Annotated in this window: 46 protein-coding genes and 3 tRNA genes (2 of these 49 cut by a window edge); 26 read left to right on the top strand and 23 right to left on the bottom strand. The window is 64.9% G+C overall.

What is annotated here, in order from left to right; translation table 11 throughout:
• The 14 genes from dnaN to CH251_RS00760 all read left to right on the top strand — a co-directional run.
• A protein-coding gene (dnaN, locus tag CH251_RS00825; protein WP_094611391.1) for a DNA polymerase III subunit beta crosses the window boundary here: on the top strand, window positions 1-1,081 show its 3' portion. Its footprint begins 104 nt before the window's first position; only the last 1,081 of its 1,185 coding nucleotides appear in the window; the start codon falls outside the window, past its left edge; the stop codon is at window positions 1,079-1,081.
• 65 nt (window positions 1,082-1,146) lie between these two features.
• On the top strand, window positions 1,147-2,073 hold the full coding sequence (gene gnd / locus CH251_RS00820) for a phosphogluconate dehydrogenase (NAD(+)-dependent, decarboxylating) (protein ID WP_094611390.1): 927 nt from the start codon (window positions 1,147-1,149) through the stop codon (window positions 2,071-2,073).
• Window positions 2,074-3,324, top strand: a complete 1,251-nt coding sequence (gene recF, locus CH251_RS00815) for a DNA replication/repair protein RecF (RefSeq protein ID WP_094611389.1) — start codon at window positions 2,074-2,076, stop codon at window positions 3,322-3,324.
• Entirely contained in the window at window positions 3,321-3,884 is a 564-nt protein-coding gene (locus CH251_RS00810; protein ID WP_094611388.1) for a DUF721 family protein, read from the top strand. Before recF ends, CH251_RS00810 begins: the two co-directional genes overlap by 4 nt.
• A gap of 169 nt (window positions 3,885-4,053) precedes the next feature.
• Window positions 4,054-4,971: a metal-dependent hydrolase gene (locus tag CH251_RS00805; protein ID WP_094611640.1), complete on the top strand. Its 918-nt coding sequence runs from the start codon at window positions 4,054-4,056 to the stop codon at window positions 4,969-4,971.
• Between the two features lie 32 nt (window positions 4,972-5,003).
• Entirely contained in the window at window positions 5,004-6,101 is a 1,098-nt protein-coding gene (locus CH251_RS00800; protein WP_094611639.1) for a PDR/VanB family oxidoreductase, read from the top strand.
• 257 nt (window positions 6,102-6,358) lie between these two features.
• A complete protein-coding gene (gene gyrB, locus CH251_RS00795; RefSeq protein ID WP_094611387.1) occupies window positions 6,359-8,401 on the top strand; it encodes a DNA topoisomerase (ATP-hydrolyzing) subunit B in 2,043 nt (680 codons plus the stop codon).
• A 68-nt stretch (window positions 8,402-8,469) separates the two neighbouring features.
• On the top strand, window positions 8,470-11,013 hold the full coding sequence (gene gyrA / locus CH251_RS00790) for a DNA gyrase subunit A (protein ID WP_094611386.1): 2,544 nt from the start codon (window positions 8,470-8,472) through the stop codon (window positions 11,011-11,013).
• Window positions 11,014-11,547: 534 nt separating this feature from the next.
• Complete coding sequence (locus tag CH251_RS27320; protein WP_256978738.1) at window positions 11,548-12,423, top strand: DUF3566 domain-containing protein; 876 nt, start codon at window positions 11,548-11,550, stop codon at window positions 12,421-12,423.
• A 109-nt stretch (window positions 12,424-12,532) separates the two neighbouring features.
• A tRNA-Ile gene (locus tag CH251_RS00780) sits at window positions 12,533-12,606 on the top strand.
• Between the two features lie 190 nt (window positions 12,607-12,796).
• Window positions 12,797-12,869: transfer RNA gene (locus tag CH251_RS00775), tRNA-Ala, on the top strand.
• Between the two features lie 411 nt (window positions 12,870-13,280).
• Window positions 13,281-14,231: an acyl-ACP desaturase gene (locus CH251_RS00770; protein WP_094611637.1), complete on the top strand. Its 951-nt coding sequence runs from the start codon at window positions 13,281-13,283 to the stop codon at window positions 14,229-14,231.
• A 205-nt stretch (window positions 14,232-14,436) separates the two neighbouring features.
• On the top strand, window positions 14,437-15,435 hold the full coding sequence (locus CH251_RS00765; protein WP_256978736.1) for a diguanylate cyclase: 999 nt from the start codon (window positions 14,437-14,439) through the stop codon (window positions 15,433-15,435).
• Window positions 15,436-15,554: 119 nt separating this feature from the next.
• Window positions 15,555-17,186, top strand: coding sequence for an alpha/beta hydrolase (locus tag CH251_RS00760; RefSeq protein ID WP_094611385.1), 1,632 nt, complete (start codon window positions 15,555-15,557; stop codon window positions 17,184-17,186).
• Here the strand turns inward: CH251_RS00760 and CH251_RS00755 are convergent.
• Window positions 17,181-17,561, bottom strand: a complete 381-nt coding sequence (locus CH251_RS00755; RefSeq protein ID WP_143537935.1) for a hypothetical protein — start codon at window positions 17,559-17,561, stop codon at window positions 17,181-17,183. The two genes, CH251_RS00760 and CH251_RS00755, sit on opposite strands and share 6 nt — an antisense overlap.
• Before the next feature lie 94 nt (window positions 17,562-17,655).
• Here CH251_RS00755 and CH251_RS00750 point away from each other — a divergent pair, with 94 nt between their 5' ends.
• Together CH251_RS00750 and CH251_RS00745 are read left to right on the top strand one after the other, a co-directional pair.
• Complete coding sequence (locus CH251_RS00750; protein WP_094611383.1) at window positions 17,656-18,192, top strand: peptidylprolyl isomerase; 537 nt, start codon at window positions 17,656-17,658, stop codon at window positions 18,190-18,192.
• Window positions 18,193-18,216: 24 nt separating this feature from the next.
• The gene (locus CH251_RS00745; protein ID WP_094611382.1) at window positions 18,217-19,146 is read left to right on the top strand and encodes a rhomboid family intramembrane serine protease; all 930 of its coding nucleotides are present in this window, start codon (window positions 18,217-18,219) and stop codon (window positions 19,144-19,146) included.
• 121 nt (window positions 19,147-19,267) lie between these two features.
• On the opposite strand, the gene CH251_RS00740 is transcribed toward CH251_RS00745, so the two are convergent.
• The gene (locus CH251_RS00740; RefSeq protein ID WP_094611381.1) at window positions 19,268-19,753 is read right to left on the bottom strand and encodes a PH domain-containing protein; all 486 of its coding nucleotides are present in this window, start codon (window positions 19,751-19,753) and stop codon (window positions 19,268-19,270) included.
• Between the two features lie 36 nt (window positions 19,754-19,789).
• Entirely contained in the window at window positions 19,790-20,053 is a 264-nt protein-coding gene (gene crgA, locus CH251_RS00735) for a cell division protein CrgA (protein ID WP_032396997.1), read from the bottom strand.
• A gap of 203 nt (window positions 20,054-20,256) precedes the next feature.
• Between crgA and CH251_RS00730 the strand changes: the two genes are divergently transcribed.
• Both CH251_RS00730 and CH251_RS00725 read left to right on the top strand, forming a co-directional pair.
• On the top strand, window positions 20,257-21,003 hold the full coding sequence (locus tag CH251_RS00730) for a DUF881 domain-containing protein (RefSeq protein ID WP_094611635.1): 747 nt from the start codon (window positions 20,257-20,259) through the stop codon (window positions 21,001-21,003).
• 13 nt (window positions 21,004-21,016) lie between these two features.
• Window positions 21,017-21,658, top strand: coding sequence for an aminodeoxychorismate/anthranilate synthase component II (locus CH251_RS00725; RefSeq protein WP_094611634.1), 642 nt, complete (start codon window positions 21,017-21,019; stop codon window positions 21,656-21,658).
• 8 nt (window positions 21,659-21,666) lie between these two features.
• Here the strand turns inward: CH251_RS00725 and pknB are convergent, their stop codons facing one another.
• From pknB to CH251_RS00690, 7 genes are all read right to left on the bottom strand, one after another.
• Window positions 21,667-23,604, bottom strand: coding sequence for a Stk1 family PASTA domain-containing Ser/Thr kinase (gene pknB / locus CH251_RS00720; RefSeq protein ID WP_094611380.1), 1,938 nt, complete (start codon window positions 23,602-23,604; stop codon window positions 21,667-21,669).
• Window positions 23,601-24,965 carry a serine/threonine-protein kinase gene (locus tag CH251_RS00715; protein ID WP_094611379.1) on the bottom strand — a complete coding sequence of 455 codons (1,365 nt, stop codon included), beginning with the start codon at window positions 24,963-24,965 and terminating at the stop codon, window positions 23,601-23,603. The genes pknB and CH251_RS00715 overlap by 4 nt, the downstream gene beginning before the upstream one ends.
• A gap of 7 nt (window positions 24,966-24,972) precedes the next feature.
• On the bottom strand, window positions 24,973-26,457 hold the full coding sequence (locus tag CH251_RS00710; RefSeq protein WP_094611378.1) for a penicillin-binding protein 2: 1,485 nt from the start codon (window positions 26,455-26,457) through the stop codon (window positions 24,973-24,975).
• Window positions 26,454-27,911, bottom strand: a complete 1,458-nt coding sequence (locus CH251_RS00705; protein WP_094611377.1) for an FtsW/RodA/SpoVE family cell cycle protein — start codon at window positions 27,909-27,911, stop codon at window positions 26,454-26,456. Before CH251_RS00705 ends, CH251_RS00710 begins: the two co-directional genes overlap by 4 nt.
• On the bottom strand, window positions 27,908-29,347 hold the full coding sequence (locus CH251_RS00700; protein ID WP_094611376.1) for a PP2C family serine/threonine-protein phosphatase: 1,440 nt from the start codon (window positions 29,345-29,347) through the stop codon (window positions 27,908-27,910). Before CH251_RS00700 ends, CH251_RS00705 begins: the two co-directional genes overlap by 4 nt.
• Window positions 29,344-29,808: an FHA domain-containing protein gene (locus CH251_RS00695; protein WP_037195344.1), complete on the bottom strand. Its 465-nt coding sequence runs from the start codon at window positions 29,806-29,808 to the stop codon at window positions 29,344-29,346. Before CH251_RS00695 ends, CH251_RS00700 begins: the two co-directional genes overlap by 4 nt.
• A 168-nt stretch (window positions 29,809-29,976) precedes the next feature.
• A complete protein-coding gene (locus CH251_RS00690) occupies window positions 29,977-31,416 on the bottom strand; it encodes a DUF3662 and FHA domain-containing protein (RefSeq protein WP_094611375.1) in 1,440 nt (479 codons plus the stop codon).
• A gap of 207 nt (window positions 31,417-31,623) precedes the next feature.
• Between CH251_RS00690 and CH251_RS00685 the strand changes: the two genes are divergently transcribed.
• From CH251_RS00685 to CH251_RS00670, 4 genes are all read left to right on the top strand, one after another.
• Window positions 31,624-31,709, top strand: a tRNA-Leu gene (locus tag CH251_RS00685).
• 412 nt (window positions 31,710-32,121) lie between these two features.
• On the top strand, window positions 32,122-36,711 hold the full coding sequence (gene gltB / locus CH251_RS00680) for a glutamate synthase large subunit (protein WP_094611374.1): 4,590 nt from the start codon (window positions 32,122-32,124) through the stop codon (window positions 36,709-36,711).
• On the top strand, window positions 36,704-38,155 hold the full coding sequence (locus CH251_RS00675; protein ID WP_094611373.1) for a glutamate synthase subunit beta: 1,452 nt from the start codon (window positions 36,704-36,706) through the stop codon (window positions 38,153-38,155). The genes gltB and CH251_RS00675 overlap by 8 nt, the downstream gene beginning before the upstream one ends.
• A 201-nt stretch (window positions 38,156-38,356) precedes the next feature.
• Window positions 38,357-39,262 (top strand): cutinase family protein, encoded by a 906-nt coding sequence (locus CH251_RS00670; RefSeq protein WP_094611372.1) that lies wholly within the window; start codon window positions 38,357-38,359, stop codon window positions 39,260-39,262.
• Here the strand turns inward: CH251_RS00670 and CH251_RS00665 are convergent.
• Entirely contained in the window at window positions 39,241-40,767 is a 1,527-nt protein-coding gene (locus CH251_RS00665; protein WP_094611371.1) for an MFS transporter, read from the bottom strand. The two genes, CH251_RS00670 and CH251_RS00665, sit on opposite strands and share 22 nt — an antisense overlap.
• 100 nt (window positions 40,768-40,867) lie before the next feature.
• Here CH251_RS00665 and CH251_RS00660 point away from each other — a divergent pair, with 100 nt between their 5' ends.
• On the top strand, window positions 40,868-41,164 hold the full coding sequence (locus tag CH251_RS00660) for a putative quinol monooxygenase (protein WP_094611370.1): 297 nt from the start codon (window positions 40,868-40,870) through the stop codon (window positions 41,162-41,164).
• Here the strand turns inward: CH251_RS00660 and CH251_RS00655 are convergent.
• The 3 genes from CH251_RS00655 to CH251_RS00645 form a co-directional block, all read right to left on the bottom strand.
• Window positions 41,099-42,604, bottom strand: a complete 1,506-nt coding sequence (locus CH251_RS00655; protein WP_094611369.1) for a phage infection protein — start codon at window positions 42,602-42,604, stop codon at window positions 41,099-41,101. The two genes, CH251_RS00660 and CH251_RS00655, sit on opposite strands and share 66 nt — an antisense overlap.
• 87 nt (window positions 42,605-42,691) lie before the next feature.
• A complete protein-coding gene (locus CH251_RS00650) occupies window positions 42,692-43,306 on the bottom strand; it encodes a histidine phosphatase family protein (protein ID WP_094611368.1) in 615 nt (204 codons plus the stop codon).
• Between the two features lie 4 nt (window positions 43,307-43,310).
• Entirely contained in the window at window positions 43,311-44,222 is a 912-nt protein-coding gene (locus tag CH251_RS00645) for a LysR family transcriptional regulator (RefSeq protein ID WP_256978733.1), read from the bottom strand.
• An 82-nt stretch (window positions 44,223-44,304) separates the two neighbouring features.
• Between CH251_RS00645 and CH251_RS00640 the strand changes: the two genes are divergently transcribed.
• Window positions 44,305-45,531 (top strand): MFS transporter, encoded by a 1,227-nt coding sequence (locus CH251_RS00640; RefSeq protein WP_094611367.1) that lies wholly within the window; start codon window positions 44,305-44,307, stop codon window positions 45,529-45,531.
• On the opposite strand, the gene CH251_RS00635 is transcribed toward CH251_RS00640, so the two are convergent.
• The 5 genes from CH251_RS00635 to lysX form a co-directional block, all read right to left on the bottom strand.
• Window positions 45,520-45,966, bottom strand: a complete 447-nt coding sequence (locus CH251_RS00635) for a DUF4190 domain-containing protein (protein ID WP_094611366.1) — start codon at window positions 45,964-45,966, stop codon at window positions 45,520-45,522. The genes CH251_RS00640 and CH251_RS00635 overlap by 12 nt on opposite strands.
• Before the next feature lie 51 nt (window positions 45,967-46,017).
• Window positions 46,018-46,419: a PPOX class F420-dependent oxidoreductase gene (locus CH251_RS00630; protein WP_094611365.1), complete on the bottom strand. Its 402-nt coding sequence runs from the start codon at window positions 46,417-46,419 to the stop codon at window positions 46,018-46,020.
• Between the two features lie 172 nt (window positions 46,420-46,591).
• Entirely contained in the window at window positions 46,592-47,596 is a 1,005-nt protein-coding gene (locus CH251_RS00625) for a beta-ketoacyl-ACP synthase III (protein WP_032378786.1), read from the bottom strand.
• 100 nt (window positions 47,597-47,696) lie between these two features.
• Window positions 47,697-48,593 (bottom strand): alpha/beta fold hydrolase, encoded by an 897-nt coding sequence (locus CH251_RS00620; RefSeq protein WP_179273666.1) that lies wholly within the window; start codon window positions 48,591-48,593, stop codon window positions 47,697-47,699.
• A gap of 109 nt (window positions 48,594-48,702) precedes the next feature.
• Window positions 48,703-52,014, bottom strand: coding sequence for a bifunctional lysylphosphatidylglycerol synthetase/lysine--tRNA ligase LysX (gene lysX, locus CH251_RS00615; protein WP_094611364.1), 3,312 nt, complete (start codon window positions 52,012-52,014; stop codon window positions 48,703-48,705).
• A 307-nt stretch (window positions 52,015-52,321) separates the two neighbouring features.
• On the opposite strand from lysX, the gene CH251_RS00610 reads away from it, so the two are divergent.
• Window positions 52,322-53,311 (top strand): hypothetical protein, encoded by a 990-nt coding sequence (locus CH251_RS00610; protein WP_256978732.1) that lies wholly within the window; start codon window positions 52,322-52,324, stop codon window positions 53,309-53,311.
• Here CH251_RS00610 and CH251_RS00605 read toward each other — a convergent pair.
• The 4 genes from CH251_RS00605 to CH251_RS00590 all read right to left on the bottom strand — a co-directional run bounded on the left by CH251_RS00605 (window position 53,293) and on the right by CH251_RS00590 (window position 56,981).
• On the bottom strand, window positions 53,293-53,847 hold the full coding sequence (locus CH251_RS00605; RefSeq protein ID WP_179273665.1) for a GNAT family N-acetyltransferase: 555 nt from the start codon (window positions 53,845-53,847) through the stop codon (window positions 53,293-53,295). The two genes, CH251_RS00610 and CH251_RS00605, sit on opposite strands and share 19 nt — an antisense overlap.
• 137 nt (window positions 53,848-53,984) lie before the next feature.
• A complete protein-coding gene (locus CH251_RS00600) occupies window positions 53,985-54,404 on the bottom strand; it encodes a TIGR03668 family PPOX class F420-dependent oxidoreductase (RefSeq protein ID WP_094611363.1) in 420 nt (139 codons plus the stop codon).
• A 15-nt stretch (window positions 54,405-54,419) separates the two neighbouring features.
• A complete protein-coding gene (locus CH251_RS00595; protein ID WP_094611362.1) occupies window positions 54,420-55,823 on the bottom strand; it encodes a bifunctional diguanylate cyclase/phosphodiesterase in 1,404 nt (467 codons plus the stop codon).
• A 93-nt stretch (window positions 55,824-55,916) separates the two neighbouring features.
• Window positions 55,917-56,981 carry a substrate-binding domain-containing protein gene (locus CH251_RS00590; protein WP_256978731.1) on the bottom strand — a complete coding sequence of 355 codons (1,065 nt, stop codon included), beginning with the start codon at window positions 56,979-56,981 and terminating at the stop codon, window positions 55,917-55,919.
• Window positions 56,982-57,028: 47 nt separating this feature from the next.
• Here CH251_RS00590 and CH251_RS00585 point away from each other — a divergent pair, with 47 nt between their 5' ends.
• Window positions 57,029-57,671: the 5' portion of an MFS transporter gene (locus tag CH251_RS00585; protein ID WP_094611361.1), read on the top strand. It continues 557 nt past the right edge of the window; the window shows 643 of its 1,200 coding nt (coding positions 1-643); it begins with the start codon at window positions 57,029-57,031; the stop codon falls past the right edge of the window.

The raw sequence follows: 57,671 nt of genomic DNA, 5'->3' as shown, positions 1-57,671 counted from the left end.
CGGTGGAGTTCTCCTTGCCGCCGACGAGCAGGGTCTGACGGTCTCCGGATTCGACTACGAGGTCTCCGCTCAGGTCAAGGTCTCCGCCGAAGTTGCCACTGCCGGCCGAGTTCTGGTGTCGGGCAAGCTACTTGCCGATATCACCAAGTCGTTGCCGAACAAGCCGGTCGACGTCACAGTCGACGGAACCCGCGTTCTGGTCAACTGCGGCAGCGCCAAGTTCTCACTGCCCACGATGCCGGTGGAGGACTACCCGCAGCTCCCCGAGCTGCCCAACAACACCGGTTCGCTGGCCGGTGATGTCTTCTCCGAGGCCATCGCCCAGGTCGCCATTGCAGCGGGCAAGGACGACACGCTTCCGATGCTCACCGGTATCCGCGTGGAGATCGACGGCACCAACGTCGTTCTCGCGGCCACCGACCGTTTCCGCTTGGCTGTTCGGGAGGTGGAGTGGACTCCCGCCGGCGCCGATACCACCACCGCGGTGCTCATTCCGGCCAAGACCCTGTCCGAGTCGGCGAAAACGCTCGGTGGTAACTCCGGCTCACCCGTCGAACTCGCTCTCGGTTCCGGCTCGTCCATCGGTAGTGACGGGCTGCTCGGCATCGTCAGCGATGGGCGCCGCACCACGACGCGTCTGCTCGACGCCGAATTCCCGAAGTTCCGTCAGTTGCTGCCGGCCGAACACACTGCGGTGGCAACCCTCGAGATCGCGTCCCTGATCGAGGCCATCAAGCGCGTGGCTCTCGTTGCCGAGCGTGGTGCCCAGGTTCGCCTCGAATTCAACGCCGAGGGCGTGTTGTTGTCCGCAGGCGGCGACGATGCAGGCCGCGCCGAGGAAGCTCTGCCCGCAGATTTCCAGGGTGAGGCTCTGACCATCGCGTTCAACCCCGGCTACCTCATCGACGGCCTGTCGTCGCTGCACAGCGAGAAGGTCACGTTCGGATTCACGACGCCGAGCCGGCCCGCAGTGCTGCGGCCGACCTCGGACGAGGAACTCGTGCCCGATGACGCAGGCAAGTTCGCGGCGCCGCAGTCCGAGTACACGTACCTGCTGATGCCGGTCAGGCTGCCGGGCTGATCCGCTCTGGTTACTGTTGAACTCGCGGGAACTTTCGCACCTGACACAGACAAGGACGCCTCATCATGCAGCTGGGCTTGGTCGGTCTCGGAAAAATGGGTTTCAACATGCGCGAGAGACTGCGTGAGCACGGTCACGAGGTCATCGGCTACGACCCCCGACCCGAGGTGACCGATACTCCGTCACTGGCAGGCCTGGCGCAGTCGCTGACGGCGCCTCGTGTGGTGTGGGTGATGGTTCCGTCGGGCAAGATCACCCGCGACACCATCACCGGTCTGGCGGATGTGCTCGAGCCGGGCGATCTGGTGATCGACGGCGGCAACTCTCGATTCACCGACGACAAGCCCAACGCAGAGCTGTTGGACGCCAAGGGAATCGGCTACATCGACGCCGGAGTATCCGGTGGTGTCTGGGGCCTGAAGAACGGTTACGGCCTGATGGTCGGCGGCCAGGACGAGCACGTTGCTCGTGCGATGCCGATCTTCGACGCATTGCGTCCCGAGGGTGAGCGCGCGGACGGTTTCGTGCACGCCGGTCCGGTCGGTGCCGGCCACTACTCCAAGATGGTGCACAACGGCATCGAATACGGGTTGATGCAGGCCTATGCCGAGGGTTACGAGATCCTCGAAGCCGAAGAACTCGTGCAGGACGTGCAAGGCGTGCTGCGGGCCTGGAGCAAGGGCACGGTAGTGCGGTCGTGGCTGCTCGATCTGTTGGTCGAAGCGCTCGGTCAGGATCCGGAGTTCAGCGAGATCTCCGGGTACACCGAGGATTCCGGTGAGGGCCGCTGGACCGTCGAGGAAGCGATTCGTCATGCTGTCCCCGCGCCGGTGATCTCTGCGGCGTTGTTCGCGAGATTTGCATCGCGGCAAGAGGATTCGCCGGCCATGAAGGCTGTCTCGGCACTGCGGAACCAGTTCGGCGGGCATGCGGTCAAGAAGGCCGATGCCGACGAGACCCTGCGCGCCCCGGCGCCGAAGAACACCGAGTAAGTGTTCGTCCGGTCTCTGCAGCTACACGATTTCCGATCCTGGGACGACCTCACCGTCGACCTGGGACCGGGCTCGACCGTGTTCGTAGGACCGAACGGACACGGCAAGACCAATCTGCTCGAGTCCCTCAACTATCTGTCGACGTTGTCCTCGCATCGTGTGTCCTCGGACGCTCCCATGATTCGGGCAGGAGCGGCCAAGGCATTCGTCGGCAGTGCTGTGGTCAATCACGGTCGCGAACTGATCATCGATGTCGAGCTCCTCGAAGGCAGGGCCAACAAGGCTCGGATGAACAGGTCACCGCTGCGGCGCCCACGCGAGATCCTGGGCGTGTTGCAGAGTGTGCTGTTCGCTCCCGAGGACCTCTCGCTCGTACGCGGCGATCCCGGCGACCGACGACGCTATCTCGACGAGCTGCTCACCACTCGTATTCCTCGAATGGCCACTGTCCGTGCCGATTACGACAAGGTTCTGCGGCAACGGTCGGCTCTGCTCAAGACGGCGAGTGGATCGCTGCGCCGCGGATCTTCGTCGAGCGACGGCGCGAGTGCCCTTGCCACCCTGGACGTCTGGGACGGTCATCTCGCGGCGCACGGAGCTCGATTACTCGCTGCCAGAATAGCTTTGGTGCACGAGCTGATGCCGTTCGTGCAACAGGCCTACAGTTCGATCGCGCCGGAATCGAGGTTGGCTGCCGTTGCCTATCGGTGCAGTCTGGCCGATGCGCTCCCGCCGGAATTCTCCGATGCCGATCGGGCCCCCGAACCCGATGACACCGAGGTGCTGGAAGCTGCTTTCCTGCATCAACTTTCGGTGATGAGACAGCGCGAGATCGAGCGCGGTGTATGTCTGGTGGGTCCACACCGCGACGACCTGGAGTTGATGCTCGGCGATCAACCCACCAAAGGTTTTGCCAGCCATGGTGAATCGTGGTCGTATGCACTGTCGTTGCGGCTCGGTTCTTTTGCGTTGTTGCGGGAGGACGGTACGGACCCGGTTCTCATGCTCGACGACGTGTTCGCCGAGCTCGACCGCAAGCGGCGCGCGGCGTTGGCGACGGTCGCCGCCGGCGCAGAGCAGGTCCTCATCACGGCGGCGGTACCGGAGGACGTACCTCCCGAACTCGATGCCAGGCGCTACGGGGTCGAGGCGACGCAGAGCTCGGATTCCGGTGCTGCAGGACGTATCTCGCGCATCTCGGATCTGTCGGACGATATCGACATCGCACGTTCGGAGAGTGAGGATCGATGACCGACGACGGCGATACTCCCACCGACAACGGTGAGGTACCGGAACTGAAAGGCGTCGATCTGGCGCGTCGAGCACTCGAAGATGCCCGCGCCGCAGCCAAGGCCAGTGGCAAATCGGTGGGACAGGGACGGTCCTCGCCCACCGGTGGAGTCAGAGCACTGCGGGGGCGTCGTAGACGCGGTTGGTCGGGAGCCGGGCCGGACGATCGTGATCCCCAGGCGTTCGGGGCGCTGGCGAACTCGATCGCGTCCAAGCGCGGCTGGTCGGCCAAGGTGTCCGAGGGCGCGGTGCTGGGCCGGTGGCCCAGCGTGGTCGGCGAGGACATCTCGGCTCACGCGGACCCCACCGGTCTCAAGGACGGCGTGTTGAGCATTTCCGCGGAGTCCACGGCGTGGGCGACGCAATTGAGGCTGATGCAGTCGCAGATTCTGGCGAAGATCGCAGCCGCCGTCGGTCACGGTGTGGTGACGTCGCTGCGCATCACCGGTCCGACGACCCAGAGCTGGAGAAAAGGAGAGCGTCACGTACGTGGACGGGGCCCGCGCGACACCTACGGATAGTGATACGTCCCAACGATGGCTTTCCGAACCGACTGGTCCAGGTGATCCTCAACAGATGTTGGGGCCAGTGTTGCTGTGACATGGTCGATGTGCGTAGCGTGATTCGCGACACTCAGCGGTCGGGGGATCGATGAAGATGTTCTACGCGGCCATCGGACGAGGAGAAGTTGTGTCTGCACCAACGAAGAAAGCATCGACAGCGGCCGTCGATGTCGACGGAACCCCCGAAGACCGTGTCATTCTGCACGCGCGAAATGTCGAGTTCGATTGGGAATCTCTGCCGCTGCACTACATGGACGGCAACCCACTCGCTACGCACCTGATCAACGTGATGCACCTACTCCTGCCCGAGGGCGAGGAATGGTTCGTGCGCACGTTCAAGGAAGCGCTGCCGCTCATCCACGACGATCAACTGCGCGACGACGTGATCGGATTCATCGGTCAGGAAGCCATGCACGCCCAGGCGCACACCGATGTCCACGATCAGCTCCGGGCGCACGGCATCGATGTCGATCCGTACGTCGATCAGATGAAGTTCCTTTTCGGCCGCGCCCTCGGCAACAGGTCCGGTCACGGCCAGAACAGCCTGGTCGAACGTCTCGCCCTCATCGCCGCCGCCGAGCACTTGACGGCGTTCCTGGGTGATTGGGTTCTCAACGCCACGGAGTTGGACGAGGCCGACGTCGATCCGATCATGCTGGATCTGCTGCGGTGGCACGGAGCCGAGGAGGTCGAGCATCGATCGGTGGCCTACGAGGTGATGCGCTACTTCGACGTCCGCCCGGCCCGTCGCATTCGTACCTACGTCGTCATCGCACCCACCCTCGTGTGGTTCTGGACCCGCGGCGTTCGCTATCTGATGAGCCAGGATCCGACGCTGGCGCACCTTCCACCCAAGCAGCGCACACCGTCGTTCCGGGAATTTCGTCGAGTGGCCAAAGCTGGTCTGTTTCCGACCCCGATGTCGATGGTGAAGGCATCGCTTCGTTACTTCAAGAGCACGTATCACCCTTCCCAGGAAGGGTCGACGGCGCAGGCAGTGCAGTATCTGGCCACCTCACCGGCAGCTCGGTCCGCCGATCGATGACCAAACGCACGTTGCGGAGCAAGCTCGGCGCAATGGCACAGATGGTGGACTCGTTTCGCGTGGGACGCACGATTCCGAAGAATCTGTACGGGCGCGACGAGCCCGATCAGACCGTGTCTCTGGTGACCGATGCGCTCGACAAATGGTTCGCTCTGCTCGACGGTGACGATTACGACGCGTCGTTCGCGGCACCGCCCGTCGCCCGCACCCGATTGCTGACACTGGTTTCACGCGACGTCCTGTGCGTCGACGAGCAAGTGGTCCAACTGACGTTCTCGGCCGCCGACGGCGCGGTGCTGCCTGCGTGGGCACCCGGAATGCATCTGGACTTCTATCTCCCGTCGGGACGCCGTCGGCAGTACTCGTTGTGTGGCCGGCCGGATGCCGACACGTACTCCATCGCGGTGCGCCTGGTGCCCGACGGCGGCGGCGGGTCACGCGAGATGCACGACCTTCCGGTCGGTACCGAGGTCTCGATTCGAGGGCCGCGCAACGGTTTTCCGTTCGTACGGTCCGAGCATGCAGTGTTCGTGGCCGGAGGAATCGGGATCACCGCCATCATCGCGATGGTGCGCCGGGCTCGGGAGACGGGGATGGACTGGCACCTGGTCTACTGCGGCCGTTCGCGGGAATCGATGCCGTTCCTCGACGAGATCGCCGGCTGGGAGGCCGATCGCGTCACGGTGCGGACCGACGATGTGGACGGTATGCCGTCGAGCATGGATCTGCTCGGTGCCGCGGCACCGGGCGGTTCGGTCTACGTGTGTGGACCTCCGCCGATGATCGACCTGGTTCGGGCCTCGTTCGACTCGTTGCCCGCCACGCATCTGCACTTCGAGCGGTTCTCGCCTCCGCCGGTGAAGAACGGTGCCGAGTTCGAGGTGCAGCTCGTCGATTCCGGGCAGATCATCGCAGTGGGTTCGGACGAGACTGCGCTGCATGCCATTCGGCGTCTGCGTCCGGATGTGGCGTACTCGTGCCAGCAGGGTTTCTGCGGGACGTGTCGCGTTCGAGTACTGAGCGGAACACCGCAGCATCGAGAGAACAGGCTCACGGCCGAGGAGCAGCAACACGAGATGTTGATCTGCGTCTCGCGTTCCGAGGGTGAACGGATCGTGCTCGATCTCTGACGGAGCCGCTGGTTTCACCCTTCATCTTTGTCGTCCGAGACCGAGAAAATGCGCCTGTGAAGCAATCAGGGGCCTTTTAGGGGTGTCATCGTGCCCATGCTGTCGTGGGCAACCAGTACTATGGACCGGTACGACATCAAGCCCGGAACAAACGCATGGACCCGGGCGCGGCCGGAATCGTCTGCGTCCATCCCTGCGGTAGCACCCTGTCGGGTGTGAGCGGGGTAGTGGACGCGTAGAAGGAGAACCAGCTAACCGTGGCTGCCCAGAAGTCAGGTAACAACGAGAACAGCAAGGATTACGGCGCTTCGTCCATCACGGTCCTCGAGGGCCTGGAAGCGGTTCGTAAGAGGCCCGGTATGTACATCGGTTCCACCGGTGAACGAGGCCTGCACCACCTGATCTGGGAGGTCGTCGACAACTCCGTCGACGAGGCCATGGCCGGCTATGCCTCCACCGTCGACGTCACCATCCACGAGGACGGCAGCGTCGAGGTCAAGGACGACGGTCGAGGAATCCCCGTCGCCATGCACTCCTCCGGTGTCCCCACCGTCGAGGTCGTCATGACCCAGCTGCACGCAGGCGGCAAGTTCGACTCCGACTCCTACGCGGTCTCCGGTGGACTCCACGGTGTCGGCATCTCGGTGGTCAACGCGCTCTCCACCAAGGTCGAACTGCAGATTGCGCGCGACGGTCATCGCTACAAGCAGACCTACGACTACGCCAAGCCGAGCCCCCTCGAGACGGTCGGCGATACCGACGAGACCGGTACCACCGTGCGCTTCTGGGCTGACGGCAAGATCTTCGAGACCCTCGACTACAGCTTCGAGACCGTGCATCGTCGCCTGCAGGAGATGGCGTTCCTGAACAAGGGACTGACCATCAACTTCACCGACGAGCGAGTCGCAGCCACCGACGCCACCGAGGAAGAACTCGGTGAGACCGCCGAGGCGCCCAAGACCGCCGAGGAGGAGCAGGCCGACGCGGCCGTCGCGAAGCCGGCCAAGGTGCGCAAGCGGACCTATCACTACCCGGACGGCTTGGTCGACTTCGTCAAGCACATCAACAGGACGAAGACCGCGATCCACAACTCGGTCGTCGGCTTCACCGGCAAGGGTGAGGGCCACGAGGTCGAGATCGCCATGCAGTGGAACGCCGGGTACTCCGAGTCGGTACACACCTTCGCGAACACCATCAACACGCACGAGGGCGGAACCCACGAAGAGGGCTTCCGAACCGCGTTGACCTCCACGGTGAACAAGTACGCGCTCGAGAAGAAGCTCGTCAAGGAAAAGGACGTCAAGCTCACCGGCGACGACATTCGCGAGGGCCTTGCCGCAGTCATCTCGGTGCGGGTCGGGGAGCCGCAGTTCGAAGGGCAGACCAAGACCAAGCTCGGCAACACCGAGATTCGGTCGTTCGTGCAGAAGGCATGCAACGAGCACCTGGCGCACTGGTTCGAATCGAACCCGGCCGACGCCAAGACCATCATCAACAAGGCGGTCTCCTCCGCGCAGGCCCGAATGGCCGCACGTAAAGCGCGAGAGTTGGTGCGCCGCAAGAGCGCAACCGACATCGGTGGACTTCCCGGCAAGCTCGCCGACTGCCGCTCGAACGATCCGAGCAAGTCCGAGATCTACATCGTGGAGGGCGACTCCGCAGGCGGCTCGGCCAAGTCCGGACGCGATTCGATGTTCCAGGCGATCCTGCCGCTGCGCGGAAAGATCATCAACGTCGAGAAGGCTCGCATCGACCGCGTCCTCAAGAACAACGAGGTCCAGTCGATCATCACCGCGTTCGGCACCGGCATCCACGACGAGTTCGACATCACCAAGCTCCGCTATCACAAGATCGTGCTGATGGCCGACGCCGACGTCGACGGCCAGCACATCTCCACCCTGCTGATGACGCTGCTGTTCCGCTTCATGCGACCGCTGATCGAGCACGGCCACGTCTACCTCGCCATGCCGCCGCTGTACAAGCTGAAGTGGAGCCGCGGCGAACCAGACTTCGCCTACTCCGACCGCGAGCGTGACGGTCTGCTCGAGGCCGGCATCGCCAACAAGCGCAAGATCAACGTCGAGGACGGCGTCCAGCGCTACAAGGGCCTCGGCGAGATGAACGCCAAGGAACTGTGGGAGACCACCATGGATCCGTCGGTCCGCGTCCTGCGTCTGGTGACCCTGGACGACGCGGCGGCTGCCGACGAGCTGTTCAGCGTGCTGATGGGCGAAGACGTCTCCGCGCGTCGTAGCTTCATCGCCCGCAACGCGAAAGATGTTCGCTTTCTTGACGTTTAGTCACTTCCCTTCACGCACCGATGAGTCTTCTCGGTGCGTGAAGGTGACCGTTTCTCGAGGAGATTTGCATGTCTGACATCACCGAACCGCCGGTAGGACCCCCGCCGGGGTCGACCACCAACGCCGAGGGCGGCGACCGGATCGATCCGGTCGACATCCAGCAGGAAATGCAACGCAGCTACATCGATTACGCGATGAGCGTCATCGTCGGGCGTGCACTGCCCGAGGTGCGTGACGGACTCAAGCCGGTGCACCGCCGCGTGCTGTACGCGATGTACGACTCGGGCTTCCGCCCCGACCGCAGCTACGTCAAATCCGCACGCCCCGTTGCCGAAACGATGGGTAACTACCACCCCCACGGCGACACCTCGATCTACGACGCACTGGTGCGTCTGGCCCAGCCGTGGTCGATGCGCTACCCGCTGGTCGACGGCCAGGGCAACTTCGGCTCCCGCGGCAACGACGGCGCCGCAGCGATGCGTTACACCGAGGCTCGGCTGACCCCGCTCGCGATGGAGATGTTGCGCGACATCGACGAGGAAACCGTCGACTTCATCCCCAACTACGACGGCAAGACCCAAGAGCCGACGGTACTTCCGTCGCGCGTGCCGAACCTGTTGATGAACGGCTCCAACGGCATCGCCGTCGGTATGGCCACCAACATTCCGCCGCACAACCTGCGTGAACTGGGCGACGCGGTTTTCTGGGCCCTCGACAACTTCGAGGCCGACGAAGAAGCGACGCTCGCGGCCTGCATGGAACGCGTCAAGGGCCCCGACTTCCCGACGCACGGACTCATCGTCGGTGGCCAGGGCATCCAGGATGCGTACTCCACCGGCCGCGGTTCGATCCGCATGCGCGGCGTCGTCGAGATCGAAGAGGATTCCAACGGTCGCACCACGATCGTCATCACCGAGCTGCCCTACCAGGTCAACCCGGACAACCTGATCACCTCGATCGCCGAGCAGGTCCGAGACGGCAAGCTGTCGGGCATCTCCAAGATCGACGACGAGTCCTCCGACCGTGTCGGCATGCGCATCGTCGTCACGATCAAGCGCGACGCCGTCGCGAAGGTGGTGCTCAACAACCTCTACAAGCATTCGCAGCTGCAGACGAGCTTCGGCGCGAACATGCTCTCGATCGTCGACGGCGTTCCGCGCACGCTGCGCCTGGATCAGATGATCCGCTTCTACGTCACTCACCAACTCGACGTGATCGTTCGACGTACGCGGTATCGCCTGCGCAAGGCCGAAGAGCGCGCCCATATTCTGCGCGGCCTGGTCAAGGCTCTCGATGCGCTCGACGAGGTCATCGCGCTGATCCGGGCATCTCCGACGGTCGACGACGCGCGGCAGGGCCTGATCTCGCTGCTCGACATCGACGACATTCAGGCCCAGGCCATCCTCGACATGCAGCTGCGACGCCTCGCAGCCCTCGAGCGTCAGAAGATCATCGACGAGTTGGCCGAACTCGAACGCACCATCGCCGACCTGCAGGACATTCTGGCCAAGCCGGAGCGGCAGCGACAGATCGTGCGAGACGAGCTCGCCGAGATCGTCGAGAAGTTCGGCGACGACCGTCGTACGCGCATCATCGCCGCCGACGGGGACGTCAACGACGAGGATCTGATCGCCCGGGAGAACGTGGTCGTCACGATCACCGAGACCGGATACGCCAAGCGCACCAAGACCGATCTCTACCGCTCGCAGAAGCGCGGCGGCAAGGGAGTGATGGGCGCGGGGCTCAAGCAGGACGACATCGTCAGCAAGTTCTTCGTCTGCTCGACGCACGACTGGATCCTGTTCTTCACCACCAAGGGTCGCGTCTACCGGGCCAAGGCCTACGAACTGCCCGAGGCGAACCGAACCGCCCGCGGTCAGCACGTTGCGAACCTGCTCGCCTTCCAGCCGGACGAACGCATCGCGCAGGTCATCCAGATCAAGACCTACGAGGATGCGCCGTACCTGGTGCTCGCCACCAAGGGCGGTCTGGTCAAGAAGTCGCGTCTGACCGACTTCGACTCCAACCGCAGCGGCGGCATCGTCGCGGTCAACCTGCGCGGCGAGGACGAGTTGGTCGGGGCCGTTCTCGCGTCCTCGGACGACGATCTACTGCTGGTCTCGGCACAGGGTCAGTCCATCCGGTTCTCTGCCACCGACGAGGTGTTGCGTCCGATGGGTCGTGCCACCTCGGGTGTGCAGGGCATGCGCTTCAACGGCGAGGACGCGTTGCTCTCGCTGAACGTCGTGAGCGAGAACAAGTTCTTGCTGGTCGCCACCTCGGGTGGATACTCCAAGCGCACCGCGATGGAGGACTACCCCCAGCAGGGCCGCGGCGGAAAGGGAGTGCTGACAATTCAGTACGACCCGAAGCGTGGCACGCTGGTAGGAGCTCTCATCGTCGACGACGAGGACGAGCTGTACGCCATCACGTCCAGTGGTGGTGTAATCCGGACCGCTGCCAAGCAGGTCCGGAAGGCCGGCCGACAGACCAAGGGCGTGCGGTTGATGAATCTCGGTGAAGGCGACACACTGCTCGCGATCGCGCGCAACGCCGACGAGATCGAACCGGATGCTCTGGGCACCGAAGACGATGCAGCGAAGGAGTCGTAAGTGAGCACTCCCAACCGGCCTGGTAGCAGGCCCGGCCCCAGCGGTGGACCGGACAGCCGGGCTGAGCAGCCCGCGCGTCCCGCGCCGCCCGAGGGAGCTCGCCCGGGCAACCGCCCGCAGCCGGCCACTCGTCCCGCGCCCGCCGCGGGCCGTGGTCCAGCCCCGCAGGGAGGTGCTCGCCCTCCGATGCGACCGGCACAGGGTGCTCCGAACGGTCCGGCACGTCCGACTCAGGGACCCCCGCCCCCACAGCGACCGTCTGCACCTCAGGGACCGCCTGCACCTCAGGGACCGCCGCCTCAGGCTCCTTCGGGGGCCACCAAGCAGGGACCGACTGCGCCTCGGCAGGGCCAGGCTCCTGCCGGTCCGCCGCAGCCGCCCCAGGGTCCTGGCCGTCCGGCCGGCCCTGGTCAGCAACCGACCGGCCGGCCCAACGGTGGTCCGCCGCCGAACGGACAGCCGCCGCAGCGGCAGGCTCCTGCCGGTCAGCCTCCGCGTCAGGCAGCCCCGCAGCCCTCGGCACCCGACGAGACCGTGCGCAGTTCTGAGGTATCGGCCGAGTCGACCGCTACCGGTGATGCGTCCCGTGCGCCGGAGGCCGCTCGGGGTCAGGATCAGGCCGGTCCGGCAGCGACTCAGGCGATGCCGGCCCAACAGAACGACGGTCCGCACGGTGGCTCAGGAACGCCGCCCTGGCAGCGTGGAGCCGGTCAGCGTCCCGCATCGCAGGGAACGGACGATCGGCAGCAGCCGCAGAACCAGCCGCAGACCAACCTCTCCGGACGCGGTGCGGCACTGCCTCCGAATGCAGAGTTCGATCGATCGGCTCGTACTGCCGCCGAGCCGATCCAGCGCGAATCGACCGAGGACAAGACCGAACGGCGAGAAGCCGCTCGGTCGAAGGCTGCGGGCATCGACGGACCGACACGGCACATCGAACGCAAGGATCTGGCGAAGGACATGCCGGATCTGTCTGCCGTGCGGCACCCGGAGCCGTCCCTGTCCGAGCGTGCGGCTCCTGCGGCCATCACGGCCGTGCCCAGTGCCGACGGCGATCCGCTGCGGGCGACCATCCAGATCCGCAAGATCGATCCGTGGTCGACTCTCAAGATCGCGCTCGTGATCGCGGTGTCACTGTTCTTCGTGTGGATGGTGTCGGTCGGCCTGCTGTACGCCGTGCTCGACGGCATGGGCGTCTGGGAACGTCTCAACAGTGCGTTCACCGAGATCGTCAACGAATCCGGCGGCGGCGGACTCGTCAGTGCCGGGCAGGTATTCGGCTACGCGGCGGTGATCGGTGTGATCAATGTCGTACTCTTCACTGCTCTGACCACCATCGGCGCCTTCATCTACAACCTGTCGTCGGACCTGGTCGGTGGCGTCGAAGTGACACTGGCAGACCGCGACTGACCTGCACCATCGAGAGCCGTATCGGGCCGTTTTGGAAGACAGCGGCCCGATACGGTAATCTCATCCCTCGGTTCGAGGAGAGGTTTTCTTCGGTCCGAAGTAGTGATGAGGGCCTATAGCTCAGGCGGTTAGAGCGCTTCCCTGATAAGGAAGAGGTCGGAGGTTCAAGTCCTCCTAGGCCCACACCGAACGAACGAAAAGAGGCAGGACGTGAAAATCCTTCTTCTGGTCGCATCGGCGGTGATTGCAGTGCTGACACTATCGAAGGTGCGCTCGCAGCGCAGCGCAGACGGCGTCTGGCACAGCATCCCCACCGCGTGATAATCGCTCGGAGTGGACGTGTAAGGTTCGTCTACGATCAACGGCAACACCCGGGGCCTTAGCTCAGTTGGTAGAGCGCTGCCTTTGCAAGGCAGATGTCAGGAGTTCGAATCTCCTAGGCTCCACAATAAAAAGGACGTCCACTTCGGTGGGCGTCCTTTTTTGTGTCCCCAGCCGGCCCCCCAAGTCCACTCGATGTGACATTGACCCCCCAAAAGTCCACTCGACGTGACATTGAGTGCACTCGAGTGCCAGCAGTTCCGGAGCGGATTCGGCGGACCGGTTGTGATTGGACCCAAGCCGCTCTGTGCTTCGGCGCCCACATATCCAGACAGTCGTCGGTTCTGTGTCGTATCGGTGGATCGGTCCTTAGCGTGGTCGGTGTGCAATGCACGTCGGTTCTCGGATCGGCGTGAACGGTCGCGACGGCGCACCGCAGGGGGGTGTGCCGTCGTTCGATCGCGGCGGGCGGTGTTCGCCACTGTCTCGAATCGGTTGGCGATTCGGGCATCTCGAATCTCGAAGGAGTCCCGCAGATGACGCGTGTTCTCGATCATGAAGAGCTGTTGACGGAACTCGACGGCACGCTGGAAGCCAATTTGAATCGCCATCTGTCGATGGCGAAGGAATGGCATCCACATGATTACGTTCCGTGGGATCTGGGTCGGAACTTTGCGGCGATGGGTGGACAGGACTGGTCTCTCGAGCAGTCGTCGTTGTCGGAACTGGCTCGCACGGCGATGATCACCAATTTGCTCACCGAAGACAATTTGCCGTCGTATCACCGGGGGTTGGCAGACAACTTCTCGTTGGACGGTGCTTGGGGCACGTGGGTGGGGCGCTGGACTGCGGAAGAGAATCGCCACGGCATCGTCATGCGCGACTATCTGGTGGTGACCCGTGCGGTCGACCCCGTGGAGTTGGAGCGGGCTCGAATGCACCACATGACGGTGGGTATCGATGCGCCGATGGACGGCGCAAATTTTCTGCATTCGGTGGCGTACGTGACGTTTCAGGAGTTGGCGACGCGGGTGTCGCACCGAAACACGGGGTTGGCGTGCGGAGATCCGGTGGCGGATCGAATGTTGGCTCGTGTTGCCGCGGACGAGAACCTGCACATGATCTTCTACCGGAACCTCGGGGAGGCGTCGCTGGATCTGGTGCCCGATCAGATGGTCCGAGCCATCACCGATGTCGCCACCGACTTCCAGATGCCCGGTCTGAACATGCCCAATTTCCGCAAGAACGCGATGACCTTGGCCAAGCATGGGATCTACGATCTTCGGCAGCATCTGGACGAGGTGTTGATGCCTGTCCTGCGCAAGTGGAAGATCTTCGAGCGCGACGATTTCACGGGTGAGGGCGAGCGGGATCGCGATCGGCTGGCAGCGTTCGTCGAAGACTTGGCAGTCAAGGCGACCAAGTTCGAGGAGTCTCGCGATCGACTGCTCGCCAGGGAAGCAGCGCGCGCCGAGAAGGCGTCCTGACCTGCTGCGCCTTCGCTGGCCAGAGTCGTGATCACGTCTCGGAGGTGTTAGAGTCCGGGCATCGTTGGGTCATGTGAGGCGATGGCCGTAGTGCGTGGGGAGGGCCGATGGTGCCTGGGGGGTATCGGGTGAGTGGTGGCGTTTCTGTCGGTGAACGCTGCCTCCAGTCGGCCGAATCATGGTCCAGCACGGTTGGAATCGACCGGTGAGCCGGCCCAGGTTCGACGAGTCCGGCCGCATGCTCGCGGTCTTCGCGGCGGTCACCACAGTTCTCTACGCTGCCAGCGCGATAGCGTCGTGGTCGAATCTGACCGGCGCGCAGCAGGTTCTGGCCGCGTTGGCTCTGCTCCTGGGTCCGGCGGCGATCGTGGTGCTGGCGAGGGCGGGTGTGCCGAGCCCCAAACACGCGGTGGGATTGGCGACCGCGTTGTCGGTGATGGCACTCGCCTGTGCGCTGGGGAGCAGCGACACCATGCCGGCATTCTTGATCTGCGTCCAGGCGGCCATGTTCCTCGGCATGCACATCGGTGCGTTCTGGTCCGAACGCAGTGCAGGCATTTGGGTTGCGGTGCTTGCTGTTTCGGCGGTCATCGGAGCGGCGATCGCGCCGTACGGAACACCGTTCATCAGTTACATCCTCGTGGCGCTCGGCATCGTCGGTGCGACGGAGGTGTTCGGCGTCTTCGCGCGTCGAATGCGTTATTCCGCGACACACGACGCTCTGACCGGTCTGCTGAACAGGTTCGGGTTCGAGTCCAAGATCGAGAAGATGCTGCCGGCATGTGCTGCTCGTGGATTGTCGGTCAGCCTTGCCGTGCTCGACCTGGACAATTTCAAGGAGATCAACGACGAGTACGGCCATATTGCCGGTGACGTCCTGCTCGCCCGGGTCTCGAAGGCCTGGAAGGGGCAGTTGACCAGACGGGATGTTCTCGGTCGGCTCGGCGGAGACGAATTCGTGCTGTTCATGCCGGGGGTTCTCGAGAAGGAGGCCTGGCAGATCATCGAGCGACTGCGCCGCGCTCATCGCGCGGAATGGAGCGTTGGATTGGCCTGCATGCCCGCTGGTCGCCGCTGGGGTGAAATCTATCGGGCAGCCGACGCCGATCTGTACCGGGCGAAGCGAAGCCGGCCGCCGAGGACGACTCGGCCGTCCGATCCCGACGCCGGTCGCAGCGGCCCGATTCGCAAGATTGCCCAGTAGCGCTCGGGCGAAGCATGCTTGATCCCCAGATTTCATCCACAGGCTGGGGATAGATTTCCCGGAGCGGTGTCCTTCTCGCGTTGACTCGTCGACAACGACGATGCTGCGGGGGATACGCGATGGTCACTCTCGACGAGTTCAGGTCATGGGACAGCCGAGTGTTGGTGACCGCGTCCGAAGCCCTGATGCGGCGGTGGCGTGAAGTGGCTGCCGTACACGATGCGGTAGCGGACGAGGTCGTGGGCAAGGGGTGGGACGGTCCCGCGGCCGAGGTGGCACGGGAGGCGATGAGACGCCTCCGGTCCGATCTGGGAGATGCCGCAGCCGAGTTGCTCCGAATCGCGAGATGCACCGCGGATGCCTCGATCGACATGCAGAGTCTGCTCGCTGCCCTCCGCTCGGTGGAGCAGACGGCAGCGGACGAACGGTTCGTGGTCGAATCCGACGGCTCGGTGTCCGACGCTGCAGCGTCGTATTCGGTTGCGCTCGTGGATCTGTGGTCGACGATGCGAGAGCGGCGGCGGTGTCGTGAGGAGCTCGCCGAGCGAATCGCGCAGCTGATTCGTACGGCCACGGACTTCGACGACATCCTTGCTCGACGCCTCGCCGGGGGAACCTCCGCAGCCTCCGTTGCGACGGCAGTTGCGGCTTCGGTGCCGCGCGACGGATCACCGGCGGCCAATGCTGCCTTCTGGAGCGCGCTCTCGCCTGCCGCACGCACCAGGCTGCTCGTCGAACAGCCGGCGCTGATCGGCAATCTCGACGGCCTGCCTGGTCGGGTGCGAGACGGTGCCAACCGTCGCGTGTTGGCCGCCGAGCGTATCCGCCTCCGCGCCGTCGAAGCCGAACTACAGAAAGAGTTGGCGGACAACGTGTTCGGCGGGCTCTTCAGTGACGCCGATGCCGGACTCGAACAGACTCGCACACGGCTGGCATCACTCGATGCGATCGACGCGACGCTGGCGCAGGGGGCTCGGCAGCTTCTGGTCCTCGACAATTCCTCGTACGAGGAGACGATGGCGGCCGTAGCGGTCGGCGACGTCGACACGGCGACCCATGTCGCCGTGTTCGTGCCCGGTCTCGGCTCGACTGTGCACGGACATCTTCTCCGCTACGACGGCGATATGGAGAACGTCGAAAATGCTGTGCAGCAACTTGTTTCACAGGATCCACCGGAGTCTGCGGCTGCGGTGACCTGGCTGGACTACCAGGCCCCACAGCTGGGGTGGAGCTTGCTCGATCCGGACAGGACCGTGGTCTCGGAGGCGGCCGCGCGGGCGGGAGCGGATCGACTTGTTCCGTTCCTGGACGGCCTCGACGCCGCGCGTGCGAGCGATCCGCATCTGTCGGTGTTGGCCCACTCGTACGGATCCCTCACCGCGGCATCTGCGCTCCGAGGCGACACCGGGGTCGACGAGTTCGTGGCTCTCGGATCACCGGGACTCGGCACACACAGCGTCGCAGATCTGCAGATTGCCGTCGGACACGTGTTCGCGGCGGAAGCCGAGGGCGATATCGTCGCCGACCTGGGTGCGTTCGGCCGTGATCCGGGTGCGCTCGACGGAGTCACTCTGATGTCCACCGAGCCCTCTGATCAAACCGTTGGCTCGATCGGGCACAGCGACTATCTCACCGAGGGCTCCACCAGCGGACACAACACGGCCTTGGTCGTCGCCGACCGCAGCGCGGAGGCCGTGACCAGAACGAGGCCGGGTCTGCTCGATCTGTTGCAGAAGGTTCTGTACCTATGACGGCGTGTCGTCGTAGTCGGCCAGGCTCGGCGGAACGTCGGCGGGCGGGGGCACCTCGTTCCGACGGCGACCGAGGAAGAACACGACACTTCCGACGACGGCAGCAGCGGCACCGAACACCAGGATTCGCCGGGTCCGACGTGATCCTGAGTCGGCCGTGACCAGCGCTCGAGTGCGATTCGCTTCGGCAATACGTTCCGCGGTCACTGCCCGGCGCTCCGCAGCTTGTTTGCGGGCCAGCCCGTAGCCCTTCCTGGCCAACAGCAGGCCCACCCCGGCCGGGCCCTTGCTCGCGGCGGATGCGGCCCCGAGCAGCGCGGACGCTGCGGTACCGGTGGTCGACCGACCCTGGTCGGACTTCCTTGTGCTCGTCATACCCTCACTGTTCCACAACACGGCCCCGCCGAACCCTCCCGAGACACCCGGCTCGATGCCCGTTGTGAACTGCCCGATCACCCGAGATGGCACGATGGAGGGCGTGACTTCACCAAACAAGACCCAAACGGCCACGCTGCACACCAACCGCGGCGACATCGTCATCGAACTGTTCGGCAATCACGCCCCCAAGACCGTCGCGAACTTCGTCGGTCTCGCGGACGGATCCAAGGAGTACACGACGCAGAACGCGTCGGGTTCCAAGACCGGACCGTTCTACGACGGCGCGGTCTTCCACCGCGTCATCGACGGCTTCATGATCCAGGGCGGCGACCCCACCGGCACCGGTGCAGGCGGACCGGGCTACAAGTTCGAGGACGAGTTCCACCCGGAGCTCTCCTTCGATCGCCCGTACCTGCTGGCCATGGCGAACGCCGGCCCCGGCACCAACGGTTCGCAGTTCTTCATCACCACCGGCAAGACCCCGCACCTCAACCGCAAGCACTCGATCTTCGGTGAGGTCACCGACGAGGCGTCGAAGAAGGTTGTCGACGCGATCTCGAGCACGCAGGTCGGTCGCGGAGATCGCCCGGTGGACGAGGTTGTCATCAACAACGTCACCATCTCCTGATCTGACCGAAGGACTTTCGACAAGATGACGAACCCCGGCTGGGGTGGCGCGTACGGCGACCAGCCCAACCCACCCCAGTCGGTGTGCGTCCGACATCCCGATCGCCCCACCGGCCTTGCTTGTTCGCGCTGCGGCCGACCGGCGTGCCCACAATGTCTGCAGGCCGCCGCCGTCGGGCAGCACTGCGTCGATTGCGTGCGCGAGGGCAACAAGAACGTCCGCACTGCGCAGACCGTCGCCGGTGCACCGATGGCACGATCCGCCAAGACCCCGCTGACGTACGCCCTCATTGCCGTCAACGTGATCGTTTACGCCATCACCGTGGCGCAGTCCGGCGATCCGATGAACAACACTTCCGGATCCGCGCTCGCGCGCAGCTGGGCTCTCAACAGCTTGCTCGTCTCCGACGGCGACGTGTTCCGGCTGATCGGCAGCGGCTTCGTCCACTACGGGCCGATACACCTGCTCGTGAACATGTTCGCGCTGTACATCATCGGCCGTGACGTCGAACTCGTGCTCGGCCGGACCCGCTACCTGGTCGTCTACTTCCTCTCGCTCCTCGGTGGAAGCGCGTCGGTGATGCTGCTGGAGAACCCACTGGCACTCACCGTCGGCGCGTCCGGTGCCGTCTTCGGTCTCCTCGGTGCACAGGCCGTCATCCTGCTGCGGCTCAAGCGAAGCCCGGCACCCATCCTCATCGTCATCGCGGTGAACATCTTCATCAGCATCTCGATCCCCAGCATCTCGCTGTGGGGACACATGGGCGGACTCGTCGCCGGAGCCGCCGCCACCGCCGGTCTGGTGTTCCTGTCCCACCGAACCCCAGACACGGGACAACAGCGAACCATGGCCGGCGTGTCCATGGCCTGGCTCTCGGTGATCGCCGTCGCTCTGGTGTCACTCGGAATCATCGCAATCCGAGTACTGGACCTGCGCGCCCAGATGGGCCTCTAGCAAGTCCGCTTGCCCGCCCACCGCCGACCGCTGACCCCAGACCCGGAGTCCACTCGATGTGACATTGACCCCCCAAAAGGTCACTGAATGTCACATTGAGTAACCCTCGGGGCCCGGGAGCTCAGGAGTCGCGTGGCACCAGACCGTGGATTTCGAGTGCGTCGAACACGTCTCGCGGGTCGGTACCGAGGTCCCATCTGCCGAAGATGATCAGTCGGTCGTCGTCTTCACCGGGTGGGCGGATGTCGAGTTCGAGCATCGGTACTCGTCGGCCCAGTCGCGGGTATTTCACTATTTTGACGCGCACGATGTCGGCGGGTGTGTAGGTGCGTACGCCGCCGAGGCGTTTCATCACGAGGGACCCGTCGTGGGCGATGGCCAGTCGGGGGCGTTGGGCGGCGGCGAGTGCGGCGATGATCCACATTCCGACGGCTGCGAGCCCGACGAGGAATGTTCCGGCTGCGTCGGTGGAGGAGAGTGCGGCTCCGATTGCGAGGGCGATTCCGCCTGCGACCAGCGCTGCGACGGCGGCGAGGGGCGTCGCCCAGTGCTGTTCGTACACACCCTGTGGATTGTTCGTAGAGTTATCCACAGGGTTTATCCACATTGGGGATGAATGACATCGGTGTAACTCGGTCGGCTCTCAGCGCCACCGCATGGTCATCACGAGTCCGACGACCATGAACCCGAAGCCGATCAGGAAGTTGTAGGCACCGAGGTTTCCGATGAAGGCGATGTCCTCGGAAGCGAGGTAGTAGACGATCAGCCACAGCAGCCCGACCAGCATGAATCCCAGCATCAGCACCACGTACCAGACCGGTGACGGACCGGCGTTGACCTTCACCGGCGTACGGTTCGCCGGGTTGATCGTGTAGTCGTTCTTCTTCCGTACCTTCGACTTCGGCATTGCTTCCTCTTCGTGTTCGTGACGGCCCGCGGCACTGCGGCCGTACCTGTGGACAACTGATGATTGGAACCTGTGGATCAGCGGGTGCCGCGTATCCCCAGGCTATTGTCACCTCGAGGACCGTGACGGTCACCGACCCGGTTGCTGTACACGCTAACGCAGGTGAGCCCAGCAGCGACCCACCGGACAAATTGCGAGCACCCGTGACACGACGATCGACCGCCCCCACCGACACCCGCTGGTGGGTGCTCGCCGTCGCCGTGTGCGCTGTCGTCGGTCTGCTGCTGGGCACCACCAGGCATGTGTCGGACGGCACCGAGTTGCGCGGCGGAGACACCACCCGGCTCGCAGATCTGGTCGACGCGGCCCAACGCAGCAGTGACGATGCACAGCGGAGCCGGGACACGCTCGAGCAGCAGGTCGAGTCCATTCAGCAGCGCACTGCGACGGGGGACACCGAGGTTGCCGACGCGTTGGTGCGTATCGATTCCCTGGCCGACGCGGCGGGACGCGAACCCGCGTCCGGCGGGGGCGTGACCGTCACGATGGCCGACGCCCCCCGTGGACCGGACGGCTCGTATGCATCCGACGCGTCCGTCGACGATCTGGTGGTGCATCAGGTCGATGTTCAGAGCGTGCTCAACGCGTTGTGGTCCGGCGGCGCGTCGGCGATCGCGATGCAGGACCAGCGGCTGGTGGCCTCGTCGGCTCCGCGGTGCATCGGGAACACCCTTCTGCTCGGCGGGCGGACGTACAGTCCGCCGTACGTGATGACGGCGATCGGGGATTCGGATCGGCTGCGCGCGGCGTTGAAGAACGAGCCCGGTGTGCGGTTGTACGAGCAGTACGCGCTGCGATACGGCCTCCGCTACGACGTCGCAGCGTCGGAGGACCTCTCGGTGCCCGCGTACGCCGAATCGGTGCGCATGCGGTATGCACAGCCTCGCTGAGTACGCTGTCCGCATGCGTATTCTCGTCGTCGACAACTACGACAGCTTCGTCTTCAACCTCGTCCAGTACCTGGGCCAGTTGAATACCGATGTCGAGGTCTGGCGCAACGACGACGAACGACTCACCGACCGTGACGCGGTCGCGAGTCGGTTCGACGGCATTCTGCTCAGCCCGGGACCGGGCACGCCGCAACGCGCAGGTGCCACGATGGATCTCGTCTCGGCCAGCGCTCGCACGAAGACGCCCCTGCTCGGGGTCTGTCTGGGGCATCAGGCGATCGGCGCAGCGTTCGGTGCGACGGTGGAGAAAGCCCCGGAGCTGCTGCACGGTAAGACCAGCCTGGTGCACCATTCGGGCGTCGGAGTTCTCGAGGGGATGAACGAGCCCTTCACCGCCACTCGCTACCACTCGCTGACCGTCCGAGAAGACACGATCCCGGCCGAACTCGAGATCATCGGGCGCACCGAATCCGGTCTGGTGATGGCCATGAGGCACACCGAACTACCGATTCACGGCGTCCAGTTCCACCCGGAGTCCATCCTCACCGAGGGCGGACACCGCATGCTGGCGAACTGGCTCACCGTCTGCGGGATGCCCACCGATGCCGGCCTGATCGCCAAGCTCGAAGCTCAGGTCGCCGAAGCCTTCGCCTGAGCTACCGACTAGCCGGTGGGAATCCCCAGCGCCCCGATGCTCACGGTGATGGTGTCGGTCTTGCTGATCTCCGAGCCCGCCGGCTGAGTCTGGTTGACGATTCGCCCGACCATCAGGGGATCGAGCGTCGACTCCCGCGACGTCGACAGATTCGACGCAGTTCCGGTCCATCCTGCCGATTCCAGCGCTGTCAGAGCCTGAGCTTCGGTGAGGCCGGACAGGTCCGGCATCGGGATCTTGTCTCCGTTGGAGACCCGCAACGTCACGACGGTGTTCTCGGCGACGTTGGCACCACCGGCGGGGTCCGTCGAGACGACCTGTCCCACCGGCGAACTGGAGTCGATGTTCTGGATCTGGACACGGAGCCCGGCACCCTCGACGTTCGGCTGCGCGACGTCGACGAGCTGGCCGACGACGTTGGGCATCCGTACCTGCGCCGGCCCCGAACCGAGCGTGATGCGAACCTGCGAGTCGGCGTTCATGCTCACGCCCGAGGACGGGTTCTGCTCGACGACCTTGTCGAGGTTCTCCGGCGTGGACGGCGCACGGGCGACGGTGGGATCGAGTTCGAGGCCTACCTCGTTCAAGGCGTCCGACGCCTCCTGTTGCGTTCGGCCGGTCAGCCGCGGAACCTGCACCTGCTGAGGGCCCGAGGAGACGTCGAGCTGAATGTCACCTGGCGATTCGGTCTGTGACCCTGCCGCCGGGTTCGTGCCGATCGCGGAACCCTCGGGAACCGACGCATCCGGCCTCTCCTGCACGGTGACGCGCAGGCCGACGTTCTCGAGTTCCCGCTGGGCCTCGTCCGCGACCAGTCCGGCGACGGACGGCACGGTGACGGACGCGGGTTCCGCGCCGGGACCGAGGGACCACAGAAAGGCTCCGACGATCGCGACGACGATGATCGACGCAGCCGAGATCAGCGCGATCTTGAGGCCTCGACGGTTCCTCGGTTCGTCCTCGGGTTCGGCGTGCCTGGACGCACGGGGTGCGGCGGCGACCGCAGCCGGTGTGTCCTTGCCGGAGAAGTCGGCCTGACGTGAGTCGACCGATCCGAGGATCGTGGTGCGGTCCTCGTCGTTCATGACCATCGGTGCGCTCGGGCGTTGACCTCCGAGTACCCGGACCAGGTCGGTACGCATCTCGGCGGCGCTCTGGTAGCGGTTGGCGGGGTTCTTGGCCATCGCCTTGAGGATGATCGAGTCGAGTTCGCGAGGCACCGTGTCGTTGACCAGCGACGGCAGCTGAGGATCCTCGCGCACGTGCTGGTAGGCGACGGCGACGGGTGAATCACCCTTGAACGGCGGCTCGCCGGTGAGGATCTCGAACAGCACACAGCCGAGCGAGTAGACGTCCGATCGAGCGTCGACCTGTTCGCCGCGGGCCTGCTCGGGTGAGAGATATTGAGCGGTCCCGATGACGGCCGCGGTCTGGGTCATGGGTGAGGAGGAATCGGCGATGGCGCGCGCGATGCCGAAGTCCATCACCTTCACCGCGCCCGCGTTGTTGATCATGATGTTCGCAGGTTTGACGTCGCGGTGCACGATTCCGTTGCGGTGGCTGAAATCGAGTGCAGCACAGACGTCGGCGATGACCTCCATGGCTCGACGCGGCGCCATGGGCCCTTCGGCGCGCACGATGTCGCGCAGGGTGTCGCCGTCGACGTATTCCATGACGATGAACGGGAGCGGACCGGCTTCGGTCTCGGCTTCACCGGTGTCGTACACGGCGACGATGGCGGGGTGGTTCAGTGCGGCTGCGTTCTGGGCTTCGCGGCGGAAGCGCAGGTAGAACGTGGGGTCGCGAGCGAGATCGGCACGCAGGACCTTGATGGCGACGTCGCGATCGAGCCGCGTGTCACGTGCCAGATGAACCTCGGACATACCGCCGAAACCGAGTATCTCGCCCAGCTCGTAGCGAGAGGACAGCGTACGGGGAGTCGTCATGGTTGTCCTCGAGGATCTTGCTGGAATGGAATCTCGATCAGCGGCCGTCTCGTCGTCGTCTCCGTGGGCTCCGCCGAGGTCGTCGTGGTTTCCTCGGTGGTCGTCGGCTCCTGCGTGGTCGTCGTCGTGGTCGTGGTGGTTTCCTCGGTGGTGGTGGTCTCTTCGGTGGTCGTCGTGGGTTCGGTCGTCGTGGTCGTGGTGGTGGTCGGCTGCGTGGTGGTGGTGGTCGGCGGCACGAACGGCGTCGGCGTGTCGTCCCTGCCTCCGGTCAACAGCACGTAGCCGCCGATGAGGATGGCGAGAAGCAGCAGTCCGGCACCGCCCCAGGCGAGGGCTTTCTGTGCCGACGACATTCCGGTGGCCTCGGGGACTGCGGCGGCAGCCGTTCCGGTGGCCGGTCCGCGGTACTCGCGCTGCGATGTCGGCATCATCTGGGTGCTCGACGGCGGCGCAGGGCTGGGAACTACGCCCGGCATCATGACCCGGCCGGTGCCCGTACCGCGGGAGTTTCCGGGTGCGGGCGGGCGACGGCCGGCGCGGACTGCGGCGACGGCGTCGGCGAACTCTCCACCGTTGGCGTAGCGCGCGGCCGGGTCCTTGACCATCGTGATCTCGATGAGTTCGCGTACGGCCGGGGGCAGATCGAGTGGCATGGGGGCAGGCATCTCGCGGACGTGCTTCATGGCCACGGTCAGCGCGCCGTCGCCCACGAAGGGCCGCGTGCCCGCGAGCACTTCGTATCCGACGACTCCGAGCGAGTAGACGTCGGAAGCCGAGGTGGCCTCCTCGCCGAGTGCCTGTTCGGGGGCGATGTACTGCGCTGTGCCCATGACCATTCCGGTCTTGGTGACCGGGGACGCGTCGACCGCTTTGGCGATGCCGAAGTCGGTGATCTTGACCTGCCCGGTGGGGGTGATCAGGATGTTGCCGGGCTTGACGTCGCGGTGGACGACGCCTGCGGTGTGCGCGATTTGCAGGGAACGGCCGGTCTGCTCGAGCATGTCGAGGGCGTGGCCGAGCGGCAACCGGGACATGCGACCCAACACGGCGTTGAGCGGTTCACCGTTGACCAGTTCCATCACCAGGTAGGCCAGCGATTCGCCCGCGCCGTCGCGGGTCTCGCCGTAGTCGTAGACCCCGGCGATTCCGGGGTAGTTCAGTTGCGCAGTGGTGCGTGCCTCGAACCTGAAGCGCTGCAAGAATTCCGGGTCCTCGGAGAACTCGGCCTTGAGTACCTTGACCGCCACGCGGCGATCGAGGCGGTTGTCCATAGCTTCCCACACCTGCCCCATACCGCCGGTGGCGATGAGGCGCAGAAGTCGATAGCGCTGCGCGATGACAGCCCCGTTGCTCAATGGCACCTTACGTTCACCTCCCCTGCAATGCGGCTGCGATGACGGCGCGCCCGATGGGCGCGGCCACGGATCCACCGGTCGCGGCGAGGGCTCGATCGCCGCCGTCCTCGACGATGACGGCAATGGCGACCTTGGGGTCGTCGGCGGGTGCGAATCCGATGTACCACGCGTGCGGCGGGGTGTTGCGTGGATCCGAACCGTGTTCTGCGGTACCGGTTTTCGACGCAATCTGGACGCCGGGGATCTTGCCCTCGCCGCTGGTGTTGTTCTCGGAGCCGATCATCAGATCGGTCAGCGTCGCCGCGGTGGCCGAGCTGATCGCCTCGCCCATGGCCTTGGGCTGGTAGCTCGACAGGTCCGACAGATCGGGAGACTGCAGCTGCTGCACCAGGTTCGGGGCCATCCGCACGCCGCCGTTGGCGACGGTGGCGGCGATGACGGCGTCCTGCAGCGGGGTCAGTGCCACATCGCGCTGGCCGATGCTGGATTGGCCGAGCGCGGCGTCGTCGTCGATGGGTCCGATGGTGCTGTCGGCGACGGTGAGCGGAATGGTCGTGTCCTCACCGATGCCGAACGCCGCGGAGGTCTCGCGCATCCTGTCCACCCCGGTGTCGATGCCGAGCTCGACGAAGGCGGTGTTGCACGAGCGTGCGAAAGCTTCACGCAGCGATGCCGTCTGCCCGCCGCCGCACGTCGAGCCGTTGTAGTTCTCCAGCGTCGTCGAGGTTCCCGGCAACGTGATGTTCGACGCGGCCGTGAGTTGATCGTCCGGTGTCGCGCCCGCTTCGAGGGCGGCTGCGGTGGTGATCACCTTGAACGTCGATCCGGGTGGGTAGGTCTGCGAGATCGCCCGGTTGACCATCGGCTTCTCGGGATCGTTGCTCAGGTTCTCCCATGCCGCGGTGGTGGTGCTGCCGTCGTGGCTGGCCAACAGGTTCGGGTCGTAGCTGGGGGTGCTGGCCATGGCCAGGATGTTGCCGGTGGCAGGGTCGAGGGCCACTACCGAGCCGGTGTATCCCTTGGCGGTCAGCTGGTCGTAGGCGACCTGCTGAACGACGGGGTCGATGGTGGTGACGACGTTGCCGCCGCGGGGATCTCGGCCGGAGATGAGGTCGAACAGTCGTCCGCCGAAGAGCCGGTCGTCGGATCCGTTGAGTACGGGGTCCTCGGCGCGTTCGAGGCCGCTGCTCGAGTACAGCATCGAGTAGTAGCCGGTGATGGGCGCGTTGGCCTGCGGGCTGGCCGGAGAGATCGAATTCTGGGGGTAGGTGCGCAGGTACTTGTAGCGGTCATCGGTGGGAACCGAGGATGCGAGCACCTGGCCGCCTGCCGAGATCTGACCGCGCTGCCGCGAGTACTCGTCGAGCAGCACTCGTGAGTTTCGTGGGTCGGTGCGCAGATCGTCGGCCTTGATGACCTGGAGGTAGGTGGCGTTGGCGAGCAACGCCACGACCATGACCATCACGGCGATGGACACGCGGCGCAGTGGAGTGTTCATGCGCGCTTCACCATCTCGGTGGGTGCCTCCGCGATGGGCGCTGCGGGGGCGGGCTTCTTCTTGGGCTTTGCCGGCTCACGGGCCGCGTCGGAGATCTTGATCAGCAGCGCGAGGAGCAGGTAGTTGGCGAGAAGCGACGATCCTCCGTAGGACAGATACGGCGTGGTGAGGCCGGTCAGTGGGATGAGCTTGGTGACGCCGCCGACGACGACGAACAGCTGGATGGCGATGGTGAACGACAACCCCGCGGCCAGCAGTTTGCCGAAGCTGTCGCGGACGGCCAGCGCGGTACGCATACCGCGAATGATGAACAGCAAGTACAGGATCAGAACCGCGGTCAGTCCGATGAGGCCGAGTTCTTCTCCGACCGTCGCGATGATGAAGTCGGTCTTGGCGAACGGCACCTGGGACGGGCGACCACTGCCGAGCCCGGTACCCGCCAACCCGCCCGTGGCGAAGCTGAACATGGACTGGACGATCTGGTAGCCGGTGTCGTTGTAGTCGTCGAACGGGCGCAGCCAGGTGTCGGTTCGGATCTTGACGTGGCCGAACACCTGATACGCGAACAGGAATCCGACGAGCAACAGCCCGAACCCGATGATCAGCCAGCCGACACGTTCGGTGGCGATGTAGATCATCACCAGGACGGTTCCGAAGATCAGCAGCGAAGTGCCGAGGTCCTTCTCGAACACCAGCACGCCGACGGAGACGATCCAGACCACCAGGATCGGACCCAGGTCGCGTGCCCGCGGGAAGTCCATTCCGAGGAAGTGCTTGCCGGCGACGGTGAACAGTTCGCGCTTGGCTACCAGCAACGATGCGAAGAAGATGAGCAGCAGGATCTTCGCGAACTCACCGGGCTGAATGCTGAAGCCGGGCAGTCGAATCCAGATCTTCGATCCGTTGACCTCGGAGAACGCTGACGGCAGCATTGCCGGGATGGCCAGGAGCACCAGTCCGGCGAGTCCGACGGTGTAGCCGTAGCGAGCCAGGGTGCGGTAATCGCGCAGCAGCACCAGCAGAGCGACGAATCCGGCGATGGCCAGTGTCGTCCACAGCACCTGCTGGTTGGCATCGGGCGACGGAATGGGGTTGCCGAGATACTGGGCCTGCTGCTCGTCGGCGAGATCGAGGCGATGAATGAGCACCAGACCGAGTCCGTTGAGCAGCGCCACGATCGGCAGCAGCAGTGGATCCGCGTAGGGCGCGAAGCGTCGTACCGCCAGGTGAGCCACCGTCATCAGCGCGAGGTAGGCCACCGCGTACTTCGCCAGATCCCAGGTGATGGTCTGTTCCTGACTGGCTTCGACCAGTATCAAGGAGATCGTGGTGATCAGAACGGCTGCGCCGAGCAGCAGCAGCTCGACGCCGCGTCGGTTGGATTGAACCGGCGCAGGTGCGAACCCTTCGGGCGGACTCGGAAAGGACCCTCCCGCGGACGGATTGGAACTCATCGAGTACCGGTCCTGCAGTTCTGACCGGGAATCTGCGGAACCGTCGGTGTCGGTACCGCCGTGGTGGTCGGTGCGGCCTCGGGAACGGGCTCCGCAGTGGGGGGCAACGGCACCCCTGGCGGCGGGATGATCGTCGTCGGAGTCGGTTCGACGGTCGTGGTGACGACCGGCTCGGTCTCGCACACCTGAAGCAGGTCACCGGAGGCCAGCCGCTCGACCTGACCGCGCGCATCGTCGAGAGATCCCGACGGCAACCCGGCCGTGACCTGCTCACGTGCGGCAGGCAGAAGATCGTCGATCTCGAAGGGAACGCAGTCCGCCGGGGCGGCATCCGGGGCGGTCAACGTGACGGCTCCGTCGTCGTCGAGGCAACCCACCAGTTCCACGCTCTGCAGCGAGTACCCCAGCACCGAACCGGGCAGACCGCGCAGGACGGTCACCTTGCTGTTGTCGGCCCCGACGTAGTAGTTGCCCTTGATGATCGAATTGGCAACGAGCGCACCGATTCCCGCGAGGACGACCAGGGTCAGGGCGATCAGGGTCCAGCGCAGCTTGTGCGACTTCTTCTCCGGTGCGACAACCGGTGTGGTGACGCGCTTGGGCGTCGTACGCGGGGGACGCATCGCTGCGGCGCGCCCTGCTGCCGTGTTGGGCGGAGGGGAGTCCTCTTCGTCTTCGGTGCTGGCGGCACCGCCGAGGATGGGGTGGCTCTGTCCGTAGTCGAGGTCGATCACATCGGCGACGACGACCGTCACGTTGTCCGGACCGCCGCTACGAAGTGCGAGTTCGATCAGCCGGTCGGCGCAGGGTCCCGTCTCGCCCTCGTTCAGGGTGTTCTCGATGGTTTCGTCGCTGACGACGTCCGAGAGGCCGTCGGAGCACAGCAGGTAACGGTCGCCTGCCCGCACTTCCCGAACGGTGAGCGTCGGCTCGATCTCGTTGCCGGTGAGGGCACGCATGATCAGGGAGCGTTGCGGGTGGGTGTGCGCCTGCTCGGCGGTGATGCGGCCCTCGTCGACGAGAGACTGAACGAAGGTGTCGTCTCGGGTGATCTGGGTGAGCGAGCCGTCGCGCAGCATGTACGCGCGCGAATCGCCGATGTGTACCAGTCCGATTCGCTTGCCCGCGAACAGGATTGCGGTCAGGGTGGTCCCCATGCCATCGAGCTCGGGTTCGTCCTCGACCTGATCTGCGATGGACGCGTTGCCCTCGCGGGTGGCTGCTTCGAGCTTGCCCAGCAGATCCTCGCCGGGTTCGTCGTCGTCGAGATGAGCCAGTGCGGCGATCATCAACTGCGAGGCCACTTCACCGGCGGCGTGACCGCCCATGCCGTCGGCCAGCGCCAGTAGGCGAGCCCCGGCGTACACGGAGTCCTCGTTGTTGGATCGAACCAGACCGCGATCACTGCGGGCGGCATAGCGAAGGACGAGGGTCACGGGCGCAACTCGATCACGGTCTTGCCGACGCGGACAGGGGTTCCGAGGGGGACGCGAACAGCGGTGGTCACCTTCGCGCGGTCGAGGTAGGTGCCGTTGGTCGAACCGAGGTCTTCGACGTACCAATCTCCGCCGCGGGGCGAGATGCGCGCATGCCGCGTCGACGAGTAGTCGTCTGTCAGAACGAGAGTGGAGTCGTCCGCGCGCCCGATGAGGACGGGCTGCGTGCCGAGCGATATGCGCGTTCCGGCGAGACCGCCCTGGGTCACCACGAGGTACTTGGCCACCTTCTGCTTGTTGAACGACGGGAGAACTTTCGAGCCGCCGGAGTAGCGAGCAGGCACTCGCATGCCTGCGGCCGCATAGATGTCACTGCGCAAGGTGCGAAGGACGGCCCAGACGAAGAACCACAACAACAGCAGGAAGCCCGCCCTTGTCAGTTGCAGAATCAATCCCTGCACGACGATTCACCTCCTCCTTCGCAATCGACCCGTGTCCCGCCCACGCGAAAAGCCGCGGCGCGGCAGACATGGTTGCCTCGCAGCATCATAGGGTGAAGCAGCTCGTGTCGACGACATACGGGTGGACGAGAGTGCGAGTCGAACCCCACCCGAGCCCACGAAAGATCGTCAGACGATCCGGACCAGAATTTCGGAGTGACCGGCCCGAATGACGTCGCCGTCGGCCAACTGCCAGTCCTGCACCGGAGCGCCGTTGACGGTGGTGCCGTTGGTGGAACCGAGGTCGGAGAGCATGGCCACGCGGCCGTCCCACCGGATCTCGATGTGTCGACGCGAAACACCGGTGTCGGGAAGTCGGAACTGCGCGTCTTGGCCACGACCGATGATGTTCTGACCGTCACGGAGCTGGAAGTAGCGGCCGCTGCCGTCCTCGAGTTGCAGCGTAGCGGCGAGCGCCTGACTCGGACCTGCGTACGAGGCGGGCTGGTCGTAGCCGTACCCGTCGCCGCGGTCGCCCCCGCCCTGTGGGTAGCCACGGCCGTAGGCGGCCGGAGCAGGCGGGTAGTCGTAACCGGGCTGCTGGTAGCCGGGCTGCTGATATCCGGCGGCCTGGGGCTCGGCGTACCGGCCGGCCGGGTCGTTGTACGCCTGCTCCTGGTACGGGGCCTCGGAGTATGCGGCACCCTGCTCGGCGGCGTTGTAGTCGTAGCCCTGTGCGTTGTAGCCCTGCGCGTCGTATGCCTGACCGTCGTACCCCTGCGCGCTGTAGCCCTGGGCGTCGTAGCCCTGCTCCTGGCCGCCGGGCGCGCCGTACGCATGGGGGTCGTAGCCCTGTTCCTGGCCGGCTGCGCTGTAGGCCTGACCCTGCTCGGGGTACGACTGCTCGTCGTAGCCACCGTTGTACGGCTGCTGGTCGTAGCGCGGATCGTGGTCGGCGGGCGCGTAGGCCTGAGCGTCGTACCCGTTCTGCTCACGTGCGGACTGCTCACGTGCGGGGTACCGCGGATCCTGGCCACCGGCGTAACCGTTGCGCGCGCGCGGATCGGGACGATGACCGTCCGCGGGGTCGCGCTGCGGGTCGTAGCCTGGGTTCTGCGTCATGTGGCCGGCTCCTGGTATCGACATCGGTGGGGCAGACGGTCGCTGCGTAGCTGAAGGGACGGGACTCGGGGCTGCTTGTGCCGACGCGCCCTGCTGCGCGGACTCGTTCCGTGCAGCAGTCGCCGATCGTCCCACATCGGGATCGACCGAGCCACTGGCACGGAACTGTCCGGTGTGCAGGGTGGGCGACGGCTCGAAGCGAACCACCACGTCGCCGTAGGTCTGCCAGCCTTGATCGCGGATGTAATCGTCGAGGTGACGCGAGAACGCCTTGACCGTGAGTTCTCGGTCACCGGCGAGCTCGTCGTGGTCCGAGCTGTTGATGGTGATGACGTAGCTGTTGGGTGCCAGCAGATGCCCGCCGTCCAGGGGCCGAACAAGATCCGACGCTTCCTGCTGGAGCGCTGCCTCCACCTCCGCCGGTACGACGCCTCCGCCGAACACGCGGGCGAAGACGTCGCCGACAGCGCCTTGGAGCTTGCGTTCGAAACGCTGAACGATGCCCATCGTGACCCCTCCTCTCACTGTGTTCTTCCACCGTGTGGTGCCTGCTGGTGTGCAGGACGCGACGGCCGCGTGTCATCACGAAGTCGCGCTGCAAGCATGATATACGGTGCCGCCGACGGGGACTGCCCGCCGCCGTCGGCTCCGGGCAGCTCGAAGTGGCGATTTTCGAGCACGGCATGGTGCGTGTTAGTGTTCTCGCCGTCACCCGGGCGGGTGGCGGAATGGCAGACGCGCTGGCTTCAGGTGCCAGTGTCCTTCGGGACGTGGGGGTTCAAGTCCCCCTCCGCCCACCACACTGGCCGCAGCTGATTCGATCGCTGCGGCCAGTAGTTTTTTCCGGGCCCCTTTGCTCGAATCGTCTTACAGGCGTGTGATTCTCGGCCGATGTCGACGGGGTGATCCGTTACCCGGTCCCGAGAACGCCTCGCATACGGAAATTCGCAGGTGAAAGCCCATAATAGGCTTACCTTATTTGCGGGGGCACCCAGGTACTGACTTATCGTTCGTAGTTGGATCGGCCTCACCACGGCCGGATCCGCCCCGACCACTTTTCTACCACGCGCCCACCTGCTCGTGCAGAGGAAAGCGTCGACGATCGACAGGTGCAGCTTCAACGGCGAGGACGCACCGCAGGCCGTTCGTGCAGCCGGTTACACCACACCGTCGCCGACGAGTATCAAGGCTGGACTTATCCGAAGGCTAGGTATGAAGCACACTCCGGGCCCGCAAGGCCTCTACGATCCCGCCAACGAACACGACTCCTGTGGTGTCGCGTTCGTGGTGGACATGCACGGTCGACGCAGTCGCGACATCGTCGAGAAGGCGATCACCGCGCTGGTCAACCTCGAGCACCGCGGTGCTGCCGGTTCCGAACCGAACACCGGTGACGGTGCGGGCATTCTGATCCAGGTTCCGGACGCGTTCTTCCGCGCCGTCGTAGATTTCGAGCTTCCGGCGCCCGGCGCGTACGCAACCGGTGTCGCCTTTCTTCCGCAGGGCCGTAGCGACGCAGCACGCGCCTGCGAGGGTGTCGAGCGCATCGTCGAGAGCGAGGGCCTGACGGTTCTCGGTTGGCGTGAGGTTCCCACCGACGACTCCTCCCTCGGCGCTCTGGCTCGCGACGCGATGCCGACCTTCCGTCAGCTGTTCCTCGCCGCTCCCGACGCGTCGATCACCGACCTCGACCTGGAGCGTCGTGCGTTCGTCATCCGCAAGCGCGTCGAGCACGAGCTGGGCGAGGAGGGCGCGGGCAAGGACGGCCCGGGCCGCGAAACCGTGTACTTCCCGTCGCTGTCCTCGCAGACGTTCGTCTACAAGGGCATGCTGACTACGCCTCAGCTCAAGGGCTTCTACCTCGACCTGCAGGACGATCGCGTCGAAAGTGCACTGGGACTTGTGCATTCGCGCTTCTCCACCAACACGTTCCCGTCGTGGCCGCTGGCGCATCCGTTCCGGCGTGTCGCCCACAACGGCGAGATCAACACCGCCACCGGCAACGAGAACTGGATGCGCGCCCGCGAGGCGCTCATCACCTCCGACGTGTTCGGCGGCTCCGAGGCGCTCGAGAAGATTTTCCCCGTGGTCACCCACGGAGCAAGTGACACAGCACGTTTCGACGAGGTGCTCGAACTGCTGCACCTCGGTGGACGCAGCCTGCCGCACGCCGTGCTGATGATGATTCCCGAGGCCTGGGAGCGGCACGAGTCCATGGACCCCGCACGTCGGGCGTTCTACAAGTACCACTCCTCGCTGATGGAGCCCTGGGACGGACCGGCCTCGGTGTGCTTCACCGACGGCACCGTCATCGGCGCGGTCCTGGACCGCAACGGCCTGCGCCCGAGCCGACTGTGGGTCACCGACGACGGTCTGGTCGTCATGGCCTCCGAGGTGGGTGTTCTCGACATCGATCCGTCGAAGGTCGTCCGCAAGGTTCGCCTGCAGCCGGGCCGGATGTTCCTGGTGGACACCGCACAGGGCCGCATCGTCTCCGACGACGAGATCAAGGACGAGCTCGCCGCCGAGCACCCGTACCAGCAGTGGCTCGACGAGGGCCTGACGTCGATCGACGACCTGCCCGAGCGTCCGCACGTACACATGCCGCACGACCGCGTGCTCATCCGTCAGCAGATCTTCGGGTACACCACCGAGGAGTTGAACGTGCTGGTCTCGCCCATGGCGAAGTCCGGTGCCGAGGCCATCGGTTCCATGGGTACCGATACCCCGATCGCTGTGCTGTCGGCTCGCCCGCGGATGCTGTTCGACTACTTCTCGCAGCTGTTCGCGCAGGTCACCAACCCGCCGCTCGACGCGATCCGCGAGGAGATCGTCACCAGCCTCGGCGGCACCATCGGACCCGAAGGCGATCTGCTCAACCCGGGTGCCGACGGCTGCAAGCAGATCGTGCTGCCGCAGCCGATTTTGCACAACGACGACCTCGCCAAGCTCGTTCACATCAACGACGAGGGCACGCAGGAAGAACTTCGCTCGGTGGTCGTGCGTGGTCTCTACCCCGTCTCCGAGGGCGGTGAAGGTCTGCGAAAGTCGTTGGAGGCCATCCGCGCTCAGGTTTCGGCGGCCATCTCCGGTGGCGCGCGGATCATCGTGCTCTCGGACCGCGAGTCCAGCGAGAAGCTCGCTCCGATCCCGTCGTTGCTTCTCACCTCCGCGGTGCACCATCACCTCGTCCGCGAGAAGACCCGCACCAAGGTCGGCCTCATCATCGAGGCCGGTGACGCCCGCGAGGTGCACCACATGGCTCTGCTCATCGGTTTCGGTGCGGCAGCGGTCAACCCGTACATGGCGTTCGAGTCGATCGAGGACATGATCGAGCGCGGTGCCCTCACCGACATCGATTTCGACAAGGCTGTCTCCAACTACATCAAGGCCGCGGGCAAGGGCGTGCTCAAGGTGATGTCCAAGATGGGCATCTCGACTCTCGCGTCGTACACCGGAGCTCAGCTGTTCCAGGTCATCGGCCTCTCGCAAGAACTGGTCGACGAGTACTTCACCGGCCTCAACAGCCACCTCGGCGGCATCGATCTCGATCAGGTCGCCGACGACGTCGCAGCGCGGCACGCGGTCGCGTACCTCGACAACCGTCAGGAGCGCGCGCACCGCGAGCTCGAGACCGGTGGCGAATACCAGTGGCGTCGCGAAGGTGAGTACCACCTCTTCAACCCGGACACGGTGTTCAAGCTGCAGCACTCCACCCGCACCGGCCAGTACGACATCTTCAAGGAATACACGAAGATGGTCGACGACCAGTCCGAGCGGCTCGCGTCGCTGCGTGGTCTGTTCCGCTTCAAGACCGAAGAGCGGCAAGCCATTTCGATCGACGAGGTCGAGCCGGCCAGTGAGATCGTCAAGCGCTTCTCGACGGGCGCGATGAGCTACGGCTCCATCTCGGCCGAGGCGCACGAGACCCTCGCCATCGCCATGAACCGTCTCGGCGGACGCTCCAACTCCGGTGAGGGCGGCGAGGACGTCTCGCGGTTCGAGCCGGACGAGAACGGCGACTGGCGACGCAGTGCCATCAAGCAGGTCGCGTCGGGACGTTTCGGCGTCACCTCGCACTACCTGACCAACTGCACCGACATCCAGATCAAGATGGCGCAGGGAGCCAAGCCCGGTGAGGGCGGCCAGCTTCCGGCGCACAAGGTGTACCCGTGGGTCGCCGAGGTTCGGCATTCGACGCCCGGCGTCGGCCTGATCTCGCCGCCGCCGCACCACGACATCTACTCCATCGAGGATCTCGCGCAGCTGATCCACGACCTGAAGAACGCCAACCCGCAGGCCCGCATTCACGTGAAGCTGGTCTCCGAGGTCGGCGTCGGAACGGTCGCTGCCGGTGTGTCCAAGGCGCACGCCGACGTGGTGCTCATCTCGGGCCACGACGGCGGCACCGGCGCGACGCCGCTGACGTCGGTCAAGCACGCGGGTGGACCCTGGGAGCTCGGTCTGGCCGAGACGCAGCAGACGTTGCTGCTCAACGGACTTCGCGATCGCATCGTCGTGCAGGTGGACGGTCAGCTCAAGACCGGCCGCGACGTCATGGTTGCCGCTCTGCTCGGCGGCGAGGAGTTCGGTTTCGCCACCGCTCCGCTCGTCGTCTCGGGCTGCATCATGATGCGCGTCTGCCACCTCGACACCTGCCCCGTGGGTGTCGCGACCCAGAATCCGTTGCTGCGCAAGCGTTTCGCGGGCAAGCCGGAGTTCGTCGAGAACTTCTTCATGTTCATCGCCGAAGAGGTTCGCGAGCTCATGGCCGAACTCGGATTCCGCACGCTCGACGAGGCCGTCGGTCAGGTGGGTCTGCTGGACACCACTGCGGCCAAGGAGCACTGGAAGGCGTCGAAGCTGGATCTGTCGCCGATCCTCGAAGAGGTCGAGTCGGCGTTCATGAACCAGAACCTCTACAACACCGGGGTTCAGGATCACGGCCTCGACAAGGCCCTCGATCAGCAGCTCATCTCGGCCAGCCGCAATGCGTTGGACAAGGGTGAGAAGGTTGCGTTCGAGTCCAAGATCACCAACGTCAACCGCACCGTCGGCACGATGCTCGGGCACGAGGTCACCAAGGCGTACGGCGGCGTCGGACTGCCGGACGACACCATCGAGATCACGTTCACCGGCTCGGCCGGCAACAGTTTCGGTGCGTTCGTGCCCTCCGGTATGACACTGCGACTGAACGGAGACGCCAACGACTTCGTCGGCAAGGGACTCTCCGGTGGACATTTGGTGTTGCGTCCGTCGCTGAACGCCCCGGAAGGATTTGTCGCCGAGGACAACATCATCGGCGGCAACGTGTTCCTGTTCGGTGCCACCAGCGGTGAGGCTCTCATCCGCGGCGTCGTCGGCGAGCGTTTCGCCGTTCGTAACTCCGGTGCCGTAGCCGTCGTCGAAGGCGTCGGCGATCACGGCTGCGAGTACATGACCGGCGGCAAGGTCGTCATCCTCGGCTCGACGGGCCGCAACTTCGGTGCCGGTATGTCCGGCGGAGTCGCGTTCGTCTTCGATCCGAACAAGACGTTCGAGGCCAACCTCAACACCGAGCTGGTCGACATCGAGGAGCTCGAAGGTGACGAGTTCACCTGGCTCCGCGACATCGTCACTCGCCATCAGGAGCAGACCGGCTCCGAGGTGGCCGAGCGGATCCTCGCGGATTGGTCACAACAGGTGAACCATTTCGTGAAGGTCATGCCTCGCGACTACAAGAAGGTACTGCTGGCCATCTCCGAAGCCGAGAAGAACGGCGCGGACGTGGACGAAGCGATCATGGAGGCAGCTCGTGGGTGACCCACAGGGATTTCTGAAGAACACGGTCCGCGAAGTACCGAAGCGGCGGCCCGTCGACCTGCGCCTGATGGACTGGAAAGAGGTCTACGAAGACTTCTCGAAGGACACCCTGCGCACCCAGGCAAGCCGATGCATGGACTGCGGTATTCCGTTCTGCCACAACGGCTGCCCGCTCGGGAACCTGATTCCCGAGTGGAACGACCTGGTGTTCAAGGACCGCTGGCGCGACAGCATCGATCGGTTGCACGCCACCAACAACTTCCCGGAATTCACCGGACGGTTGTGCCCCGCCCCGTGCGAGGCGTCGTGTGTCCTGGGGATCAACCAGGATCCGGTGACCATCAAGCAGGTCGAGGTCGAGATCATCGACAAGGCCTTCGAAGAGGGCTGGGTCACGCCGGTCTACCCGACGCATCTGACCGGTAAGACCGTCGCCGTCGTCGGTTCCGGCCCCGCGGGACTCGCTGCAGCGCAGCAGCTCACCCGCGCCGGCCACACCGTCACGGTGTTCGAGCGGGCCGATCGCATCGGCGGATTGCTGCGCTACGGCATCCCCGAGTTCAAGATGGAGAAGCGCCACATCGATCGTCGGTTGGCACAGATGGAGGCCGAGGGCACCGTCTTCCGCACCGGTGTCGATGTGGGCGTGGACATCTCGGCCGAGGAACTGCGCGAGCAGTTCGACGCCGTGGTCCTGTCCGGCGGAGCCACCGCGTGGCGCGACCTGCCCATCGAGGGCCGCGAGCTCGACGGTATCTACCAGGCCATGGAGTTCCTGCCGCACGCCAACCGCGTCCAGCAGGGCGACTTCGCTGCGCCGCCCGTCAGCGCCGAGGGCAAGAAGGTCGTCATCATCGGCGGCGGCGACACCGGGGCCGACTGCCTCGGCACCTCGCACCGTCAGGGCGCCGAGAGCGTCCACCAGTTCGAGATCATGGCCCGCCCGCCCGAGGAGCGTGCGACGTCCACCCCGTGGCCGACGTACCCGCTGATGTACCGGGTGGCTTCCGCGCACGAGGAGGGTGGCGAACGCGTCTTCTCGGTCAACACCGAGCGTTTCGTCGGCGAAGACGGCAAGGTCACCGCACTCGAAGCCTGCGAGGTCGAGTTCAAGGCAGGCAAGTTCGAGAAGGTCGAGGGCAGCGAGTTCACCCTCGAGGCCGATCTGGTTCTGCTCGCCATGGGATTCGTCGGACCGGACAAGGGCGGTCTGCTGACCGACCTGGGCGTCGATTTCAACCAGCGCGGCAACGTCGAGCGCACCAACGAGTGGGTCACCAACGTTCCCGGCGTGTTCGTCGCCGGTGACATGGGTCGCGGCCAGTCGCTCATCGTGTGGGCCATCGCCGAGGGCCGCTCCTGCGCGGCCGCCGTCGACACCTTCCTGCAGGGCGCAACCGCACTGCCGTCGCCGATCGTGCCCACCCAGGCGCCGCAGCGGTAGACAGCGTTTCTCCGCCGAGCTCGAAGTTGTGGACGGATTGAGGTCCGATTCCTTCCACAACTTCGAGTTCGTCTGCTTTCCGCTGCCATTCGACACACGGTTACGTCCGTTAACCATGTAGGCATCTGATGGTCACAGGCCCCTGGCATTGTCGGGATCGAACAGAAGAAGCGTTCGATCACCCAGTGAGGCCCCCTCCCCATGAGTGTCAAGAAGATCTGCGCCGGTATCGGCGTCGCTGCAGCTGTGGCATCCGGAATCGTCGTCGGAACGGCTTCGCCTGCCGCCGCGGACCCGGCCGATTGTCCGACGATGTACGTCGTGGCCATTCCGGGCACTTGGGAGACCAGCTCGGGTGCGGCCCCCAAGCCGGGCATGCTCACCGACGTCACCGATCGTCTCGGGAGCGACATCCGCACCGACTACGTCTCGTATCCCGCGACCGCGTTCCCCTGGGAGGGCGAGGTGTACGGGCAATCGCGTGCCGAAGCCGTAGCCAACGCGGGCGGGATGCTGAAGGCGATGGCCGATCGTTGCGGCGCAACGAAACTCGGCATCATCGGGTACAGCCAGGGAGCCGACGCGGCCGGCGATCTCGCCGCGGCCATCGGCACCGGAGTGGGCGTGGTGCCCGCGGACAAGGTGGTGGCGGTCGGCTTGATCTCCGACCCGAAGCGCTCCGATACCGATGCTCTGGTGGGGCCGGCGGTGGTCGGCACCGGGGTCGGCGGACCCCGCGTCGGCGGATTCGGCTACGTCAGCCCCGTGGTGCGCACGTTCTGTGCCGTCGGCGACCTGTACTGCTCGACGCCCAAGGACGATTACGTCGCGCGGCTGGCCGGTTTCCTGGCCGTCTCGTCCAATCCGGCACCGAACGTCGCCGATCAGTACTCGCAGGAAGCGCAGTCCCTGATCGCGGACCTCGCAGCGGCCGGTGGTCTGCCGGTGCTGCAGGGCCAGCTGTCCGATCAGGCGAACGCTCAGCGTCAGCGGGAGATCGAGGCGTTCTACCGCTCCGGTATTCACCAGGAGTACCAGAGCTACGACGTCGAGAACGGCCAGTCCGCAACCCGGTGGTTGGCACGCTACCTCTCCGACGCGGTCTGACGGCGTAGCAGCACGAAGACGGTAACCCCACTGACGGCCATCAGGCCTGCGCTCCAGCCGGCCGCGAGGTTGAAGCCGTCGACGAACGACGAGTTCGCGACGGTGGTCAGTTGCGAGGCGAACGGCTCCGGCAGGTAGTCGGCGACGGCGATTGCGCCGCCGATGGTCTCTCGTGCAGGGTCGGCAATCTCGGCCGGGGTGCCCGCGGGGATGGCGTCGTCCATGAGGTGGCGGTAGACGGTGCTGCCGATCGTGCCGAGGATCGCGATGCCGACGGCCCCGCCCAGTTCGGCTCCGGTTTCCGACAGTGCCGATGCGGCCCCGGCCTTTTCGGGTGCCGCGGCGGTGAGGACGATGTCGGAGTTGAGAGTCGACGCCGCGCCGATACCGAACGTCAGCAGAGCCATACCGGAGAGCAGCAATGGCAGTCCCGAGTCGCTGGTGACGAAGACCATTGCCACACAACCGAATCCGATGAAGGCCAGGCCGCACGCAATGATGGTGCCCGTGGGGATCACCTTGCTCATCGTCGGTGCCAAGACGGCTCCGGACGCTGCGGCCGCGGCGGGAATCAACAACCACAATCCGGCCTCGAGGGGCCCGAGCCCGACGACCAGCTGAAGGTACTGGGCGGCGAACAGGCTGAAGCCGGTCATCGCGAAGATCACCAGGAATTGCACGACGACGGCTGCACTGAAGGCACGTTCGGCGAACAGCGTCACGTCGATCAAGGGATGTGCTGCCTTCCGCTGCCGGATGACGAACACCGCACCGAGCGCCAGCCCGGTGAGGGCGGTGACGGTCGTTGCGGCGTCGATCCCCTCCTGCGCACCGTGTTTGATGGCGAAGACGATCGAGAGCATCGACGAGATCGCGAGGACCACGCTGATGGGATCGAACTTTCCGGGGTCGGAGTCCTTGAACTCGGGGACCAGCAATGGGGCGGCGACGAAAAGCACCACCATGATCGGGATGTTGATCAGGAACACCGAGCCCCACCAGAAGTGTTCGAGCAGAACACCGCCGATGACAGGGCCCACTGCAGCTCCACCGGCGAAGCCGGCAGTCCACAGGCCGATGGCTTCCTTTCGCTGAGCGGGGTCGTGAAACATGTTGCGGATCAACGACAATGTGCTCGGCGCAATGGTGGCTCCGCCGATTCCCAGCAGAGCGCGTGCCGCGAGCAGCATCTCGGGGGAGGTCGAGAACGTCGCGGCCAGAGATGCCGCGCCGAACACGACGGCACCGATCATGAGCAGGGTGCGCCTGCCGATGCGATCGCCGAGCGAGCCCATGGTGATCAGTAGGCCGGCGAGCAGAAATCCGTAGATGTCGAGAATCCACAACGACTGATTGCCGGTGGGTTCGAGATCGGCCGTCATGAACGGCAGGGCCAGGTACAGCACCGACATGTCCATCGATACGACGAGAATCGGCACCACCAGCACTGCGAGTCCGAGCCATTCCTTACCGGTGGCGCGCTGCTCGGTTGCCGTCTGGCTCACTGTTGCTTCCCTTCCCCCAATGGACACCTCAGCTTAGGGGGATCGGGAGTACGTTCGGTGGATAAACATGTGTCTCGCCGAACGAAGGAAACATCACCTCATGACCAACGATCTGAAGGTCGTCGCGACGATCGTCGCCAAGCCGGATGCCATCGACGCCGTGCGCGACGGGCTCTCGGCGCTGGTTGCCGAATCTCGGAAGGAAGACGGAAACATCTCTTACGAGCTGTTCGAGTCGGCGGTCGAGCCGGGCACCTTCATCACCATCGAGGTATGGAAGTCGCAGGAGGACCTCGACGGCCACATGCAGACCCCGCACCTGCAGCAGGCGCTAAGCGAGTTCGGTGCCCACCTCGCGGCGGCCCCCGCCATCCATCCCCTCCGGCCGGTCGGCTGACACACTCCGCACGCTCGCGTACACGAGTGCCGACACGGCGAGCAGAGCCACCGTGGCACCGATCGCGAGCCAGCCGGTCCCGCTCATCTCGCCCGACGCGATGACGCGGGCACCGGCGGCGGTGTAACTCATCGGCATGAAGGCGGCGAGGTCGCCCCAGATCGGTGCCGTCGATGCATATGCGAAGCCGCAGACGACGACCTGCACCGCGAGGGCGACGACGTTGACGATCTGACCGACCACCGCACCGAGCACGCGCTGGATCGCTCCCGCTGCCGCGAGGTAGGCCGCGGCGGAAACGATCAGGAAGACGCCGGCGCCGAGCACCGGCCCGACGGCGGCGTCGGTGGCGAACGCGAACGCGACTGCGGCGCTTACGCCCACTGCCGCGACTGCAGCTCCGACGGCGAGCCAGCGCGGCTTGCTGTCCCTACCCAACACGCGAACGAGGCTGACGCAGCCGAGAGCTCCGAGCGCGACCAGGGCGGCGATCAGATACGGCGTGGCACCGGTTCCGGTGCTCGACGACGTGGCGGCGATGTTCTGGTCCGAGGTGGCGTCGTCGGTGGCGGCCGCGGTTCCCTGCGGGAGTGCCGCGGAGGCGTCGCGCACGTTGGTGGCGATGCCGTTGACGATCCCCTCGACCGGCTTGACCGACGTCACGAGCTGATCGGTGCCGGCCTTGAGCTGCTGGCCACCGTCGTCGAGTTGGCCGAGTCCGTCCCGCAGCTGCACAGTGGCGTCACCGAGCTGTGCGGTGGCGCCGAGGAACTGACTGTTCGGATCGTTGAGCTCGGAGGACAGCTGCTGCGCACCACCCTTGAGGGTCTGCAGCTGAGCGAGGGTGTCGGGTCCGAAAGCCTGGGTGTTCAGAGTGTCGATGACCCCGCGGATCTCGCCGGAGATGGCGTCGGATCCCGGATGCGGGAAGCGATCGACCTGGTCTGCGGTGGCAGCGAGTTTGGCGGTGAAATCGGCCTGCAGAGCGCCGAAGCCGGCGAGCTGATCGACGACCTGGTCGACGCCACCGCTGATCTGCGACGCGCCGTCGCCGAGCTGACCGATGCCGTCGCGGTACTGCCCGAATCCATCGGCGAGCTGAATGGTTCCGTCGTGTGCCTGGGTGATGCCGTCGGCGAGCTGCCCGACGCCGTCGTTGAGCTGCGTTCCGCCGTCGGTCAGTTGGCCGATACCGCTGGAGAGGAACGTGATGGGCAACGATGCGCTGTTGAGGCTGCTCCTGGCCGCGGCCAGGGGATCTGCCGTCTGCTGGTCCGCTGCCGGTGCCTGCTCCGTGTCGGCGACGACGGTGGTGGTTGCCGTCGACTCGCCGCCGAGGTCGTAGCCGGTGCCCAGTGCAAAGGCACCTACCGCTACCAGAGGAAACGCCAGCGCAGTGAGAGCAACGGCAGGACGTCGCAAGATACGCAATTCACCCATGATGAGTTCGAGGCTAACCGCACGGTGCGGCCTCGCCGACCACTCGATGACCGTCGACGCCCCGTTTCATGCCCTCTACCTGGGAGTTTAAGAGCTCTCTGTGGATTGCCGGTTGCGGGGCAGCAGGTCCCACACATGCTCGGTTTCGTTCACCGAGGAGACCGACCTCGCGCCGCTCCGCGAGAACAGCACCCGCGTCACCGAGCAGTAGTCGATCGGGAAGCCGAGCACCTTCGGGGTCTGCAGAATGTCCTGCAGCAGGATGTTGATCACGCCGCCGTGGGCGAACAGTGCCACGGTGTCGGTGTGTGCGCTCGCCGAAACGACATCGGCGACACCGGCCAGAACTCGCTGCCGAAACGCCTGCTCGTCGACCTGTTCGGGAAGATGCCCGGCCTTGATGCGATCGAATGCCTCACGGAATTCGGTCTTGGCGGACTCGATCGGAACGTAGCCGCCGAAGTCGCGGTCGTATTCGGTCAGGCGATCGTCGGGTTCGACCGTCAGACCGAGCCGATCGGCAAGGGGTTGCGCAGTCTGGACGGCCCGCAGCTGCGAGCTCGAGACGACTCGGGAGATCGGGAACCGGGCCACGGCACCCGGCACCCGCTGGGACTGTTGGACGCCGAGGTCGGCGAGAGCGGGATCGGCCGAGGTCTCCGACCGTTGCGGGAGGGCATGCCGCACCAGAACCAATTGCATCGACTCACCTAATCACGAGTGTTCGACCGCTGCGCAGCACCATCGATCGAAATGCTGCCACCTGACGCGGCGAATCGGCCTGCGGATCCCACACCATGCCGATTCGCCTGCGTGCGGCCGGTTGGGTCAGTCCGATGTCCACCGTTCCGCCCTCGCCGCCGTGTGCGCGGATGCGAGGCAGGATGGCGATGCCGAGACCGGCTCCGACGAGTCCGCGCACCGTGTGAGTGTCCTGCCCCTCGAATGCGATGCGCGGGGTGAAGCCGGCGTCCGCCCACAGCTCGTCGCAGATCGACCGCATCCCGAAACCGTGGCCCATCGCGATGTAGTTCTCGTCGGCGGTGTCGGCCAGATCGACCGACCTGCGTGAGGCGAGGCGATGATCGGCCGGAACCACGAGCATCAGCCTCTCGTCGTAGAGCTGGAACGAGTTGTCGTCGGTGTGCTCGGCGCTGAGGGAGACGAGCGCCAGGTCCGCGACGCCATCGGCGAGACGGTCGAGGCAGCGTGCCCGGGCACCTTGGTCCAGATCGAACGTGACGGCCGGGTGGTCGACGCGGAACTGCCGGATCAGCGCCGGTACGACGTCCTCGCCCAGGGTGTTCTGAAACGCCACCGCGATACGGCCGCGGGCCCGGGCGTCGTGCTCGGTCATGGCGTCGATGCCGGCGTCGATATCGCTCAACGCCCGCTGGAGATACGGAATCAGCACGCGGCCGGTGCTGGTGAGCACGATGCCGCGACCGCGTCGTTCCACGATGTCGACACCCAGGATTGCCGAGGCGCGGGCGACCTGCCGACTGACGGTGGGCTGTGGAACGCCCAGGACGTGCGCCGCGTCGGTGATGTGTTCGGTGTCGGCCACCGCGACGAGGGTCGGCAGCAGCGGCAGCAGTTCGATCGCTTCACGACGCATCGTCGAATCATATCGGTGATGTATTGGTTTGGGAGTTCCCATGCATTGGACGAATACCGTGAGCACTTCTAACGTGATCTGCATGACTACGACGCAGCCCGAGGTGCTCGGATGGGAGGGACACCCCAGGGGGTCGCGCGAGTACCGCCGGCTCGTGCTGGCACTGCTGTTCGCCGGAGTCGCAACGTTCGCGCAGCTGTATTCGGTGCAGGGCATCCTGCCGCTCATCGCCGCCAATCTCGACATCACGCCTTCGCAGTCCTCGCTCGCGGTCGGACTCGCGACGGTCGGCGTTGCGATGTCGGTGATTCCTTGGTCGGTGGCGGCCGACCGCATCGGTCGTGTCCGCGCGATGACGGTGTCGATCCTCACCGCCACGACGTTGGGTCTGCTGGTTCCACTCTCGCCCTCGCTCGAAGTTCTGCTGGTGGTTCGATTCTTCGAAGGTGCTGCGCTGGGCGGACTTCCGGCCATCGCGATCGCGTACCTGAGCGAAGAGGTGCATCGCAAGCACACTGCCTTGGCCGCGGCGACGTACGTGTCCGGCACGACGCTCGGCGGACTGCTCGGCCGCATCGTCGCCGGACCCGTTGCGGAATACACCAACTGGCGTATCGGCACGTTGACCGTGTCGTTGATCGCCGCTCTGGCCGCCGCACTCTTCGTCTGGCTCGCACCTCGGCCGCGAACGACGCTCGTGCACAGCCAGATTCGTGACCTGCCCGGGCGGCTCTGGGTGAACCTGCGCGAGCCGGGGATGGCGGCACTCTACGGCCAGGGATTCCTGCTGATGGGCGGCTTCGTCGCGATCTACAACTACCTCGGATTTCGTTTGGAGGCCGCGCCTTTCGGGCTACCGCAGTCTCTGATCAGCCTGATCTTCGTGGCGTACCTCAGCGGTACGGTGTCGTCACGGGTAGCGGGCAATCTCGCGACGAAGCACGGCAGGTCGGTGGTGCTCGCCGGATCCACCGCGACGATGATCGCCGGGGTGGGCCTGACGATGGCGTCGAACCTCGCCGTCATTCTGACCGGCCTGGTGATCCTGACCATGGGATTCTTTGCCGCCCACGCCATTGCGTCGGGATGGACCGGACAACGTGCCGTCCACGGCCGCGCGCAGGCGACCTCGCTGTACAACCTGTTCTACTACGGCGGATCGTCCGTCGTCGGCTGGATCGGCGGCGTCGTGTTCCAGTCCCTGGGATGGAACGCGTTGGCGCTGTTCGTCATTGCGTTGGCAGTGATCGCAGGCGTGTGGGCGGCGTGCCTCAACGGCCGATTGGCGAAGCCCGTATCAGTAGGTTGACGTGTTTGCGGCAGCGATCGCAAAGATGACGATCGCACCCACGATGACCACGAACAGCGCGATCGACACGTATCCGACGATCAGGCCTGCCGTTGCAAACCCCGACCCGCCTTCGCCGGTGCGCTTGATCTGACCTCGCGAGATGTGGCCACACACCACCGCGCACACCGACGCAAGCAACGGAATGAACGTCAGACCGAGAATGGCCAACACGAGCGAGACAATCGCCAAGGTGTTGGTGGTCGGAGGGGCCTGATACCCGCCGGCATAGGGCGCATTCCCGTACTGGGGATTGGGGTACTGGGGGTTTTGGTATTGCGGGTTCTGGTACTGCGCGTTCGGATTCTGATAGGGCGGGTACTGCTGCCCGCCGTACGGCTGATCCTTGTTCGCTGCGTCGAACGGATCGCTGCTCTCACCCTGCGGATAGCCCATGGCGGGAGTGTGGCACCTGGAGACAGCAGCCGCAACCGTTCTCTCGCGACGCTACGTGCCGAGCTTGCCCCAGCCCACATAGGCGTCGACAGTGACGTATCCGGTCACGCGCGGCTGATCCCGAACCGGATACGGATTGCCGGTGTAATGCGTCGAGATGCGATCGATGTCGACCAGATCGGGGTCGTCCTGCAACTCGATCGAACCGTGCACTGTGATGTGGGTGTACCAACTGGCCTCGTCCAACACCGAAATCGAGACCTTCGGATTGGCCCTGATGTGCTCGAGCCGCTTCCGAGAAGCATCGAAATTGAGCACGATCTTCCCGTCCTCCCACAAATACCACGTGGGTGCGGTGATCGGCGTCCCATCTGCACGAACCACCGCCATGACCGCAGGATTCGCTTTCGTCAACATCTCAACAGCGGCATCGGGCAACGGAGGCTTGGGCATACGACAACAGTACGACCCGACCCCCGCCTTGGGTCCCGAATCGCCCCACAGCGTCCCCCGAGTCCACTCGATGTGCCATTGACTGCCGAAAAGGGCACTCAATGTCACATCGAGTGGACTGGGGTGGAGGGTGTGCACCCGGGAATTGGGTGCAGCGGGTGTGGATCGGCGACTACAGGTTGGGGAGTTTGACTACCTGTCCGGCGTAGGAGAGTCCGGCACCGAAGGCGAGCAGCAGTGCGGTGTCTCCTGCTTTTGCTTTGCCGGTGCGCAGTAGTTCTTCCATGGCCAGGGGGATCGAGGCTGCCGAGGTGTTGCCGGTTTCGGCGATGTCGTTGGCGACCGGGGTGCCGTCGGCGAGGTTCAGGCTTTTGGCCAGGAGTTCGGTGATGCGGCTGTTGGCCTGGTGGGGGATGAAGGCGTGCAGTTCGTCGGTTTTGATGCCGGCGACGTCGAGGACTCGCTGCGCGGCTTTGCCCATTTCGAATGCGGCCCAGCGGAAGACGGAGATTCCGTTCATCCGGATCCAGGGTCGCTCGAGGCCTTCTTCGGTGATGTAGTCGTACCAGTCGGTGGTCTGGACGATGGCGTCGGATTGCGAGCCGTCGGAGCCCCAGACGGCGGGTCCGATCTCGGTTTCGTCGCTCTGTCCGACGACCACGGCACCGGCGCCGTCGGCGAAGATGAAGCGGGTGGTGCGGTCGTAGGGGTCGGTGGTGACGCTGAGCTGTTCTGCACCGATGACGAGGACGTACTTGGACGTTCCGGCCTTGACCAGGTCCGATGCGACGGCGAGGGAGTAGCAGAAGCCTGCGCAGCCGGCGCAGATGTCGAATGCGGCCGGTCCCTTGGTGCCGAGTCCGTGCGCTACTTTCGCAGCTGCTTGGGGTGTGAGTTCGAGATGCGTCGAGGTGGCGACGATGACGGTGTCGACTTGGTCGGCCGTGATTCCGCTGGCTTCGAGGGCCTTACGCCCTGCCGCGATGGACATCTCGACGACGTTTTCCTTGGGATCGGCGAAGCGCCGGTTCTTGATTCCGGACCGCGTTTGGATCCACTCGTCGCTCGAGTCGATGAATTCACAGATCTCGTCGTTGGTCACGACTCTCTCGGGGCGGTGAACGCCGAGTCCGAGTAGTTTCGACTGTCGTCCCTGCGTCGTGCTGATCGCACCCATCTTCAATTTCCTCTCGTGCTACCGCGCCATCGCCGAGCTTCGGCTCGGGTCTTGGGCTACGGGCTCGGTGACACACGTTACGTGCGTCGCCTCGAGGAGTTCACACCAGTTCGGTGATGAGGGCCGCGACCTCGGCGGGCTTGTCGATCATGGCGTGGTGGTGGGCGGGCATGACGACGGTGAAGTCGGCACGCAGATACGAGGCCAGTTTGCGCTGAGTCTTGATCCATCGCTTGCCCCACGGGGAGGGTCGTCCGGTGTGGGCTGCGGCGACGATGACCGGAACGACGAGTGGCGAACGCTTTCGGAGTTTGTTCAGTTCGACGGCGAGATCAGGGTAGACGACGTCCTCCACCAGAGCGGCTGCGAGGTAGGTGGGTCGGCGATAGATGTCGTCGACCCAGTCGAACGTCTCCTGCGGTGTGCCGTCGGGCGGCGTCGCTTGATTGAGGACGCGGCGCACACGTGGTCCGACCAGCTTCTGCAGGCCGGTCTTGCTGAGAGCGGTTGCGATCACGTGCGCTGCCTCGATGCGCACGACGGCCGGGACGAAGCGTCGGGGGTCTGATTCGGCGCTGGAATCGAGCAACAGAATCCCGCGGATGCGCGACGGGTACAGCCGGGCGACGGCCTCTGCATAGAAGCCGGCAATCGAATGACCTGCGACGACGGCAGGCTCGGTGACGCCGAGTGCATCGAGGACGCCGATGATCCGGTCTGCCTCTCCGCGGACGGTGGGCGTGGCACCGACGGGCAGGGGGTCGCTGAGTCCGAAGCCGGGGCGGTCGAGAACGATCACGTGATGGTGGGCGCTCAAGATGTCGACGGTGTCGTTCCAGTCGAACCAGTTGCTGCCGAGGCCTCCGCACAGGACGACCGTGGGGCCGGTTCCGCGCACGAACAAGTGCAGACGTTGGCCGTCCACCTCGACGTACTGACCGGGAGGATGTTTCACGGGAAACAACGCACTGCGTTCGGCTCGATCCCCGGTGTCCATGTCTGGTTCTCCACGATGCTCTACCGACCTGTCGACTGTTTCACGGTCCAGTTTCCATCATTTTCCCGGTTTTGCACACTCGCCGTCGGGAACCGATTGCGGAGGAAGGTCATTGACGTGGCTTGGCCAGGGGAAATGCGAGGGTTTCGCGAATGCTGCCACCGGTGATGAGCATGACGACCCGGTCGACGCCCATGCCGAGACCGCCGGTCGGCGGCATCCCGTGTTCGAGCGCCTGCAGGAAATCCTCGTCCAAACTCATCGCCTCCTCGTCGCCGCCGGCCGCCAACAGCGACTGTTCGGTCAGGCGCCGGCGCTGATCGACAGGGTCGGTCAACTCGCTGTACGCGGTACCCAGCTCCACACCCCACGCGACGAGATCCCACTTCTCTGCAACGCCAGGAATGCTCCGATGCGGCCTCGTCAACGGCGACATCGACGTCGGGAAGTCCTTGTAGAAGGTGGGGAACTCGGTGTAGTCCTCGACGAGATGCTCGTACATTCCCTGCGCGACGGCCCCGGCATCCCAGGTCTTCTCGTACGGAATGTCGTTCTCGTCGCACAGGCGTTGCAGCTCCTCCAGTGGAGTCGACGGTTCGACGGGGACGCCCAACTTCTCGGCGACGGCACCGTGCAACGTCTTGACGGGCCATTCGCCGGAGATGTCGATCTCGATCATCTCCCCGTTGGGGCCGTCGGGGCGCAGGATGATCTCGCGTCCGTGCGCGGCGATGGCAGCGCGTTGAATCAGCTCGCGGCACAACACCATTGCGCGTTCGTAGTCGCTGTGGGCCTCGTAGGCCTCGAGGATCGTGAACTCGGGATTGTGCTTGAAGTCCGCGCCTTCGTTGCGGAACACCCGGCCGATCTCGAACACCTTCTCCATCCCGCCGACGCACAGGCGCTTGAGATACAGCTCCGGTGCGATCCGCAGGTAGAGATCGAGGTTGTAGGCATTGATGTGGGTGACGAACGGTGCTGCGTTGGCACCACCGTGGACCTGCTGGAGAATCGGCGTCTCGACCTCCATGTATCCGCGCTCACCGAGCGAATCACGAAGGGACTTCACGACATTCGAGCGGGCAATCATCAGTGCGCGAGCATCCCGATTGATCGCCAGATCCACGTACCGCTGCCGCACCCGAGCCTCGGGGTCGGTGAGGCCGCGATACTTGTCCGGCAACGGATGCAGGCACTTGGCGTTCATGCGCCAGTCGGTGGCCAGCAGAGAGAGCTCGCCACGCCTGCTGTACCCGATGGTGCCGCTGACCTCGATGAGGTCACCCAGGTCGAAATCGGCATCGAACTCTTCGATTCTGTCGCCGACGCGTTCGCGGTCGAACAGCACCTGGATATCGGCCGACCAGTCACGGACGACGGCGAAGGACACGCTGCCGTAGTCACGTATCCGAAGAACACGGCCGGCGATTCGCACCGTTGTGCCCTGCGGCGACGCCACCGCTGCCTCGACCGTGTGTGTCGGGGGATAGGCGACGGGATAGCCCTCGGTGCCCTCCCGTTCGAGGCGATCGAGTTTCGACATGCGTACGCGCACCTGGTCGGGACGCTTGCGGCCCGGTGTCGGCTCGTCCGGGACGCTGTCGGGGCCGCTGCCGTCGGGATGAATGTCGTCGGCGTCGGCCAGAGCCGCGGGCACCGCAACATGGGAGCCGGTGTGCTTCGAGGCACGCCGAAAGGTCGGAAGAGTCAAAAAGCCTTCGGCGATGGCCGACGCGACGCCGACCTTGGGCAACACCCGATTGTCGGCGAAGCAGAGGTAGCGCGGCTCCCATTCCGGAAGGTATTTGACGTTCGAGCGATACAGGGCCTCGAGCTGCCACCACCGGGAGAAGAACACCAGCACGCTGCGCCAGATTCGCAGCACCGGCCCGGCACCGATCCGGCTGCCCTCCTCGAACGCCGCGCGGAACACCGCGAAGTTCAGCGAGATCTTGCCGACCCCGAAATGATCTGCGCTGGTGGCGAGCTCGGTCACCATCAGTTCGATCACCCCGTTGGGCGACGCCGGATCGCGGCGCATCAGATCCAGCGACGCACCGGTGCGACCCCACGGCACCAACGAGAGAACACCGATCACCTTCTCACCCTGAACCGCTTGCACCAGTAGACAATCGCCGTCGAGCGGATCACCCAGCCGACCCAACGCCATCGAGAACCCACGCTCGTTCTCGGTATCGCGCCACGCATCTGCGCAGGCAATGATCTCCGACATCTCCTCCGACGAAATCTCTCGATGACGACGTACGGTGACCACGACACCCGCTTTACGGGCCCGGTTGACCGCCTGACGCACGGGGCGCATCTCGCGTCCATTGAGGTTGAAATCTTTGGTTTTGAGGATTGCTTCGTCGCCGAGTTCGAGGACGCTCAGTCCGGCCCGCTTGTACGCGGTCGCCCCGATCTCGCTGGCTCCCATGACAGCTGGAGTCCAGCCGTACTTCTCGGCCAGGTCCAGCCATTCCGAGATCGCATGCGGCCACGCCTCGGGGTTGCCGATCGGGTCACCACTGGCCAGACACACACCGACCTCGACGCGATACGTCACCGCCGCCTTGCCGCTGGTGGCGAAGATGACGCCCTTGTCGCGGCGGGTTGCGAAGTAGCCGAGGGAATCGTCGGCGCCCCACTTGTCGAGCAGACCACGCAGCGCGGACTCGTCGCGACCGGTGAGCGCGTTGCTCGAACGCTGCGACCGAAACAACGTGATGACCGCCCCCAGCAACGCCAACGCTCCGAACAGACCCAACGCCGTGTTCACGATTCCGTTCGGCCGGCCGTCGAACTGTTCGTTGTCCACCGTCGCCAACGCCGTCACGCGATTGAACGCCCACAGGAACGTCTGACTCTCCGGCAACGACCCGGGGAACAACGCAACCAGCGCCCACCCGATCACCGTCCCGACGGCGGCGCCGAGCACGAGCACCCCGAGCGCCTTCCACACCGCACCACGACGCACCCGCGTGTAGAACTCCTTGCGCGCGGCGATCAACAACCCCGTCACCACAACATGCACAGCGAGCGCAATCCACGAATTGACGTTCTTCTCCGTGATCCCCTCGACCACATTGGTGATCGCCAACAACACCAGATAGATCGTCAGCAACCACCACGCAATGCGCTTACGACTCGCCAACGCCGCCGCCAACAAACCGACCACCAGCGCCCACGACAAACTCGTATCGGGAGCATCGAAGTAATAGCTGTCCACGTACTCGCGCGGAACGTGAATCAGGAAGCGAAGAGTCGGCGACAGACTCCACAAGAACAACAGCACCGCGAACACACCGAGCACCAGCCCCGCGATATGCGGCACCTCACTCAACCGACCGCGCTCGGGTGGCACGAACGACCGCGGTGTCGTAGAACCGAACCGCTCCGAGGGAACTGCTGTCGCCGTCATATCTCACTCCCGAAGTCAGAATGCACTTGCAACGTAGACGGTATCCCCGCTGACACGAGTCAGTTGCCCATTGCCCGCACCCCCGTCCACTCAATGTGACGTTCAGTGGCCTTTTCGACGGTCAATGTCACATCGAGTGGACCCCAGGTCGGGCGCGGGCAGCGGATTCTCGGGTGCACTGGACCTTGGTACGGCGTCGCCTCGGCGCACGTGGGGTGAAGGTTTGTCCACAGGGCGTGAGTTATCCACAGGGAAGTTCGTTTCCCGTCGTCGGAGCGGATTCGGGGTGCGCGGACTGTGCATCATCATGGGTATGAAGCGGGGTGGAGCGCGAGTCGATGCGAAGGTGATCGCGGCTGCTTCGGATCGTGGCTTCATGCGGACAGCGCATCTACTCGAGCTCGGGGTGGCGTCGAAGACCATTGTTCGACGCACTCAGCCGGACGGCACCTGGTCACGGGCGCTACCTGGGTTGGTGTTCTTGAAGAATCGATCGCTGACGCCGCTGGAACGCGCTACCGCGGTGGCGATCTACTGCGGCAAAGATGCTCTCATCAGCGGTCGGGCGGGGTTGGCGTTGCACGGGTTGGGAACGTCGGTCTCGCCGGATGAGACTTTCGCGCTGATTCCAGAGCCGCAACATCGCAAGTCCGTGAGCTTCGCAGTGGTGGAGCGGACGTGGCGAATGCCGACGGCGGAAATCAAGTCGGGAATTCGCGTCGCTCCGATTGTTCGGTGCTTGTGCGATGCCGTTCGACGAATGAAGAATGCCGAGCAGTGCATGGCGTTGATTGCCGGTGTCGTGCAGCGAGGTGCGGCCACCGTGGACGCGATTATGAAGGAACTGAACGCCGGTAGTACGCGGGGAACTGCGATGCCTCGTCGAGTATTGAAGGAACTGGCTGCGGGCGCGCACTCGGTGGCGGAGGCTCGGGCGCAGAAGCTGTACGCGCGCAGCGGACTTCCGCCGATGCAACACAACGTGGTCGTCCACGACGAGCATGGAAAGTTCCTGTTGATCGCCGACAATTGGCTCGATGACGTCGCGTTGGATTGGGAGATCGATTCGCTGGAATACCACCTCTCGCCCGCGGCGCACAGGGCGACGGTGGCGCGTCGCGAGCGAGCGCAGAACGCCGGCCTGATCGTCGTGACGCATCTGCCGAGCGATATTCGCGACGATCCGGAACGCGTACTGTCCGACCTTCGAGCGCGTTACGAGCAGGCCAAGGCGCGGCCGCGGCCGAATGTCACGGTCCGACCGCGAGCGGATCAGGATTATCGCCGGTCGGGTTGATACACCCAGACCATGTGCTCGCCGGTCTCGGACGCAGCTGCGATCGGTTGTTGCTCGATTCTGTCCAGAACGAAGCCAAGCCTCCTGGGTACGGCCCGACTTCTGAGATTTGCTGCGTCACAATGTATTTCGACTCGGATGATTTCGTTCAGTTTCAAGGCCTCCTGTATGAGGGCAGCGACGGCCTCGCTGATCACACCGCGGCCCTCGGCCCGGGCGTCGAGCCAGTAACCCAATTCGATGCCGTGCGGGCCGATTCGGCGATGCATCCCGATCTTGCCCAGAAACGCACCGCCTTCGAGGTCGAAAATTCCGTAATCGAACATCTCCCCGGCGTCCCACTGCTCGACGGCCTCGGCGATACGCGCGAGTTGAGCCGAAGGCTGTGTGGCTTCTTCGGTCGCCCACCCCATCCAGGGCGCAAGGCGGACGAGATTCCGGTCGATCACATCGGCAATGGCAACGGCATCGCCGGCCGACTCGCGACGAATGACAAGGCGACCGGTGACAATCCGATCGGGGGGCACGTCGAGCATGGTCAGCAGTGTGTCAACAGGGCACTCGATGTGCCAACGAATATTGCTGCACGGTCACCCGCCCGCAGTCCACTCGATGTGACATCGACGGGCGAAAAGGCCACTGAAGGTCACATTGAGTGGACAAGGGGGCGGGGTCAGGAAGCCGACCAGGATCTCCAGGACAGTTTGTCGATGATGATGACCGGACCCTCGGGTCTGTTGTTTTCGTATTGACTGTATTTCGAGACCAGGGCGTCGGTGGCCGATGTGCCTTCGGCGCTGGAGGTTTCGACGATGTGGGCGGATCCGTCTGCGCGGATCCACCAGAGTTGGGACCAATCGTCGGTGTAGTGGTCGACGATGAGGCTGACGGCGGGGTCGGCGCGGATGTTGTCGAGTCGCTGGAGTTTTTGCGTTGTCTTGGGTTTCCAGTCGATGGCGGTGTAGATGCGGTCGCCGGTGGGGGCAACGGCGAACACGATCGGTACCAGGTGTGGTGTGCCGTCGGGGTTGATGGTCGAGAGTTGGGCTCGGGGTGCGTCGGTGAAGCGTTGGACTTCGTTGTCGATCTTCACGTTCGGTTCCTCGGGTTATGCGGATTCGCTGTGGGTGCTGTGTCGGGTGATGAATTGTTCGAGTGCCGCGACGGGCATCGGGCGTCCGAGTAGGTGTCCTTGGCCGAAGGTTACGCCCATGTCGGTGCAGATCTGGAGTTGTTCGGGTGTCTCGATTCCCTCGATGACGGTGTCTTTGCCGAGGGTGGTGGTGACGTCGACGAGGGCTGTGCACAGTGTGGTCATGGCGCGGCGTCGGTGCAGGTTGTCGCTGTCGAGGTGTTGGGTGAGGGATTTGTCGATCTTGAGGGTGTCGACGGGGAGGGTAGCGAGTCGTTCGAGGGAGGAGAAGCCGGAGCCGAAGTCGTCGATGGCGATGAGGACGCCGTGGCGTTGGACGTCGCGGAGTTGGTAGTGGACGGCATCGAGGTCGTGCAATGTTTGTGATTCGGAGAGTTCGAGGGCGAGCCGTCCGGGTTCGATGCCGTAGGTGTCGACGGTGTCGATGACGTCGGTGGCGAGGGTTCCAGTGGCGAAGTGGGCGGGGCTGATGTTGACGCCCACTTGGAGGTGGATGTTGCGGGTCTGCCAGTCGGCGATCGTGTGCGCGACCTCGGCGAGAATCCACATGCTCAGTGGGACGATGAGGTCGGCGTCCTCGGCGAGGGGGATGAAGGTGTCGGGCATCAGCAGGCCGAGTTCGGGGTGGTTCCATCGGATGAGTGCTTCGGCTCCGACGACCGTTCCTGTCCCGAGTTCCACGATGGGTTGGTAGACCATCGTCAGTTCGCGCTCGACCATGGCGATGCCGCGCAGTCGTTCGATGAGTTCGAGTCGGGTGCGGTTGGTGTGGTGCAGCTCGTCGGTGAAGACGTGGTGTTCGTTGCGTCCGACGGCTTTGGCGGCGTGCATGGCTGCGGTGGCGTTGTGGACCAGTTGGGTGGCGCTGGTGTCGGTGTCGGTGCTGGAGGCGACTCCGACGCTGGCGGTGAGGGTGAGTTGGCGGCCGGAGAGCTCGAATGCGGGCTCGAAGATGCTCGCGAATCCGGCGGCCAAGGCGCGCGCGGCTATGGAATGGCAGCCCCGTGCGATGACGACGAATTCGTCTCCGGTGAGTCGGCCGATGGTGTCGCCGGGGCGGGTGGAGGCGAGGAGGCGGTCGGCGACCATGCACAGCAGGTCATCGCCCTGGGCGGGGCCGAGGGCGTCGTTGAATTCTCGGAATCCGTCGATGTCGACCAGCAGGACACTGAACTGGCGATCCGGGGTGCGTCGGTCGAGCTCGTCGGTGATGAGCGCAAGGATCTCGACGCGGTTCGGAAGTCCGGTCAGCGCATCGCGTTGGGCAGCGGTTCCATTTACGGCAGTGGTTCCGGAAACGGCAGTGGTTCCGGAAACGGCTGCGACATGACGGGGCGGCGCGTCGTGCTCTCGGCTCACTGTTCCCCCTCATGGCCGGACAGCCATGAGTGATACTAGCCGAAGAGTCTGCTTGAGCGCTATAAACAGGGAACATCCCCTTTTTTAGGACTATTAGATCACGGTGTCCTTGGTTTGTGGGCCGTTTGCGCGTCCGGTCGATGCTCGTTCTTCGACGCTCCAGATCGCGTCGTCCACACTGTCGCTGAGTCCGAGCACCCACCGGGCCGCCGACCGGCCCTGATCGAACAGCGACTGCGCAACGGTGGTCAATCCGGCGTCGGCTGCGGTGGGAGAGTCGTCCCACCCGGTGACGGCCAGTCGACCCGGAACGTCGATTCCGGCTGCGGCTGCAGCGTCGAGTACCCCGAGGGCAAGTTCGTCGCTCATCACGAGCAGCGTGTCGATTGCATTGTCCTGCAACAATATTCGAGCTGCTCGGTTGCCCTCGGCGCGGGCGTTGTTGGTGGTGAACAGTGTCGGCACCGTCGACCAGTCGATCCCCAATTGCAGGCAGGCGTCTCGGTAGCCCTCGAGTCGCGCTCGGGTGACCGGCATCGAGATGTCCGACGCGTCCGCGCCACGCACGATCGTCGATTCGCGTCGGGTATCGGGTCTGAGAGCGACGACGGCAGGTCGAGATCGGCTGTGCAACGCTGCGGTGGCCACCGCAGCGGCTGCCGCTCTGTCGTCGATGGCGATCCAGTTCAGGCCGGGGTGGTCGGGCCCACCCTGGATGCACGTGGGGCGGCCGGTGTCGACGAGCACGTCGAGCAGGGGGTCGTCGATCTCCGTGGTCCATACGACGTACCCGTCGACCTGTGCGTCTCGGATGCGGGCGGTGTCGGTGTCGCGGTGCAGGTTCGGCAGCATCACCAGCGCGGTGTCGGCGTCGAGACACGCTTCGGCGATACCGGACAGAAAGCGTCGAGCCTGGGGATCCTCGAAGGCGTAGGTGAGCTTCTCGCCGAGCACGACGCCGATGCTGTCGTGCCTGCCGCTGCGCAACGACCGCGCGGTGCGGTTGGGACCGGCGTATCCGAGTGAAGCGGCTGCCTCGTGCACGCGATCGCGGGTGGCCGCGGAAACTCGGCTCGGCCGGTTGTAGGTGTACGAGACGCTCATGGTGGACACGCCCGCGGACGCTGCGACGTCGGCCATGGTCACCCGAGTGTTCACCGGCCCACTGTAGCGCGCTCCGCAGACGGTGTGTAACGATACACAACATGTCTTCGCCGCTACCGAAGCTGCTGGTGCTCGCCGCAGCCGCATTCATCTACGTCACGGCGGAAACGCTGCCCGTGGGGTTGCTCCCCGAGATTTCCGGGGACCTCGGTGTCGGCGAATCCGCCGTGGGTCTCCTGCTGACCTTCTACGCGTACGGCGTCGCCGTGATGACGATGCCGTTGATCCGGTTCGTGCGGGAGTGGCCCCGACGGCGCGTCGTGGTCATCACCGTTGCCGCACTGGCACTGTCGCAACTCCTCTCGGCGGTATCCGTCGGATATCCGATGTTGGTGATCTCTCGAATGCTCTGCGCGGCAACGCACGGAGTCTTCTGGGCCGTCGTAGCTCCCGTCGCGGCGTCGCTCGCCTTGCCCGGCAAGCAGGGCAAGGCCATCGCCACGGTGTACGCCGGTACTTCGCTGGCACTGGTCGCCGGCAACCCGCTCACTGCTGCCATGGGCCAGTGGTTCGGATGGCGCACGGCAGCAACGATTCTCGGCGTCATCGCCGCAGCAATTGCAGTGGCACTGTACTTCGTCCTCCCGGCACTACCGGTCACCCGGGCGGCTTCGGAGACGAAAAAGACACCGCGTGTGCCCGACGGTTCCCTGGCCATCCTGTGTGCAGTGACGTTCCTGGCCG

The sequence above is a fragment of the Rhodococcus sp. 06-462-5 genome (assembly GCF_002258315.1).
Lineage (GTDB): Bacteria > Actinomycetota > Actinomycetes > Mycobacteriales > Mycobacteriaceae > Rhodococcoides.
Note: the sequence above shows the minus strand (reverse complement) of the source record. Positions and strands in the feature narration are given on the sequence as shown.

What these genes read in the sequence shown, in the direction of transcription:
- CH251_RS00630 (WP_094611365.1), bottom strand. Translation starts at nt 46,419, where the DNA reads ATGCCCAAGCCTCCGTTGCCCGATGCCGCTGTTGAGATGTTGACGAAA.
- CH251_RS00770 (WP_094611637.1), top strand. Translation starts at nt 13,281, where the DNA reads ATGACGCGTGTTCTCGATCATGAAGAGCTGTTGACGGAACTCGACGGC.
- CH251_RS00800 (WP_094611639.1), top strand. Translation starts at nt 5,004, where the DNA reads ATGGCACAGATGGTGGACTCGTTTCGCGTGGGACGCACGATTCCGAAG.
- CH251_RS00810 (WP_094611388.1), top strand. Translation starts at nt 3,321, where the DNA reads ATGACCGACGACGGCGATACTCCCACCGACAACGGTGAGGTACCGGAA.
- CH251_RS00725 (WP_094611634.1), top strand. Translation starts at nt 21,017, where the DNA reads ATGCGTATTCTCGTCGTCGACAACTACGACAGCTTCGTCTTCAACCTC.
- CH251_RS00625 (WP_032378786.1), bottom strand. Translation starts at nt 47,596, where the DNA reads ATGGGTGCGATCAGCACGACGCAGGGACGACAGTCGAAACTACTCGGA.
- CH251_RS00660 (WP_094611370.1), top strand. Translation starts at nt 40,868, where the DNA reads ATGACCAACGATCTGAAGGTCGTCGCGACGATCGTCGCCAAGCCGGAT.
- CH251_RS00750 (WP_094611383.1), top strand. Translation starts at nt 17,656, where the DNA reads ATGGAGGGCGTGACTTCACCAAACAAGACCCAAACGGCCACGCTGCAC.
- CH251_RS00755 (WP_143537935.1), bottom strand. Translation starts at nt 17,561, where the DNA reads ATGACGAGCACAAGGAAGTCCGACCAGGGTCGGTCGACCACCGGTACC.
- CH251_RS00650 (WP_094611368.1), bottom strand. Translation starts at nt 43,306, where the DNA reads ATGCAATTGGTTCTGGTGCGGCATGCCCTCCCGCAACGGTCGGAGACC.
- crgA (WP_032396997.1), bottom strand. Translation starts at nt 20,053, where the DNA reads ATGCCGAAGTCGAAGGTACGGAAGAAGAACGACTACACGATCAACCCG.
- CH251_RS00710 (WP_094611378.1), bottom strand. Translation starts at nt 26,457, where the DNA reads ATGAACACTCCACTGCGCCGCGTGTCCATCGCCGTGATGGTCATGGTC.
- lysX (WP_094611364.1), bottom strand. Translation starts at nt 52,014, where the DNA reads ATGACGGCGACAGCAGTTCCCTCGGAGCGGTTCGGTTCTACGACACCG.
- CH251_RS00740 (WP_094611381.1), bottom strand. Translation starts at nt 19,753, where the DNA reads ATGTGGATAAACCCTGTGGATAACTCTACGAACAATCCACAGGGTGTG.
- CH251_RS00640 (WP_094611367.1), top strand. Translation starts at nt 44,305, where the DNA reads ATGACTACGACGCAGCCCGAGGTGCTCGGATGGGAGGGACACCCCAGG.
- gnd (WP_094611390.1), top strand. Translation starts at nt 1,147, where the DNA reads ATGCAGCTGGGCTTGGTCGGTCTCGGAAAAATGGGTTTCAACATGCGC.
- CH251_RS00705 (WP_094611377.1), bottom strand. Translation starts at nt 27,911, where the DNA reads ATGAGTTCCAATCCGTCCGCGGGAGGGTCCTTTCCGAGTCCGCCCGAA.
- CH251_RS00635 (WP_094611366.1), bottom strand. Translation starts at nt 45,966, where the DNA reads ATGGGCTATCCGCAGGGTGAGAGCAGCGATCCGTTCGACGCAGCGAAC.
- CH251_RS00605 (WP_179273665.1), bottom strand. Translation starts at nt 53,847, where the DNA reads ATGCTCGACGTGCCCCCCGATCGGATTGTCACCGGTCGCCTTGTCATT.
- CH251_RS00610 (WP_256978732.1), top strand. Translation starts at nt 52,322, where the DNA reads ATGGGTATGAAGCGGGGTGGAGCGCGAGTCGATGCGAAGGTGATCGCG.
- CH251_RS00655 (WP_094611369.1), bottom strand. Translation starts at nt 42,604, where the DNA reads ATGGGTGAATTGCGTATCTTGCGACGTCCTGCCGTTGCTCTCACTGCG.
- CH251_RS00690 (WP_094611375.1), bottom strand. Translation starts at nt 31,416, where the DNA reads ATGGGCATCGTTCAGCGTTTCGAACGCAAGCTCCAAGGCGCTGTCGGC.
- CH251_RS00620 (WP_179273666.1), bottom strand. Translation starts at nt 48,593, where the DNA reads ATGGACACCGGGGATCGAGCCGAACGCAGTGCGTTGTTTCCCGTGAAA.
- CH251_RS00760 (WP_094611385.1), top strand. Translation starts at nt 15,555, where the DNA reads ATGGTCACTCTCGACGAGTTCAGGTCATGGGACAGCCGAGTGTTGGTG.
- CH251_RS00645 (WP_256978733.1), bottom strand. Translation starts at nt 44,222, where the DNA reads ATGCGTCGTGAAGCGATCGAACTGCTGCCGCTGCTGCCGACCCTCGTC.
- CH251_RS00670 (WP_094611372.1), top strand. Translation starts at nt 38,357, where the DNA reads ATGAGTGTCAAGAAGATCTGCGCCGGTATCGGCGTCGCTGCAGCTGTG.
- gyrA (WP_094611386.1), top strand. Translation starts at nt 8,470, where the DNA reads ATGTCTGACATCACCGAACCGCCGGTAGGACCCCCGCCGGGGTCGACC.
- CH251_RS00745 (WP_094611382.1), top strand. Translation starts at nt 18,217, where the DNA reads ATGACGAACCCCGGCTGGGGTGGCGCGTACGGCGACCAGCCCAACCCA.
- pknB (WP_094611380.1), bottom strand. Translation starts at nt 23,604, where the DNA reads ATGACGACTCCCCGTACGCTGTCCTCTCGCTACGAGCTGGGCGAGATA.
- gltB (WP_094611374.1), top strand. Translation starts at nt 32,122, where the DNA reads ATGAAGCACACTCCGGGCCCGCAAGGCCTCTACGATCCCGCCAACGAA.